The sequence below is a fragment of the Pseudoalteromonas sp. NZS127 genome, from assembly GCF_015864805.1.
Classification (GTDB): Bacteria; Pseudomonadota; Gammaproteobacteria; order Enterobacterales; family Alteromonadaceae; genus Pseudoalteromonas; species Pseudoalteromonas nigrifaciens.
This window is the reverse complement of the sequence record NZ_JADYWN010000014.1, coordinates 1-57,671: the sequence shown is the minus strand read 5'-3', so window position 1 is coordinate 57,671 and position 57,671 is coordinate 1. Positions and strand designations below refer to the sequence as shown.

At 39.3% G+C, this 57,671-nt stretch carries 57 protein-coding genes and 2 rRNA genes (1 of these 59 running past the window's edge); 17 read left to right on the top strand and 42 right to left on the bottom strand.

The genetic code is table 11. The features are described 5' to 3' along the window. A protein-coding gene (locus I6E78_RS13070) for a YajQ family cyclic di-GMP-binding protein (RefSeq protein ID WP_011328934.1) crosses the window boundary here: on the bottom strand, window positions 1-52 show its 5' portion. It extends 431 nt beyond the left edge of the window; only the first 52 of its 483 coding nucleotides appear in the window; the start codon lies at window positions 50-52; its stop codon lies beyond the left edge, outside the window. Window positions 53-215: 163 nt separating this feature from the next. Between I6E78_RS13070 and I6E78_RS13065 the strand changes: the two genes are divergently transcribed. Both I6E78_RS13065 and I6E78_RS13060 read left to right on the top strand, forming a co-directional pair. Continuing rightward, the gene (locus I6E78_RS13065; RefSeq protein ID WP_011328935.1) at window positions 216-566 is read left to right on the top strand and encodes a VanZ family protein; all 351 of its coding nucleotides are present in this window, start codon (window positions 216-218) and stop codon (window positions 564-566) included. Next, entirely contained in the window at window positions 559-1,461 is a 903-nt protein-coding gene (locus tag I6E78_RS13060; RefSeq protein ID WP_089368655.1) for a ketopantoate reductase family protein, read from the top strand. The genes I6E78_RS13065 and I6E78_RS13060 overlap by 8 nt, the downstream gene beginning before the upstream one ends. Window positions 1,462-1,486: 25 nt before the next feature. On the opposite strand, the gene thiI is transcribed toward I6E78_RS13060, so the two are convergent. Both thiI and I6E78_RS13050 read right to left on the bottom strand, forming a co-directional pair. After that, window positions 1,487-2,944 carry a tRNA uracil 4-sulfurtransferase ThiI gene (gene thiI, locus I6E78_RS13055; RefSeq protein ID WP_011328937.1) on the bottom strand — a complete coding sequence of 486 codons (1,458 nt, stop codon included), beginning with the start codon at window positions 2,942-2,944 and terminating at the stop codon, window positions 1,487-1,489. 72 nt (window positions 2,945-3,016) lie between these two features. Continuing rightward, entirely contained in the window at window positions 3,017-3,685 is a 669-nt protein-coding gene (locus I6E78_RS13050) for a TetR/AcrR family transcriptional regulator (protein ID WP_011328938.1), read from the bottom strand. 186 nt (window positions 3,686-3,871) lie between these two features. Between I6E78_RS13050 and coaD the strand changes: the two genes are divergently transcribed. After that, the gene (coaD, locus tag I6E78_RS13045) at window positions 3,872-4,366 is read left to right on the top strand and encodes a pantetheine-phosphate adenylyltransferase (protein ID WP_011328939.1); all 495 of its coding nucleotides are present in this window, start codon (window positions 3,872-3,874) and stop codon (window positions 4,364-4,366) included. Between the two features lie 13 nt (window positions 4,367-4,379). Here coaD and I6E78_RS13040 read toward each other — a convergent pair whose 3' ends face one another. The 7 genes from I6E78_RS13040 to argC form a co-directional block, all read right to left on the bottom strand. Beyond that, complete coding sequence (locus tag I6E78_RS13040; protein ID WP_231613567.1) at window positions 4,380-4,892, bottom strand: hypothetical protein; 513 nt, start codon at window positions 4,890-4,892, stop codon at window positions 4,380-4,382. 1,062 nt (window positions 4,893-5,954) lie between these two features. Next, complete coding sequence (locus I6E78_RS13035) at window positions 5,955-6,158, bottom strand: hypothetical protein (RefSeq protein WP_182684346.1); 204 nt, start codon at window positions 6,156-6,158, stop codon at window positions 5,955-5,957. A 273-nt stretch (window positions 6,159-6,431) separates the two neighbouring features. After that, a complete protein-coding gene (gene argH / locus I6E78_RS13030; protein WP_011328944.1) occupies window positions 6,432-8,297 on the bottom strand; it encodes an argininosuccinate lyase in 1,866 nt (621 codons plus the stop codon). Between the two features lie 49 nt (window positions 8,298-8,346). Next, window positions 8,347-9,549, bottom strand: a complete 1,203-nt coding sequence (locus tag I6E78_RS13025; RefSeq protein ID WP_011328945.1) for an argininosuccinate synthase — start codon at window positions 9,547-9,549, stop codon at window positions 8,347-8,349. Continuing rightward, complete coding sequence (locus tag I6E78_RS13020; RefSeq protein ID WP_011328946.1) at window positions 9,546-10,478, bottom strand: ornithine carbamoyltransferase; 933 nt, start codon at window positions 10,476-10,478, stop codon at window positions 9,546-9,548. The genes I6E78_RS13025 and I6E78_RS13020 overlap by 4 nt, the downstream gene beginning before the upstream one ends. 7 nt (window positions 10,479-10,485) lie before the next feature. Continuing rightward, window positions 10,486-11,253 (bottom strand): acetylglutamate kinase, encoded by a 768-nt coding sequence (gene argB, locus I6E78_RS13015; protein ID WP_011328947.1) that lies wholly within the window; start codon window positions 11,251-11,253, stop codon window positions 10,486-10,488. After that, on the bottom strand, window positions 11,254-12,264 hold the full coding sequence (argC, locus tag I6E78_RS13010; protein ID WP_197182670.1) for an N-acetyl-gamma-glutamyl-phosphate reductase: 1,011 nt from the start codon (window positions 12,262-12,264) through the stop codon (window positions 11,254-11,256). A 224-nt stretch (window positions 12,265-12,488) separates the two neighbouring features. On the opposite strand from argC, the gene argE reads away from it, so the two are divergent. After that, complete coding sequence (argE, locus tag I6E78_RS13005; protein ID WP_086993975.1) at window positions 12,489-13,643, top strand: acetylornithine deacetylase; 1,155 nt, start codon at window positions 12,489-12,491, stop codon at window positions 13,641-13,643. A gap of 63 nt (window positions 13,644-13,706) precedes the next feature. On the opposite strand, the gene panP is transcribed toward argE, so the two are convergent. Next, the gene (panP, locus tag I6E78_RS13000) at window positions 13,707-15,332 is read right to left on the bottom strand and encodes a pyridoxal-dependent aspartate 1-decarboxylase PanP (protein ID WP_197182669.1); all 1,626 of its coding nucleotides are present in this window, start codon (window positions 15,330-15,332) and stop codon (window positions 13,707-13,709) included. Window positions 15,333-15,600: 268 nt separating this feature from the next. On the opposite strand from panP, the gene I6E78_RS12995 reads away from it, so the two are divergent. Beyond that, window positions 15,601-17,466, top strand: coding sequence for a GGDEF domain-containing protein (locus I6E78_RS12995; protein ID WP_182684348.1), 1,866 nt, complete (start codon window positions 15,601-15,603; stop codon window positions 17,464-17,466). A gap of 9 nt (window positions 17,467-17,475) precedes the next feature. Here I6E78_RS12995 and trmB read toward each other — a convergent pair whose 3' ends face one another. The 8 genes from trmB to folB form a co-directional block, all read right to left on the bottom strand. Continuing rightward, window positions 17,476-18,150 carry a tRNA (guanine(46)-N(7))-methyltransferase TrmB gene (gene trmB, locus I6E78_RS12990; protein ID WP_086993984.1) on the bottom strand — a complete coding sequence of 225 codons (675 nt, stop codon included), beginning with the start codon at window positions 18,148-18,150 and terminating at the stop codon, window positions 17,476-17,478. Next, entirely contained in the window at window positions 18,150-18,917 is a 768-nt protein-coding gene (locus tag I6E78_RS12985; RefSeq protein WP_011328953.1) for an ABC transporter permease, read from the bottom strand. The genes trmB and I6E78_RS12985 overlap by 1 nt, the downstream gene beginning before the upstream one ends. Beyond that, window positions 18,918-19,847, bottom strand: a complete 930-nt coding sequence (locus I6E78_RS12980) for an ABC transporter ATP-binding protein (RefSeq protein WP_011328954.1) — start codon at window positions 19,845-19,847, stop codon at window positions 18,918-18,920. Next, the gene (locus I6E78_RS12975) at window positions 19,844-20,467 is read right to left on the bottom strand and encodes a flavin prenyltransferase UbiX (protein ID WP_041454762.1); all 624 of its coding nucleotides are present in this window, start codon (window positions 20,465-20,467) and stop codon (window positions 19,844-19,846) included. The genes I6E78_RS12980 and I6E78_RS12975 overlap by 4 nt, the downstream gene beginning before the upstream one ends. A 1-nt stretch (window position 20,468) precedes the next feature. Further along, the gene (mpl, locus tag I6E78_RS12970; RefSeq protein ID WP_197182668.1) at window positions 20,469-21,824 is read right to left on the bottom strand and encodes a UDP-N-acetylmuramate:L-alanyl-gamma-D-glutamyl-meso-diaminopimelate ligase; all 1,356 of its coding nucleotides are present in this window, start codon (window positions 21,822-21,824) and stop codon (window positions 20,469-20,471) included. A 228-nt stretch (window positions 21,825-22,052) separates the two neighbouring features. Beyond that, a complete protein-coding gene (locus I6E78_RS12965; protein ID WP_011328957.1) occupies window positions 22,053-22,853 on the bottom strand; it encodes an undecaprenyl-diphosphate phosphatase in 801 nt (266 codons plus the stop codon). After that, entirely contained in the window at window positions 22,850-23,338 is a 489-nt protein-coding gene (gene folK / locus I6E78_RS12960) for a 2-amino-4-hydroxy-6-hydroxymethyldihydropteridine diphosphokinase (protein WP_041454526.1), read from the bottom strand. Before folK ends, I6E78_RS12965 begins: the two co-directional genes overlap by 4 nt. Continuing rightward, window positions 23,339-23,698: a dihydroneopterin aldolase gene (gene folB, locus I6E78_RS12955; RefSeq protein WP_011328959.1), complete on the bottom strand. Its 360-nt coding sequence runs from the start codon at window positions 23,696-23,698 to the stop codon at window positions 23,339-23,341. It lies immediately after the preceding gene. 208 nt (window positions 23,699-23,906) lie between these two features. Here folB and plsY point away from each other — a divergent pair, with 208 nt between their 5' ends. Further along, window positions 23,907-24,518 (top strand): glycerol-3-phosphate 1-O-acyltransferase PlsY, encoded by a 612-nt coding sequence (gene plsY / locus I6E78_RS12950; protein ID WP_197182667.1) that lies wholly within the window; start codon window positions 23,907-23,909, stop codon window positions 24,516-24,518. A gap of 6 nt (window positions 24,519-24,524) precedes the next feature. On the opposite strand, the gene tsaD is transcribed toward plsY, so the two are convergent. The 3 genes from tsaD to I6E78_RS12935 are packed head-to-tail and all read right to left on the bottom strand — an operon-like array spanning window position 24,525 to window position 26,528. After that, window positions 24,525-25,538, bottom strand: a complete 1,014-nt coding sequence (tsaD, locus tag I6E78_RS12945; RefSeq protein WP_011328961.1) for a tRNA (adenosine(37)-N6)-threonylcarbamoyltransferase complex transferase subunit TsaD — start codon at window positions 25,536-25,538, stop codon at window positions 24,525-24,527. 53 nt (window positions 25,539-25,591) lie between these two features. Beyond that, window positions 25,592-26,182: a YjaG family protein gene (locus I6E78_RS12940; protein WP_011328962.1), complete on the bottom strand. Its 591-nt coding sequence runs from the start codon at window positions 26,180-26,182 to the stop codon at window positions 25,592-25,594. Beyond that, window positions 26,166-26,528, bottom strand: a complete 363-nt coding sequence (locus tag I6E78_RS12935) for a putative signal transducing protein (RefSeq protein ID WP_011328963.1) — start codon at window positions 26,526-26,528, stop codon at window positions 26,166-26,168. The genes I6E78_RS12940 and I6E78_RS12935 overlap by 17 nt, the downstream gene beginning before the upstream one ends. Window positions 26,529-26,608: 80 nt before the next feature. On the opposite strand from I6E78_RS12935, the gene I6E78_RS12930 reads away from it, so the two are divergent. The 3 genes from I6E78_RS12930 to I6E78_RS12920 all read left to right on the top strand — a co-directional run bounded on the left by I6E78_RS12930 (window position 26,609) and on the right by I6E78_RS12920 (window position 28,933). Next, a complete protein-coding gene (locus I6E78_RS12930; RefSeq protein ID WP_011328964.1) occupies window positions 26,609-27,031 on the top strand; it encodes a DUF2721 domain-containing protein in 423 nt (140 codons plus the stop codon). A 304-nt stretch (window positions 27,032-27,335) separates the two neighbouring features. After that, on the top strand, window positions 27,336-28,220 hold the full coding sequence (locus tag I6E78_RS12925; RefSeq protein ID WP_041454528.1) for a LysR family transcriptional regulator: 885 nt from the start codon (window positions 27,336-27,338) through the stop codon (window positions 28,218-28,220). Between the two features lie 92 nt (window positions 28,221-28,312). After that, complete coding sequence (locus I6E78_RS12920; RefSeq protein ID WP_041454529.1) at window positions 28,313-28,933, top strand: 2OG-Fe(II) oxygenase; 621 nt, start codon at window positions 28,313-28,315, stop codon at window positions 28,931-28,933. A gap of 18 nt (window positions 28,934-28,951) precedes the next feature. On the opposite strand, the gene ubiA is transcribed toward I6E78_RS12920, so the two are convergent. Continuing rightward, a complete protein-coding gene (gene ubiA / locus I6E78_RS12915; protein ID WP_086994012.1) occupies window positions 28,952-29,830 on the bottom strand; it encodes a 4-hydroxybenzoate octaprenyltransferase in 879 nt (292 codons plus the stop codon). Next, window positions 29,827-30,372: a chorismate--pyruvate lyase family protein gene (locus I6E78_RS12910; RefSeq protein WP_011328968.1), complete on the bottom strand. Its 546-nt coding sequence runs from the start codon at window positions 30,370-30,372 to the stop codon at window positions 29,827-29,829. The genes ubiA and I6E78_RS12910 overlap by 4 nt, the downstream gene beginning before the upstream one ends. A gap of 155 nt (window positions 30,373-30,527) precedes the next feature. Between I6E78_RS12910 and I6E78_RS12905 the strand changes: the two genes are divergently transcribed. Next, entirely contained in the window at window positions 30,528-30,926 is a 399-nt protein-coding gene (locus I6E78_RS12905; RefSeq protein WP_011328969.1) for a flagellar basal body-associated protein FliL, read from the top strand. Here I6E78_RS12905 and glpG read toward each other — a convergent pair. The 6 genes from glpG to I6E78_RS12875 all read right to left on the bottom strand — a co-directional run bounded on the left by glpG (window position 30,923) and on the right by I6E78_RS12875 (window position 36,212). Next, window positions 30,923-31,747, bottom strand: a complete 825-nt coding sequence (glpG, locus tag I6E78_RS12900) for a rhomboid family intramembrane serine protease GlpG (RefSeq protein WP_011328970.1) — start codon at window positions 31,745-31,747, stop codon at window positions 30,923-30,925. The genes I6E78_RS12905 and glpG overlap by 4 nt on opposite strands. Further along, window positions 31,744-32,061 (bottom strand): thiosulfate sulfurtransferase GlpE, encoded by a 318-nt coding sequence (gene glpE / locus I6E78_RS12895; protein WP_011328971.1) that lies wholly within the window; start codon window positions 32,059-32,061, stop codon window positions 31,744-31,746. Before glpE ends, glpG begins: the two co-directional genes overlap by 4 nt. Window positions 32,062-32,150: 89 nt before the next feature. Further along, window positions 32,151-33,176, bottom strand: coding sequence for an L-threonine 3-dehydrogenase (gene tdh, locus I6E78_RS12890; protein WP_011328972.1), 1,026 nt, complete (start codon window positions 33,174-33,176; stop codon window positions 32,151-32,153). A 50-nt stretch (window positions 33,177-33,226) separates the two neighbouring features. Further along, entirely contained in the window at window positions 33,227-34,420 is a 1,194-nt protein-coding gene (locus I6E78_RS12885) for a glycine C-acetyltransferase (RefSeq protein ID WP_197182666.1), read from the bottom strand. A 176-nt stretch (window positions 34,421-34,596) separates the two neighbouring features. Beyond that, on the bottom strand, window positions 34,597-35,154 hold the full coding sequence (gene gmhB, locus I6E78_RS12880) for a D-glycero-beta-D-manno-heptose 1,7-bisphosphate 7-phosphatase (RefSeq protein ID WP_011328974.1): 558 nt from the start codon (window positions 35,152-35,154) through the stop codon (window positions 34,597-34,599). Next, on the bottom strand, window positions 35,154-36,212 hold the full coding sequence (locus I6E78_RS12875) for a glycosyltransferase family 9 protein (protein WP_197182665.1): 1,059 nt from the start codon (window positions 36,210-36,212) through the stop codon (window positions 35,154-35,156). The genes gmhB and I6E78_RS12875 overlap by 1 nt, the downstream gene beginning before the upstream one ends. A 123-nt stretch (window positions 36,213-36,335) precedes the next feature. Here I6E78_RS12875 and I6E78_RS12870 point away from each other — a divergent pair, with 123 nt between their 5' ends. Further along, the gene (locus I6E78_RS12870) at window positions 36,336-37,055 is read left to right on the top strand and encodes a 3-deoxy-D-manno-octulosonic acid kinase (RefSeq protein ID WP_197182664.1); all 720 of its coding nucleotides are present in this window, start codon (window positions 36,336-36,338) and stop codon (window positions 37,053-37,055) included. 13 nt (window positions 37,056-37,068) lie between these two features. On the opposite strand, the gene I6E78_RS12865 is transcribed toward I6E78_RS12870, so the two are convergent. Together I6E78_RS12865 and I6E78_RS12860 are read right to left on the bottom strand one after the other, a co-directional pair. Then, window positions 37,069-38,154, bottom strand: a complete 1,086-nt coding sequence (locus tag I6E78_RS12865; protein ID WP_197182663.1) for a glycosyltransferase — start codon at window positions 38,152-38,154, stop codon at window positions 37,069-37,071. Then, window positions 38,154-39,224, bottom strand: coding sequence for a glycosyltransferase family 1 protein (locus I6E78_RS12860; protein WP_197182662.1), 1,071 nt, complete (start codon window positions 39,222-39,224; stop codon window positions 38,154-38,156). The genes I6E78_RS12865 and I6E78_RS12860 overlap by 1 nt, the downstream gene beginning before the upstream one ends. A 210-nt stretch (window positions 39,225-39,434) precedes the next feature. Here I6E78_RS12860 and I6E78_RS12855 point away from each other — a divergent pair, with 210 nt between their 5' ends. After that, window positions 39,435-40,940 (top strand): capsule assembly Wzi family protein, encoded by a 1,506-nt coding sequence (locus tag I6E78_RS12855; protein WP_197182685.1) that lies wholly within the window; start codon window positions 39,435-39,437, stop codon window positions 40,938-40,940. 103 nt (window positions 40,941-41,043) lie between these two features. Here I6E78_RS12855 and hldE read toward each other — a convergent pair whose 3' ends face one another. After that, window positions 41,044-42,483 carry a bifunctional D-glycero-beta-D-manno-heptose-7-phosphate kinase/D-glycero-beta-D-manno-heptose 1-phosphate adenylyltransferase HldE gene (gene hldE / locus I6E78_RS12850; RefSeq protein WP_011328980.1) on the bottom strand — a complete coding sequence of 480 codons (1,440 nt, stop codon included), beginning with the start codon at window positions 42,481-42,483 and terminating at the stop codon, window positions 41,044-41,046. Next, entirely contained in the window at window positions 42,483-43,073 is a 591-nt protein-coding gene (locus tag I6E78_RS12845; protein ID WP_011328981.1) for an SIS domain-containing protein, read from the bottom strand. Before I6E78_RS12845 ends, hldE begins: the two co-directional genes overlap by 1 nt. Before the next feature lie 238 nt (window positions 43,074-43,311). On the opposite strand from I6E78_RS12845, the gene waaA reads away from it, so the two are divergent. Beyond that, the gene (gene waaA / locus I6E78_RS12840; protein ID WP_197182661.1) at window positions 43,312-44,595 is read left to right on the top strand and encodes a lipid IV(A) 3-deoxy-D-manno-octulosonic acid transferase; all 1,284 of its coding nucleotides are present in this window, start codon (window positions 43,312-43,314) and stop codon (window positions 44,593-44,595) included. Next, window positions 44,592-45,140 (top strand): DUF1415 domain-containing protein, encoded by a 549-nt coding sequence (locus I6E78_RS12835; RefSeq protein WP_197182660.1) that lies wholly within the window; start codon window positions 44,592-44,594, stop codon window positions 45,138-45,140. Before waaA ends, I6E78_RS12835 begins: the two co-directional genes overlap by 4 nt. A gap of 50 nt (window positions 45,141-45,190) precedes the next feature. Here the strand turns inward: I6E78_RS12835 and I6E78_RS12830 are convergent, their stop codons facing one another. From I6E78_RS12830 to purL, 4 genes are all read right to left on the bottom strand, one after another. Then, window positions 45,191-45,520 carry a YdbL family protein gene (locus I6E78_RS12830; protein ID WP_011328984.1) on the bottom strand — a complete coding sequence of 110 codons (330 nt, stop codon included), beginning with the start codon at window positions 45,518-45,520 and terminating at the stop codon, window positions 45,191-45,193. Between the two features lie 11 nt (window positions 45,521-45,531). After that, on the bottom strand, window positions 45,532-45,729 hold the full coding sequence (locus I6E78_RS12825; protein WP_011328985.1) for a YnbE family lipoprotein: 198 nt from the start codon (window positions 45,727-45,729) through the stop codon (window positions 45,532-45,534). A 2-nt stretch (window positions 45,730-45,731) separates the two neighbouring features. Then, window positions 45,732-48,200, bottom strand: coding sequence for a YdbH domain-containing protein (locus tag I6E78_RS12820; protein WP_197182659.1), 2,469 nt, complete (start codon window positions 48,198-48,200; stop codon window positions 45,732-45,734). Window positions 48,201-48,362: 162 nt separating this feature from the next. Beyond that, window positions 48,363-52,253 (bottom strand): phosphoribosylformylglycinamidine synthase, encoded by a 3,891-nt coding sequence (purL, locus tag I6E78_RS12815; RefSeq protein WP_089368671.1) that lies wholly within the window; start codon window positions 52,251-52,253, stop codon window positions 48,363-48,365. Window positions 52,254-52,464: 211 nt separating this feature from the next. Here purL and mltF point away from each other — a divergent pair, with 211 nt between their 5' ends. After that, window positions 52,465-53,877 carry a membrane-bound lytic murein transglycosylase MltF gene (mltF, locus tag I6E78_RS12810; protein ID WP_011328988.1) on the top strand — a complete coding sequence of 471 codons (1,413 nt, stop codon included), beginning with the start codon at window positions 52,465-52,467 and terminating at the stop codon, window positions 53,875-53,877. A gap of 195 nt (window positions 53,878-54,072) precedes the next feature. After that, window positions 54,073-54,240, top strand: a complete 168-nt coding sequence (locus I6E78_RS12805) for a hypothetical protein (RefSeq protein WP_167376939.1) — start codon at window positions 54,073-54,075, stop codon at window positions 54,238-54,240. On the opposite strand, the gene tadA is transcribed toward I6E78_RS12805, so the two are convergent. Continuing rightward, window positions 54,237-54,743: a tRNA adenosine(34) deaminase TadA gene (gene tadA / locus I6E78_RS12800; RefSeq protein ID WP_086998976.1), complete on the bottom strand. Its 507-nt coding sequence runs from the start codon at window positions 54,741-54,743 to the stop codon at window positions 54,237-54,239. The two genes, I6E78_RS12805 and tadA, sit on opposite strands and share 4 nt — an antisense overlap. A 178-nt stretch (window positions 54,744-54,921) precedes the next feature. On the opposite strand from tadA, the gene I6E78_RS12795 reads away from it, so the two are divergent. Next, window positions 54,922-56,226, top strand: coding sequence for an inosine/guanosine kinase (locus I6E78_RS12795; RefSeq protein ID WP_011328991.1), 1,305 nt, complete (start codon window positions 54,922-54,924; stop codon window positions 56,224-56,226). Between the two features lie 22 nt (window positions 56,227-56,248). Here the strand turns inward: I6E78_RS12795 and glsB are convergent, their stop codons facing one another. From glsB to rrf (I6E78_RS12780), 3 genes are all read right to left on the bottom strand, one after another. Beyond that, window positions 56,249-57,172, bottom strand: coding sequence for a glutaminase B (gene glsB, locus I6E78_RS12790; RefSeq protein ID WP_011328992.1), 924 nt, complete (start codon window positions 57,170-57,172; stop codon window positions 56,249-56,251). 212 nt (window positions 57,173-57,384) lie between these two features. Next, a 5S ribosomal RNA gene (gene rrf / locus I6E78_RS12785) occupies window positions 57,385-57,499 on the bottom strand. 66 nt (window positions 57,500-57,565) lie between these two features. Then, window positions 57,566-57,671, bottom strand: a 5S ribosomal RNA gene (gene rrf, locus I6E78_RS12780); the annotation flags it as partial.

Genomic DNA, 57,671 nt, shown 5'->3' with positions numbered 1-57,671 from the left:
CGTTTTTAGCTTCGTTCATTTCTACTTCAGATACAATATCAAATGAAGGCATTGATTTCTCCTAACTATTTTATCTTAATTTTATACTTAATTTATTAAAGCGATTATAACGCTAAAACTATAAATCTTTACACTTTTATGCATCTTGTTCAGGTGCGATACTAAATTAGTTTGATATACTACGGTTTCTTTTTTAAGCGATTTTAGGATTTGTTGTGACAAGGCGTGTTTATCAAGCAATTTTTTTAATTAGTATTGTGGTGTTTACCTTTTTATTTGCGAAAGAAATAAAAGGGGTTGGCAACCTATTTCCTCATGTTGATAAAGTAGCCCACTTTGGGATATTTTTCATCCTTGCCATAATAATGGATAAAGCGTTTAAACTCCCTTTATACGCACAAATACTTTTATTAGCCGGTTACGGTGCTGCAATAGAAATAATGCAAGACGCACTTCCATATAGGCAAGCATCAATCGCAGATTTTATTGCAGATTTTGCCGGCGCAGCAAGCTACTTTATAATCAAAGCAATTTTAACCCCACGTAAAAAGAACTCTCATGGCTAAAATTCTTATTATTGGCGACGGTGCAATAGGCTTATTATTAGCCCACTTTTTAAGTGCGCAGCATAGTGTAAGCGTGTTAACCCGAAAAAGTACGAGTAACACTCGCTTTTACAGTAGTGACAACAGTGCTTCACAAAAAATAAATGCCTCTTTTATTTCATTAAATGAGCTTAATAGTTTACCTAAATTTGATGTGTTTTTATTTACGGTAAAAGCCTTTCAAGTGCAAAGCGCATTTGCACAAATAAAACAGTTTTTGCCTCAGCATTGCTCTGTTGTGCTTTCGCATAACGGGATGGGTAATGTAGAGCAGTTAAAATGTGAGCTCAATGAACACCAAGCGCTTTATTTTTTAACAACGAGTATGGCTGGGTTTAAATCAAACCAATATATAGTACAGCACACTGGTAATGGGCAAAGTATAATTGGCGGATGTAACAACTTAGGTGTTAAAAATAGCAAAATTATGGCGGATCAATTAACCGCGATCCCCCTTTTAAATGCGTCTATGAATATTGAGCAGCTACGTTTTAATAAGTTATTAGTTAACATAGCAATAAATCCGCTAAGTGCGCTACATAACATTAAAAATGGTCAGTTGCGCGAGCCTCAATATTGCTCAATTATAATTAACCTACTAACCGAAGCATGTAATATTGCTAAGGCAAAAAACCTTGATGTAACGTTAATCAATGCACTGAGCAGTGCGTATGATGTGATGGCACGTACCGCAGAGAACTTCTCATCTATGCAACAAGATGTTGCTCACAATAGAGCAACCGAAATAATGGCGATTTGTGGGTACATTAGCGAGCAAGGTAAGCTTCATAATATTAAAACCCCTTTTAACGATGAACTTTTAGCTAAAATTGCAGCAAAAAAAAGCGCGGTATAAACCACGCTTTTTAAATAGTTAACTTTTACGGGCGATATACCTTTACCGTAGTAAAGCCTTGTTCGTGTAGAATAAGCGCTTGTAACTGGCTCATTACACCTCTATCGCAATACAAGTAATAGTCTTGATCTTTTGGTAAATCACCAAACTTAGTTGCTAAGCGAAAAAACGGCAAATGCACCACTTCTATAGAATCAATTTCCAGTGGTGCTGCTTCTTCTTCCTCTGGAGAGCGAATATCAATTACCACTGCACCAGCTGGTAAATCGGCAACCGACTCAGCTTCTTTTAGTTCCTGCTTAGCTTCTACATCAATATCGCGCACATCCATTACTCGTGCGTTTTCTATTACGGTATTAAGAATATCAAAGTCGAACTTCTCTTCTTCTGCTTTTATTACTTCTATTTTAGCTTTAACAGTTGGCTTTTTAGAAATAACACCACAGTATTCCGGCATCGTTTCGGCCATTTCGGCCGTACCAATTTGACGTGCAATATTAATAATTTCTTGTTTATCGTGTTGAATTAACGGGCGTAAAATAAGGGTTTCGGTTACGCGGTCAATGACACTTAAATTTGCTAATGTTTGGCTAGAAACCTGACCAATACTTTCACCGGTTACCAAGGCTTGAATATTTAATTTTTCGGCCACTTTACTGCCTGCACGCATCATCATGCGTTTAAGCACCACACCCATTTGGCTGTTTTCAATATTCTCTAATATTTCTGCTACTACTGGTTCAAAATCAACGGTAATAAATTTAACTTTATGAGTTGAGCTGTATTTATTCCATAAGTAGTAGCTCGCTTGTTTAACACCAATTTCGTGCGCCGCACCCCCTAAATTGAAAAACAAAAAGTGCGTACGAGCGCCTTTGCGGATCATTTGATAACTGGCTACACCCGAATCAAAACCGCCAGACATAAGCGATAGTACATCTTCTTGTGTTGGCAGCGGGAAGCCTGCCATGCCAAGGTGAGTATGCGATACTATGTAAGCTTTCTCGTCTTTTATTTCAAGGCGTATCGTTACTTCTGGGTGGCTTAGCTTTACGCTTGCACCGGCAACATGCTGATTTAGTCCACCGCCCACATAACGCTCTAACTCCGTTGAAGTAAAGTCATGCTTACCAATACGTTTAGCGCGTACACAAAACGTTTTACCTTCAATGGTGTGACCAACTAATTCAATGGTTTTTTTATAAATATCGTCAAGCGTTTCAAAGCTCGTTTCGGTTACTTCTATAAACTGCACAATACCCGGAATTCGCGCTAGGCTATCAATAAAAGTGGCACGTGTTTGCTCACCTTCAAGTAGGGTAACTACTGAGATATTGTCCCAGTTGTTTCTAACTTGTACTTTTTCGTCAATACGGCGCAGTACAATCTTAATGTTATTTTCTAACACTTTGGTAAAGCGTTTACGAACCGAGCGGCTTTTGATGGCAATTTCAGGATGTAGTTTGACGATAAATTTAAGCATAGTTCACTCTTAGACTGCGGGAATTCGCGCTCCCAGGCATTGGGCGCGCGATTATAGCAAAAAAATTAACGCCTAGGAACTAAGAGCAGCCGGAATACTTGGGGCTGAGTGAGCAAGTTGCGTGTATTTTTCGCGTAACTGGTTCATTTTATCGCTACTTTTATCTGTGCTGTAGGCTCTAAATAAAGTTAATACTTTTAAAATACCATGATAAATATCTTGCTCGGCAAGTGCGCCACTGAGCCTGCGGGCTTTAATATAAGGGGTCCAAAAACTAACTGTTAATTTAAGCGTATGTGCAAGTTCGAGCGCATCTTGCTCATTAATCGCAATCATTTCACTATCACGTAAACCAAGTATTATTTTACGCACCTGCTCTAACAGCTCTAGTTGAAAATTAATATAAGCCTGCTTAAGCTGCGTATCTCGCGCCAAAATATCGCCTAAATTGTCGTAAAAAAAGTGGTAGCGCCACATCAGTTCAAATAGCGAATCTAGATATACCGTTAACTGACTAAATGCATCATCATTTTTGTTTATAGGTTTAAAGTGAGTGCTCAAGTGCTCACTATACAGCGCAAAAATATGGCGAATAATGTCTTCTTTATTTTTAAAATGGTAGTAAAGATTACCCGGGCTCATGTTTAAATGCGAGGCTATATGATTAGTTGATATCGCTCGCTCACCATGCTCATTAAACAATGAAATACTGGTGTGTATTATTTTATCCTTGGTATTCATATACTAACACTCTATTTTATTCAACAAGTTACAATTCGTACAATAAGTTGTCTAGTATAAACAAAAACAGCATAATTAAACACTCTGTGTAATAGCTTAGTCGTGACAATTAAAGCCACTTACTAGGCTGATTTGTATAAAAAACACTGTTACACTAATGCTAAAAATAATACATAGCGATACTTTATGAAAATCACTGCAATTTATCCAGGTACTTTTGATCCGCTAACTAACGGACACACAGATCTAATTCAACGTGCCTCAAAAATGTTTGATACTGTTATCGTTGCTATTGCTCATAACCCCAGTAAACAGCCTTGCTTTAGCCTTGATGAGCGTGTAGCTCTAGCTAATACTCTTTTAACTCATATAGATAATGTAAAAGTGATAGGATTTTCAGGTTTACTTGCTGATTTGGCACGCGATCACAATGCTAATGTATTAATTAGAGGCATAAGAGCGGTTTCTGATTTTGATTATGAATTTCAGCTAGCGAATATGAATCGACGCCTAAACCCAGATTTAGAAAGTGTATTTTTAACCCCGTCAGAGCGAAATTCGTTTATTTCGTCAACCTTAGTAAAAGAAGTGGCACGCCATAATGGTGATGTAAGCGAATTTGTAGACCCTATTGTAATGGCTGCACTTAATAAAAAGCTAGGTTGCAGCTACAGTAAATAAGCTAACGAGCGCATTACTTAAGTGCGCTAGCTCTATGCATATAGCGCGCTTTAACTTGGTTACATACCCATACTAGGCCTAAAAAATCTTTATTTATAATTAATACTAGCACCATCAATAAGTCAACAACGTTTATCCCTATTGCGTACAAAGTCCACAACCACCAAACTTCGGTTTGTTCTAAAACATAAATATCGTAATACATAGCAAAAAACAAACAAGCATTGATACTTAGTCCTACGATTAAATACATAAATGCAATTGGTTTAGGCTTTTTAATCAATACACCCCACACAATAATTACACCAATTGTCAGCACATCGTATGTTGCCCAATCTATAAGTGTCACTGTTTCATAATCGAGGAATGCACTTAAAAAATATGAAGTCATCATAATAAAAGCGAGCTGGATAGTACCTTTGTCTTTTTTATTAATTTTTGATACTAACGTGTACAAAAACGCCATTAAAAAGCCCCATAAAATAAAAGCGCCTATTGATTGGCCTATTGCTTCACTAATGGTCAATTTGATTCTGCTGTAATACACTACGATTAAAAATAAAGCGTTTGAGCTCAATCAAACCCAAAAAGTCTTTATTTATAAAAAGCACTGCAATCATAAGTAAATCGATAACGTTAACGCCAATTGAATAAACACTCCAAAGCCACCACTCGTCAATGTTTTCAAGTATATATAAGTCATAGTACATCACTAACATTAACAAAGAATTGAACGCTAAACCGATTACAATATAATTAATAGCGGGGCAATTTTTTATTGAAGAGGTTTTAAAGTAAACAACTAATAATACTGTAATTGTTAATAAATCATAAAGGGTAAAATTGAGGTATACATTACTTAACATATAAAGTACTTCACTCATCGAATACGAGAAAAGCATAATGCTTGCAATATATAAAAGTGATTTATTTGTGTTATTTATACTCGAAGCTAAGCAATACAAAAAAGCCATTAAAAAGCCCCATTGAATAAATGCACTTATATAATCGGCTAGAATAAAGTCTACATACATATAGTTAAGGGGTATAGTTTATTTTAGGTTTTTTGAATAAAGACAAAATTTTGTTTTTTATCTTGTGTAAGCCAAGGAAGTCTCGATCAACAATTAGAGATATGATCATGAGGAAATCAATAGTTGTAACACCAAATGTATATATGTCCCAAAAAAACCAAGGGTGATCATTTTTGTTGATAAATACATCAATATGCATTATTAACAGTAAAAACATATTAATGAAAAGGCCACATACTAAATACAAGAAAGAAGGGGTTGTTATTTTAATAAACTTATAAGCTAAGAAAAGAGATATTAAAGTAGCAAAATCGTATAAAGCCCAATCTAAATAGGTAATATTGTAAATTGACAACCAAGTAAGAAAATAATCTGATGAAGAATAAGAAACAACCATAATAAGTGAACTGAGTAATAAGGTAGTATTTCGTTTAACGTCTAAGCTATATACAAAGAGATTAAAAAAAAAGGCCATCAAAAACCCCCACATAACCAGGGCTGAGAGCGAAAAAAAACCAAAAAACTCAGTTATAAACATCAAATACCTTTATGAATCACTTAGGTTTAGGATTTCCACCTGGAAGTATAATCCCACCACGCTGAAGGTCTGCACCAGCGGCCGCCATAGCTTCTTGAGAGAAGCTTACTGTATCAGATTGCAGGGTTTTAGGGCTAGCAGTTTGTTCCATTGCTGGCTTTAATTGTTGCGTTTTATTGTATGCTTGCATTTGTAGTTGGCTGTTAGCTGAAACTTGCATGTGATTATTCCTTGTAAGTGTTTTTGTATTGTTGGCGAAATCTTGTATTACACCTTTTAAAGAGGGTAATTAAATTTACCTTATATTTAGCAGCAACGTTTTTATCTAAGCTGTTACTACATTTTACACTTACAACAAAAGCAACCACTGTGCCAACTTTTAATTAACACCTTGAAATAATCATAAAACTTTATATTTATAACTTAAATTAGTGTTTTTCACCCATAAAAAAACGCACGAGGGTAACCCGTACGTTTTTTACATCTAGGGAGTTTAAGCCACGAATTTACACGGGATCTCCGCTTTATTACTTAGCTTTAAAATATATTCCATTGCGACTTCATCGCAGTTTTCTTTACGTAAACAAAGCTCACAATCTTTCATTACTTTTTCTGGCAAGCTTTCTTTGGTACAAAAGCTAAAACGCTGTTTTTCAAAAAAATCTGGGACTCGGGTTAGCACTATTACTCTATTTAACGCCAATTTTTTGGCTTTCGCTAATAAATGTTCAACTAACTGCCGCCCTTGTCCTGACACTGCGCTTTGTGGGTCTATACCCAAAGAACGTATTTCCGCCAAACCTGTGTCGTAAATGTACAGTGAGGCACACCCCGATACTTTGCCGTTAATTTCGGTTACAGCAAATTCGTTAATCGAGTGCACCATATCACTTTTAGCCCGTGGTAGGTTTTCGCCTACCGTAGCCCAATGTTGAACTAGCTTAGCAATCGATTCAACATCGTCTAAATTAGCATCACGAACCGTTATTTGCTGTTTTTTTTTCGCAGCTTTAATAGCGCTGGTTACTTGCTCAATTGATGTTCCGCCAAGTGCTTGACGCGCTTTAATGCAGGCGTCAATTTCTAGTACCGGATAAACATCATCTGCAAATACGTCACTTACCGATTTATATTGCTCAAGCGATAAGTCTTCAAGCGTTTTACCTTCACTAATGGCCAATTGTACCAGTACACCCACAATATGGTGCCCTTCTCTAAAAGGTACGCCCTTAGCTACCAAGTAATCTGCAAGCTCAGTTGCATTTGCATGGCCACCTTTTGCCGCTGCAAGTGTACGTTCGCCTTTTACTTTAATACCTTTAATACACGCTTGTGCCATATGAATACAGGCAAGCCACGTTGGCATAGCGTCAAATATGCCTTCTTTGTCTTCTTGCATATCTTTATTATAAGCAAGTGGCAGTGCTTTTAGGGTCATCATCATGGCGCTAAATGCACCAAAAACGCGTCCGGTTTTACCACGAATTAGTTCCAGTGCATCTGGATTCTTTTTTTGTGGCATCAACGATGAGCCCGATGTCACATTATCCGCAAGCTCTATAAATCCGGCTTCGCCTGAGTTATAAAAAATAAGATCTTCTGACATACGCGATAAGTGAATCATCGAAATAGACGCACAACTTAATAGCTCTACTACAAAATCACGATCAGATACGCCATCAAGGCTATTTTTAGTCGCTCCTGTAAAGCCTAAACCCTGTGCTAATGCTTGACGATCAATTGGATAAGCCGTACCCGCTAATGCACCACTGCCCAGTGGGCAAAAGTTCATCCGCGCTTTAGCATCTTGCAGGCGGCTTTCATCACGCTCTAGCATTTCTACGTAAGCCATACACCAGTGACTAAACAATACCGGTTGTGCACGTTGTAAATGCGTATAACCTGGTAAAATAGTCCCAAGCTCACGCTCTGCTAATGCAACAAACTCACCCTTTAACTGGGCAATGGCTTTTAAAATATGATCAGCAGTATCGCGACACCACAATCTAAAATCGGTGGCTACTTGGTCATTACGGCTGCGCCCTGTATGTAATTTTTTAGCTAAATCACCTACTTTTTCGATTAACGCAGCTTCAACATGAGAATGAATATCTTCTGCGCCTGAAGTTGCTACCGCTTGTGGATCTGCTTTTACTTCTTCAAGCAATTGGTACAATGCTGCAACTAACTCTTGGTGCTCGTCACTTGATAACACATTAACTTGCTCAAGTGCACCAGCCCATGCAACAGAGCCTATTATATCTTGCTCTGCTAATTGATAATCGAAAGGAAGAGAGTCGTTAAATTGCTTAAACGCCTCGTCTGGACCCGTAGAAAAACGCCCGCCCCATAATGCCATGAAATCTCTCCAAACCCGATATTGCCCCTTTTAACAAGGGGCGTAAAAATTACTTTTTAGCTAATGCTTTTATTCTGCTTGAAAGCGAGAATAAACGAATAAAGCCCTCTGCGTGTGATTGGTCGTACACATCATCTTCACCAAAGGTAGCAAACGCTTCGCTGTATAAACTGTGTGGCGACTGCTTTTGCACTGCTGTAACTTGGCCTTTATATAGCTTAAGCACAACTTCACCTGTTGCATCTTTAGAAAGTGCTTCAGCACCAGCTAAAATAGAGTCTTTAAGTGGTGTAAACCAACGACCGTCATACACTAAATGTGCAAATTCGCCGCCTAGTACTTCTTTCCACTTACGGCTTGCTTTATCAAGCACTAGTTCGTCAATGGCTTGCAGTGCCGCCATCATTACGGTGCCACCTGGGGTTTCGTAACAACCGCGCGATTTCATACCCACTAAACGGTTTTCTACAATATCAACACGACCAACACCATGAGGCGATGCAATATCGTTTAATTTAACTAAACAATCATAAGGTTTAAGCTGCTCACCATTTACTGCAACAACTTCACCTTCAACTACATTTAGTGTTACTAGTTCAGCTTTATCTGGCGCTTGCTCTGGAGAGTTTGTCCAGGTCCACACTTTTTCACTTGGTTGGCACCATGGATCTTCAAGTTCGCCGCCTTCGTGCGAAATATGCCATGCGTTTGCATCACGGCTATAAATTTTTGTAGCCGATGCCGAGCATGGAATATCGCGCTCAGCTAAGTAATCTAGCAATGACTCACGGCTTGATAAATCCCACTCACGCCATGGTGCAATTACTTGTAAATCAGGCGCAAGCGCTGCAAAACACGATTCAAAACGTACTTGGTCGTTACCTTTACCTGTACAACCATGAGAAAGTGCATCTGCACCCACTTTACGCGCAATTTCTACCTGTGCTTTAGCAATAATTGGGCGCGCCATAGACGTACCTAATAAATAAGTACCTTCGTAAATTGAGCCTGTTTTAAGCGTAGGGTAAATGTAATCACTTACCATTTCGTCTTTTAAGTCAACTACATAACACTCAGAAGCACCCGATGCGATAGCTTTAGCTTCTACGCCTTCAAGTTCCTCTGCACCTTGGCCAACATCGGCCACAAAGGCAATAACTTCACAGCCGTAATTCTCTTTTAACCATGGCACAATGGCCGACGTATCAAGTCCACCTGAATAGGCTAAAACGACTTTTTTAAATGAACTCATAGGTGTTCCTTAACAAAATTTGGATTTAATAATGTAACTAGCAGAGCGTTTTGCGCATGCATACGATTCTCGGCTTGTTGTATAATTTTTGACGCTGGACCGTCCATTACCTCAGAGGTAATTTCGAACTCACGGTGTGCCGGTTGGCAATGTAACACTGTTGTTGCACCGGTTTGCTCTAATAATGCTTTATTTAATTGATAAGGCATGTATTTTTCTTTTACTAACTCAAGTGGTGTGGTGTCGCCCATTGATACCCAAGTGTCGGCGTATACTGCGTTTGCACCAACAGCAGCTTCTACTCTGTCGCTCACCATTACTGATGCACCATTCATTGCTGCTATTTGTTCCGCTTTTTTCAGAACTTGTGAATCTGGAGAACATCCTTTAGGCGTAACGGCAACAAAGTCTGTACCTAATGTTGCAGCAAGCAACATTAATGAATGCGTTACGTTGTTGCCCTCACCTAAATAAGCTAACTTTAATTGACTCACATCGCCATGCACTTCTTGTAGTGTTAAAAAATCAGCAAGTGCTTGGCAAGGATGATATAAATCACACAAGCTATTAACTACTGGCACCGATGAATACTGCGCTAATGTGGTTAATGTACTGTGCTGATTTACGCGCGCTACAATACCATCTGCCCAGGTAGAAATATTAAGAGCAAAATCTTTTACTGACTCACGTGCACCCATCGCGCCATTTTGTTGATCTAAATACACGGCATGGCCGCCTAAGCGATTTATACCAATATCAAACGATAAACGTGTACGTAAGCTTTGTTTTTCAAATAAAGTAACCACTGACTTACCAGCCAATACTTGGCTGTATTTTTTAGGGTTTGCTTTAATATCTTGCGCTAGCTTTAATAAGTTAAGTGCGCCTTGTTGGTCTAATTCTAAACCCGTTAAAAAATTCTCAAACATAATAAACCTATGGTGTAATTTTAGTTCCGACATGCTTGCCTTGCAGCAAAGCTGTTAAGTTTTCTGGCTTTTGCCAGCTGGAAATATACACACCGCGTCGTAAGTGTTGGGCAGCGTGAAGACTGGTCTTAACTTTGACCTCCATCCCGCCCACAATCACTCCTTCATTTATTAAAGTATCAATGTGTTTTGTATCTAGTTGATGTAAAGGCTGCTTATTTGCATCAAGCACTGCTTCAACATCGGTCATAAATATTAGTTCTGCGTTTAAGTTGTTGGCAATTGCAGCGGCGGCTTCGTCAGCATTAACGTTGTACCAAAGCCCTTGCAAGTCAAAACCAATTGAGCTGACAATTGGCATACGGCCAATTTTTAGTAAATCGTTAATAATCGAATCATCGTTACTGGTACATTTACCCACTAAACATAATGCTTTTAGTTTTTGCGTGGCAGTAACACCAGCTTCATACAAACTTAAACCAACTGGTTTATGGCCAGCATTAATTGCCGCACTCATTAATTGTTTATTAGCACAACCTGCAAGCGCACCCACTATGTACGGCATTTGCTCTTTAGGGCTAATACGTAAACCTTGATGCTTTGCACTGGCAAAACCAGCGTCTTTAAGCCAAGTGTCTACAAGCGCGCCTCCGCCATGCACAATGACAAACTGCGCGTTGTGCTGCTCATTAAGTACTGAAAATAATGCTTTAGCCGCGTTTTCTGTATTAAGTACAGCGCCGCCAAGTTTAATTACCCAGGTTTTTTTACTCATTTAAAACGATCCTTTTAAGCCTGTGGTATGCGCCAATCCCATTGATAAATTAATACACTGCAAAGCTTGTCCTGCAGCGCCTTTTAATAAATTATCAATGGCAGCTATAACAATTAACTGTGTGCCTTGTTGCTGCCAGCCAATATCTACATATGGCTGTTTAGCTACGCCTTTAATTGAGGGGATTTTATCGCCCAGTAAACGAATTAACGGCTCATCGGCAAGTACTTGGTACGCTTGTGTTACTTGCTCAATGGTGACATTAGGCTTTAATTGCACATAAATAGTTTCTAAAATACCACGCGGGAAATTACCTAAATGGGGGGTAAATAAAACATTGTGACCAAGGTGTTGCTCTATTTCAGGGCCATGACGATGATTAAATAAACCATAAGGGGCAAGCGACACTTCGCAAAAATGGGTACCAATACTAGCTTTACGCCCTGCGCCGGTTACACCCGATACCGCATTAATTATAATTGTTTGCTCAGTTAATAAACCGGCCTGCTGCAAAGGCTTAAGTGCATTAAGCGCAGCCGTAGGATAACAACCCGCTACAGCTACTAATTGCGCCGCGGCAATAGCATCGCTATTCCACTCAGCCAAACCATAAGCAGCTTGATTTAATAACTCTGGATGTTGGTGCTCAAAGCCATAATAAGTAACGTAGTCGTCATTGCTCGCAAGGCGATACCCACCAGATAAATCAAATACCTTTTTCCCCATGGCTAAAAAACGCGGCGCTAAATCTACGCTTACTTTATGATCGGTACATAAACACACGTAATCGGCGCTGTTTTCAATATCGCTAAAAGCAGATTCACTAAGAGGCAGTAAAGGCTGATCGAGTAGCCCTAAGTGTTCGGGGTATAAATCACTCAGCAATTTATTTTTATCTAAGCTACCTTGCGATACATAACAGCCAGTTAAAATTAGTTTAGGGTGCTTAGCAACTAAACTTGCTAGTTCTGCGCCGCTATAACCGCTTGCGCCAATAATCACTACATTCATTGTTTACTCGTTATTTAAAATTAGTTACTACTTATCCATGTTGTTCGCTTAAACTAGCTCTGGGGCTAATTAAGACTTTAATTAATTAATGAATGTTGATTATCGTCGTATTATTTTCATGGCGCTACTTTTAAAATATTTATGCTTAAAAAGTGAATTGATATTCATCATAAATACTTTTATATTGTTATGCAATTAAATTGATTACTTATTTTGGATTTTTTATGTCTTTGCCTTCATTTATTTCTATGTACCAACAATTAATTGCAGCGCCTTCTATTAGTGCCATTGAAGATAGCCTGTGTATGAGTAATAAAAATGTTATTGAATTACTGGCACAATGGTGTGAAAGCTTAGGCTTTAGCTGTGAAATAATTGAATTAGAAGGCGGCAAAGGTCGCTATAATTTATTAGCTAAACGCGGTAAAGGCGATGGTGGATTAATGCTCGCAGGCCATACCGATACAGTGCCATTTGACGATAGCCGCTGGAATCATAATCCATTTAAATTAACCGAGCACAACAATAAACTATATGGCTTAGGCAGTATTGATATGAAAGGCTTTTTTGCTTTTGTACTGCAAGCTATTAGTGAACTTGATGAAAAACAGCAAACTCAGCCTATTTTGATCTTAGCCACCGCCGATGAAGAAACAACAATGGCCGGTGCTCAACAAATTTGTAAACATCCAAATTTAAAACCAGATCGCTGTATAATTGGCGAACCCACTGATATGACTCCAGTATTTACACATAAAGGGCATATGAGTACCGCAATTAGAGTAGTCGGACGCTCAGGCCATAGCTCAGATCCCGAACGTGGTGTTAACGCCATCGAAGTAATGCACAAAGTGATTACAAAACTACTGATCTTAAAAGAACAGTTAAAGCATAAATATTCAATAGAACACTTTGAAATACCCTATCCAACCTTAAATTTTGGTAATATTCATGGCGGCGACAACGCGAACAGAATTTGTGGTTGCTGCGAAATGCATATAGATATGCGCCCATTACCGGGCTTAAGCGTGCAAGAGCTGCAAATGTTAGTACTTGATGCAACTCACGAAATAAACCAGCAATACCCTAATGCCGTAAGCGTAATTGATTTACACGAACCAATTCCTGCATTTACTGGTAGCACCGATAGCGCTTTGGTTAAACTAGCCGAAAAAATAGCGGGGCAAAAAGCGGTGGCAGTAAACTACTGTACTGAAGCGCCATTTATTCAACAGCTTGGTTGTGAAACCATAGTAATGGGCCCCGGCTCTATAAACCAAGCGCACCAACCTGATGAATTTTTAGCAATGGAAAAAATTAAGCCTTCACAGCAAATTATCACTAATATAATTAAAGCGAGTTGTTTTAGCTTTTCTTAATTGCGATTATAAAAATAAAAAAGACGCTAAATAGCGTCTTTTTTATTTAAGCTAATATTTTAATTACATATACTTGCTTAAATACTTTTTAAATACCGGATCTGTTTTAGCCAACTCTTTTTGTTCAGCTAAAATTTCTTTTAAAATAACGCCTGATGTAAGTGGGTTAGCAAGTACTACCCTAAATACCACGGTGGGCTGATTATCGTATTGAGTAGGCGTTAAACGCGTACGTGATACAAATGATCGCCCTGATTCACGTTGCCGTTTTTGCATACTTGCAGTAAAGCGATTAAGTGAGGCAAAAATATCAATCCGTGTTTGTGGATCAGCATCTGCAATTGCCTGCTTTATTTGCTTAGGCACATAACGATACGTTAATAAGCACAGCTCTGGCTCTGAGATCAGCTCAAAATCTTCATCTGCTTTAATTAAATTAGCAAAGTAACGGGCTTTTTTAATACTACGATCGATTAGCATTTCGTAGCCTTTACGGCCAATTACACGTAAGCAAGCATGTACTAACATTGCCATACCCGGGCGACTTCCCTCAAGTGTATGGCTACCTAAATCTTTTGAGCCTTTACGTAAAATATACTCTGCATGATGTTCAATTGCATCGGTAGCGGTTGGATCTTTAAACAACACCAGCCCAGCTCCCATAGGAACATACATTTGTTTGTGTGCATCAATGGTAATTGAGTCTGCGCGCTCAACACCTTTGAGTAAATGGCGATGGGTATTAGATAATAAAGTTGCCCCGCCCCATGCAGCGTCAACATGAAAGTGGCAATTAATGTCTTGTGCTAAATCTGCCATCGCTTCAAGGGGATCGATATTACCAGTTTCTGTGGTACCCGCTACTCCAATAATGGCCATTACTTTAATACCTTGCGCTTCAAGCTCTAAGGCTTTTTCGCGCATGGCATTAACATCAACTTTATTGTTTTCGCATGTTTTAATACCCACTAAGTTTTCACGACCAATTCCTAATAAATCAGCCGCTTTACCTAACGAATAATGGCCTCGCTCAGAAATTAAAATAGCTAAGCCTTTATAGCCGTAATGCAGCATACCAGCAATTAAGCCTTGTGCGCCTATTCCCCTAAAATCGCCATCAGGTTTTAATAAGCGATTTCGCGCAATCCATAACGCCGTAATATTGGCTACAGTACCGCCTGAGCAAAATGCACCTAATGATGTTTTTGCACTGTGCATCCATTTAGCATAAAACTCGTCTTGTTGCCCGTACGCTAAATGGTGCATCATTCCAAGCACTTGGCGCTCAAGTGGGGTAAAAGCTTTAGAGGTTTCTATTTTTACTAGGTTTTGATTTAGCCCTACCATTAGCTTTGACAGTGGTAGTAAAAAATGAGGTAAAGCTGAAGTCATATGGCCAATAAAGCTAGGCGCTGCGGTATGCACAGAGTGTGCAACCAGCTGCTCCATTATATCTTGCGCATAAGCAGATACAAACGTTGGATCCTCTGGGATCATCGCCGACTGAAAGTCTTTTTCAATTTCGTGTAATGGTTTTTCAATTGCCGCAATGTTTTCGTTTAAAAAACCTGCTAAGTTACTCGATATTTCAAGCTCTATTTTGCTTAAAGTTGAGTCTGGCGCTTCAGGTACAGTAAATATACGCTTAAGGCTTTCTTTAGAGGCGACGGCAAAACGCTTTTGATCCATCTTAATACCTAGTGTGTGGCCAAAACGCCTGTTACTCTATTAAACACACTAAATTAAGGTGCTATTTTAGTAACAGGGTTTTTAATAATTGCGCTAACTTTACTGCAATATTAAGAAAATGTCTCGCTTAAAGCCATAAAAACGCTAAATGACATGACAAATAATACTAATTTTGGCTGTTTTTTATCTTTTTAATTCAAAATCAATTAAGTCATTGGGCATTTGTTTTTTTTGCGTATAATTAATTTAACAATAAAAAGGGAATTATATGCTACAAGGAAAACTAAGAATAAATGGATTAATAAGCGCTTTTATGCTGTTTTTAATCAGTTTAATTATCTGTGTTTATTATACTTATAGCACCATTCGCAGTGATGTAATTAACACTCTCGATAATCGTCTTATTAATGCAGCCACCAGCGTTAAATATATTTTGGGCGATGACTATCACAGTAAAATAAATAAAACCCAAACTATTAGCTTTGCAACTTACGAAAGTAAAAGTAAGCAGCTTTCTGAGCTTGCACAAGCACTCGATATTGCTTACGTGTATTCTATGGTGTTAATTAATGGCAAGGTTCATTTTAGCGCCTCTAGCTACACCCAAGAGGATCAAAATAGTGGCAAGGTAACCCAGTTTTTAGATTTATACCCAGAGGCAACTAAAGCTAATATTGGTGCCTTTTTATCTACTGAGCCTGTTTTTGAAATATCGAGTGATCAATGGGGCGACTTTAAAACTATTTTTATCCCGCATATTGATAAAAATGGCATTACATATTTAACTGCTGCCGATATAAGCCTTAAAACTATTAATAATAAGTTAGCGCAAAGCGCCTCAACATCGGCTGTTTTAGGCGGCTTTTTTTTAGTTATTATTATATTGTTGCTGATTATGTATAACTACGCGACTAAACGCGCTGCCATGAGAGACTCTGGTAGTGGTTTTGCTAATCATATTGCGCTTGAAAAATATTTTTTAAATACCCCTGTTCACCATATGCAAATGGCCATAATTTGGGTGAACGAAATTGAAAATATAAACCGCTTTTACGGTACTAAAGTGGGTGACAAAGTAATGAAAAAATTACTAATACACTTTAAAAAGCACAGCAATGTAAATTATCGTATTTATCGTGTAGCAACCAATAAACTGGTGTTACTAACCCCCAAAGAAACCCCATACGAAGAGCTAAGTAATTTAATCCAATCATATAATTTTAATACGCCATTTTTAACCAATCCCTTTATTTACATTACGTTATGTGCAGGTATTGCCCGAGGAAACAAGTCGTTACTGCTAAAAAATGCCCATATTGCGGCTTTACAGGCAAAACAAGGTAACCTTAGTGTTGTTAATTACTCTGAGGCTATAAATGACTCAAAGTCGCTGTATTTATATAATTTAGAAATAGCAAAAGAAGTACGTGAAGCGTTTGAGCAAAAGCGCGTTGTGCCCTATTTTCAGGCTGTTATTGATATAGAGTCTAAACAAACACTACACTACGAGTGCACGCCACGAATAGTGACTTCACAGGGCGAAATTTTAAAACCCGATGCATTTTCAAATACCGTAATACGCTTGCGTATGGATGGCTTATTAACCCGTACATTATTTTCACAGTGTCTTAGCCGCTTTCGTAAAACACAAATTAGCTGGAGTTTAAATATTACTATTGAAGATATATTAGACCCTAGCATAAATGAATACATTGCTTACGAGTTACAGCGCTATCCGTACCCTGCAAATATCACTTTAGTTTTATTTGAACCACAAGTTATCGCCAATTATTCAAGCGTAAGGGCATTTATAACTATGGTTAAAAGTAAGGGGATCAAGGTGATGATTAACAGTTTTGGCAATGACTTTGCAAATACACTCAATATTTTAAAATTGGAAATTGACGCAATAAAGTTAGATGGCATGCTAATAAAGCAAATAGTTAATGATGAGAACACGGCGCTATTTGTTAATTACACGGCCAATTTTGCAAAGCAGCAAAATATTCAACTAATTGCTTCTATGGTAGAAAACAAAGCTATTGCTACGGCACTCAAAAAAGTAAATGTGACGCTAATGCAGGGTAATTTCATTGCCCACCCAGCGCCACATGTTAATCCATTATTTGAGTAGTAAAGTTAATCAACCCTGAGTTAAATTAATAACTAAGCGGTGGCTTTGTTGGCCACTGGCCCAATATTTTCGCTCAAATGGGGTGATTGCTTCATCTGCCCCATAAGCAGAAACCTGACAAGCATTACCGGTTAGTTCAAGTGCTCTGGCAAACTCTTTAACGTAAATATCCCAGTTACTGCGAACCTCTAATTTACCGCCTAACTTTACAATAAACGGAAAAATAGCCGCGCCGTGCCAACGCCTACGAATATGTTTAGATTTAGGCCACGGGTTGGGGTAAAGCAAATAATGGTGACTAGGTTGCCAGTTTGCAGCCACGGCTAAACGCCAAAAGTCGTTTAAATCTGCTTGCACCAAAATATATTGCCCACTGTCGGTTTGTTTATACTCTACATCGTGCTTATCTAACCGGTGCGACGACTTATCAATACCAATTACCAGCGCATCGGGATGGCGCTTAGCTAAATTAGCGGTACTTTCTCCTACACCACAACACGAATCTAAAATAAGTGGGCCTTTAAACGCCTGTACTTTAGCATTCACCTCATCAAACGCTGTTTGTGTATGCGCTGCTATTGGCTTTTTAAACTCTGCGTTTAAATGCTTGCTAACTATGTCATCCAGCTTTTCGTGAATACCCGCTTGATTAGATACAATACTACGCGAATTTGCATCAGTCATTAGTGTCTTAGCCCCACACCTTTTTTAATTAATGTCAGCGCTAAGGTAAATAACGCGATAATAAATACTAAAATAACACCAAGTGCCAAGCTTAAATCAACATCCGACACGCCTAAAAACCCATACCTAAACGCGTTAACCATATAAATAATAGGATTTACTTGTGATACGTTTTGCCAAAACTCTGGCAGTAAGGTAATTGAATAAAACACCCCACCTAAATAAGTTAGCGGCGTTAAAATAAAGGTAGGAATAATACTAATATCGTCAAAGCTATTTGCATATATAGCATTTATTAAGCCACCGAGTGCAAATACTGCAGAGGTTAAAATAACGGTAGCCATAATGATAAAAATATTATGAATTTGAATATCAACAAATAATAACGATACGCAGGTAACAATAAAGCCCACCATTATTCCGCGCGTCATACCACCGCCCATATAGCCAAGCACAATAATATAGTTTGGCACTGGGGCTACAAGTAGCTCTTCAATACTTTTTTGAAATTTAGTCGAGTAAAAACTTGAGGCTACATTAGAATAAGAGTTAGTAATAACCGACATCATTATCAGCCCAGGTACTATAAACTCCATATAACTAAAGCCGCCCATATCACCAATACGTGAGCCTATTAAGTTACCAAAAATAACAAAATATAAACTCATGGTAATTGCTGGAGGTACTAAGGTTTGCACCCAAATACGTAAAAAACGAATACACTCTTTAATCCAAATACTTTTTAAGGCTACGCCATATTTAAACATTTACTTGCCTCGACCTTGTTCTAATAATCCAACAAATAACTCTTCTAATCTATTTGCTTTGTTACGCATACTCAATACGGTATTACCTTGCTCAGTTAGCGCACTAAATACAGCGTTTAAGCCTTGCGATTTAGCCACTTCAACTTCAATAGTATGCTCATCGTCCATAGTAAATTTATAACCCTCAAGCGTAACTGGCTTAGCCGGTGTTTTTAAATCTAAAATAAAGGTTTCTTTATCAAGCTTAGATAACAGTGCTTTAATTGTGGTGTTTTCAACAATCAAGCCATTGTCTATTATGGCTATGTTTTTACACAATAACTCTGCTTCTTCTAAGTAATGAGTGGTTAAAATAATGGTGACGCCCTGCTCATTAATTTGGCGTAAAAAATCCCACATTGAACGACGCAGCTCTATATCAACACCAGCCGTTGGCTCATCTAAAATCAGTAATTTAGGCTCATGCATAAGTGCGCGAGCAATCATTAAACGGCGTTTCATGCCACCTGAAAGCGTACGCGCTTGTTTATCTTTTTTATCTAGTAACCCCAATTGGGTTAAATATTTTTCGGCGCGTTTATGTGCTTCGCCGCGTGGTACACCATAATAACCCGCTTGAGTTACTAATATTTGGGTTAGGGTTTCAAATTGGCTAAAATTAAACTCTTGCGGCACTAAGCCTAAATGCGCTTTAGCAGCCTCTAGGTCGGTGTCTATGTCGCAACCAAACACCTCTACCTTACCTTTAGTTTTATTTACCAGTGATGAAATAACACCAATTGTGGTCGACTTACCCGCTCCATTAGGGCCAAGTAAGGCAAAAAAATCGCCCTCACGCACTTGTAAATCAATACCCTTTACAGCTTCAACCCCATTAGTATAAACCTTAGTAAGGCCTGCTATATTTAAAGCAATTTGTTGCTTACTCATGACTTGCCCTCACCATAACCCCAACGCTTTGTTAGGTTATGTTCAATGTTTAAATGATCTAAAATTCGCGCCACCATAAAATCAACTAAATCGGCAATACTTTGTGGCTGATGATAAAAACCCGGCGACGCGGGCATAATGGTGACCCCTAAGCGTGAAAGCTTAAGCATGTTTTCCAGATGAATTTGATTAAATGGTGTTTCGCGTGGCACTAAAATAAGATGGCCACGCTCTTTAATTACCACATCAGCGGCGCGCTCTAGTAAGTTGTCAGATGCACCTACAGCAATAGCCGAAACCGTGCCCGCGCTACAAGGGCACACTATCATTTTTTTAGGGGCAGCTGATCCTGAGGCTACCGGGCTAAACCAGTTGTCTTTACCATATACTTTTAGCTGTTCTGGCTTGGCGTTATATAGCGCACTTAATTGCTCACTGGCTTTGGTTTCATTACCTGAGAGCTTAATACCAGATTCAATATCAAATACCACTCGCGCTGCACTTGAAATAAGCACATACACCTGAAATTGCTGCTCTATTAATACCTCTAATAATCTCAAGCCATAAGGCGCACCCGACGCGCCACTAAATGCTAAGGTAATTGTGTCTTTAAATTGCAAATTATTCTCCGCTGTATTTATTAGCCAGTGCATCGACTAGTTGCTGATGCAGGCCATTAAAACTACCATTGCTCATTATTAAAATATGTTGATTAGCTGCTATATTATCAAGTACGGTATCAATAATTACCTGGGTACTGGTAAAACACTGCATACCGGCTGTAGCCGCTTGTTCGCTCAGCGACCAGCTTAGGTTTTCTGGCTCAAAAAGCAGTACCTCATCAGCATCACCCAACGAGGCAAGCAATGTATGTTGATGCACGCCCATTTTCATGGTGTTTGATCGCGGCTCTAAAATAGCAATTATTTTATCACTGCCTACTTTAGCGCGCAGCCCTGCTAATGTGGTTTGAATAGCCGTTGGATGATGTGCAAAATCGTCATACACTTTTATATTATTAATATCGGCTTTGAGCTCCATGCGTCGTTTAGGGCTAATAAACTCGCCAAGTGCCGCTATACTATGCTCAACGGCAATGCCCACATGGCGCGCAGCTGCGATTGCCATAATAGCATTTTTAACGTTGTGCTCACCCATTGCCTGCCAATTAACGGTGCCTTGTTTTTCATTATTTAAAAACACTTTAAACTCACTGCCATCGGCTTTTATTAGTTCATAATTCCAATCAATACCCAAGGTTTCACTTTCGCTCCATAGTCCTTGAGTTATTACATCACTAAGTGCTTGATCATCCTTTGGCCAAATAACTTTGCCACTTTGTGGTACTGTACGTATTAAATGATGAAATTGTTTTTTAATCGCGTTTAAATCCTCAAAAATATCGGCATGATCAAACTCAAGATTATTTAAAATAAGTGTTCGCGGTAAATAATGCACAAACTTACTGCGCTTATCAAAAAATGCAGTGTCGTATTCGTCTGCTTCAATAACAAAAAAGGGGGTTTCGCCTACTTTGGCCGACACGCCAAAATTTTGTACTATGCCGCCAATTAAAAAGCCCGGTTTTAAACCCGCATACTCTAAAATCCATGCAAGCATACTCGCTGTGGTGGTTTTACCATGTGTACCAGCAACAGCAAGTACCCATGAATTTTGTAATAAGTTATGTTTTAGCCATTCAGGCCCAGATGTATAAGGCAGACCTTTATCAAGTACATATTCAACACATGGATTGCCTCGGCTCATAGCATTGCCAATAACCACCATGTCTGGCGCTGGCTCTAATTGGGTTACCTCGTAGCCTTGGGTTAGCTCAATTCCGAGATCTTCAAGCTGCGTGCTCATAGGTGGATAAACGTTTTGATCAGACCCAGTTACTTTATGGCCAAGCGATTTAGCAATCGCAGCTATTCCACCCATAAAGGTGCCACAAATACCTAAAATATGAATATGCATCTACTTTCCTTTAATCGTGTGCTTACTTTGCACAACAGCAAAGTTTAATGGCGCTATAATGCCAAAATTCGTGCTTCGTTACCATTGCGCATGCGCATTTCACTGTTGCCAAAAACGCCTAAGTAACTTAATAATTAAGCCACTAACGTTAAAAGTATCACTGACAAAAAAGCCTTCCACACTAGGAAGGCTTTTAAACGCTTAAACTAAACGAGTAAAAAATATTAATTACAGCGTTAAAAATACAATTAACCCGACCCCTAGCAATAATCGGTAGATAACAAATGGCAACATTCCCATGCGTTCTATTACTTTTAAAAACATATAAATACAGACATAAGCCGATAAAAATGACAACACAACACCTAATAATAAGGTGCTCCAGTCAACTAGATGATCCCCTAGTGCAAGCTCAACGGTATAGTAAAGTCCCATCATAGAAATGATAGGTATTGCCAGTAAAAACGAAAAGCGTGCAGCGCTTTGTTTATTCATGCCAAGCATTAAACCCGCGGTCATAGTAATACCTGAACGTGATGTACCTGGGATCATCGCAACGGCTTGTGCTAGGCCTATAATAAGCGCGGTTTTCCAATTTAGCTGATAAATCGTTTTAATTTGCTTACCTTTTGCATCCGCATACCAAAGCAATAAACCAAATATAATGGTGGTAACCGCGATCACCCATGCGCTACGCAAATAAAGCTCAATCATGTCTTTTAAAAGCAAACCTAAAATAGCGGCCGGAATTGTGCCTAAAATTATCCACCAGCCTAATTTACTGTCATCTGTGCTACCTTGCGCACCAAACGACTTAAACCACGCACTAAGTATGCTGCTTACTTCTTTACGAAAATAAATCACTACTGCAATTAAAGTACCTACGTGTACTGCAACATCAAATGCTAACCCTTGATCTTCCCAGCCTAATATTTGCGATGGTAAAATTAAGTGCGCAGAGCTAGAAATAGGCAAAAATTCAGTAAACCCCTGAATAAGAGCTAAAACAATAATTTCAATAATACTCATGGGTTAGAAAACTCCACCTTCCATAGTTTTTGTTGAGGGTTGTTGTACTCGCGCCAAAGATCGGCAATGGTTTGCTGTGCAACAGGGTGATAAAAATGCGGGGCCACTTCAGCTAGGGGCTGTAATACAAAGGCGTTTTTTGTAATTTCGTCACGTGGTAATTGTGCGGGAGAGTCGCAAATTACATCATCATAAAATAGTAAATCTAAATCGAGAGTCCGCGGGCTAAACTTTTTATCGTTTGCAGTACGGCCATTATTGCGCTCAATTTGCTTTAGTAAGCTACATACATCTGCTAATGGCATATCGGTTGTAGCACCAACCACCGAGTTATAAAAGTTATTACCAGCAAATCCAACCGCTTCGCTTTCAAATACTGAGGAATGCACTAAGTCGTTAAAGTGCGGCTTGAGCGCTATAAGCGCACAGCGCATATAATGCGCCTTATTAATATTTGACCCTAAACTGATATAAATTTGCGCCATTTAAATGCTTGCCTTAGTACGCGTAATTTCAACACCCACAGTTTGCGCCTGAGCAACGGCTGCAGGTTTACTTACTCGAATAGTAACTTGTGGGGTATTAAACTCAGTCAAAATTATATGCGCTAATTGCTCAACTAAGGTTTCGAGCAGCTCTACCGGTTTTGCCGTACTGTGCTCAATGATCCGCTCACTTACTTTTGCATAATCGAGTGCTAAGTTAATATCATCGTTTGCAGCTGCAGGTTTAATATCACTTAACATTTCAACGTCAAAGTAAAGGCTTTGTTTACTTTCTTTTTCAAAGTCGTACACTCCAATAATAGTGTCGACGTGTAATTGCGATATAAATACCTTGTCCATTAATGCTCCTAATGACAGTAACAAGCCACTGAGTTAACTGCATAATGTATCAATTAAATTAATACTGTATATACTTTAATCAGTGTTTAAATACATATAAATTACTTCTACAATAACAAGGTAGCTATACTAGTTAGTAATTAAAGCAGTTTATAAATTTTGACGTCAATAATAGCCGAAAAAGTACAATTAAAAAATAAGGAAGCACGTGTTAGCCACTTTAATGTTTATTTTAGCCTATTTACTTGGGTCGATTTCGTCGGCCATACTCGTCTCGCGGTTATTTAAACTCCCCGATCCGCGTAGTAATGGCTCTAATAATCCAGGGGCAACTAATGTTTACCGGCTGGGGGGCGCACTACCCGCTTGTTTAGTACTGATATTTGATGTTTTAAAAGGCACTATTCCCGTTTGGGGGGCCTACTTTTTAGATCTTGAGCCGCTTGCGCTTGGTTTAGTCGCTGTGGCCGCCTGTTTGGGGCACATGTTCCCATTATTTTTTGGTTTTAAAGGGGGCAAAGCGGTAGCAACTGCTTTTGGTTCTTTATTACCTATAGGGTTATCTTTGGCGGGTTTATTAATTTGTACTTGGTTTATTATGGTAGCAATAACACGCTATTCTTCTCTTGCTGCCTTAGTTGCGGTTTCGCTTGCACCTTTATACACTTGGTTAATAAAGCCACTTTATACGCTACCCGTTACCTTTATTACGGTACTAATTATTTTTAGGCATCGCTCTAATATCGCACGATTATTTAGTGGTAACGAGCCAAAAGTGGGCTCTAAAAAAGCACCCACTGATGAAAAAAGCGATATTTAACTGCTATTAAATAGCTTCTAGGCTGTCGATTGGCCAGCGCGGTTTAGTTTTCATATCAAGGGTAGCAAATTGCCCTGCTTTTAACCTTTGCATCCCTGCGTACGCAATCATAGCGCCATTGTCGGTACAAAATTCGGTACGCGGATAATACACTTGCCCTTTCATGCCTTGCATTACACGCTCCAACTGCAAACGTAACTGCGTATTAGCACTTACGCCGCCAGCAATTACTAGTCGTTTAATACCGGTTTGCTTAAGTGCACGTTTGCATTTTATTACCAAGGTATCGATAACCGCGGTTTGAAATGCATGTGCTATATCGGCTTTAGTTTGCTCGTCATCATTGTTTTCACGAATAGTGATAGACGCTGCTGTTTTTAAACCGCTAAAACTAAAATCTAGGCCAGGCTTGTCTGTCATCGGACGTGGAAATATAAATCGCTTAGCCACCCCCTGCTCTGCCATTTTAGCTAAACGTGGGCCACCGGGGTAATCAAGTCCTAGTAATTTTGCTGTTTTATCAAATGCTTCGCCTGCTGCATCATCAACCGACTCACCCAGCACTTCATACTGGCCAATACCGGCTACTTTAACCATCATGGTGTGTCCGCCCGATACTAGCAAAGCAATAAACGGAAACTCAGGAACATTTTCCTCAAGCATGGGCGCCAATAAATGCCCTTCCATATGATGCACTGCTACAGCAGGAATATCCCAACCATAAGCAAGAGAGCGACCAATTGAGGTACCGACTAAAAGTGCGCCAACTAAACCTGGGCCTGCTGTATACGCAACGCCATCTAAATCTTCAGGTCCGCAACCCGCTTGTGCAAATGCAGCGTCGATAAGGGGCAGCGTTTTACGTACATGATCCCGTGATGCCAGCTCTGGCACTACACCGCCATAGTCTGCGTGTACTTTTACTTGGCTATATAATTGATGCGCCAATAAACCTTTTTCGTCATCGTATATAGCAATACCGGTTTCATCGCATGACGATTCAATGCCCAAAATTCGCACTGTTTTTCTCCTGCCACCTATTTAGGTGCTTTTTAAACTAAATTATTTACGTTTTATAATGTTAAACCAATATTGGTTTGCCCATCAGCAAGCACATGTTTTTTAAGTTCTTTAACATTATCAGAGGTCACACGGCCCATGGCTTCTACAAAATCAATTAGCTCACCTAATACATCCATTTCGTATTGCATTAGTGGGTGTTCGCGTATTGCTTTGTTATCGGCAACTTCACCTTCAACAGTCATTTGATACTCAATAAAGCGGGCAACCGTTGCTTGCGATATTTTACTTATATTTATGAGCTCTTGCTCATCTTGCGCCATTAAACCATGCATAAGACTTAATAATGCGGTCGCGGCATCAATTGCCGGATACGTACCAAACATATCAAAGTCAGCTAGCTCAGGCACATTGGGTTCTATTTTCTCGATTTGCTTTTCAAGATCAATCTTACTTTTAGGTAGCAGTATTTTCTCCCAGCAAACATTTAAAGCACTGCGTAAAACGGTTTCGTCACCAAACCCTGTTGCTTCACTAAATAGGCCATAGTTAGGTAGCATACGTTCAATTAAGGCACTGGCTAACACTGCTTTTTGTAAGTAGTTTAGCTCTCTAATACGCTGAAAGTTATTTGCTTTTGTCATTTTTTAACGTCTCGCATGACCAACAAAATTCAAATGTTGATCCATTATGCTCATTACAATTAGGACACACCCAATCTGGAGCTGATTGTTTTACTTGCTGGTAGTTTACCAATATTTGTCGCGCATGGCGCTCTTTTATCGCATAAACCTGCACACTGGCTTGAGCCTGATCAAACGGTATTTCTCCTAAAGCTCCTTGCAGCATTTCACCTTTAATTTGACACTCTATGCCATCATTTAAGATTAAGCCTTTAATTATATTCGCTTCTAAACTATTTTCAGCGCGATATATTGTTATCCATGTGAAAGGGTCAGCGGTTAAGTTATCACTATTAGTATTTTGCAATTTTCACCTCATTTATTTGTGTTTACAATGCCTTTCATTAATGTGTTAATTCATAAACTAGCCAGCTTGCAGGAATAAATATGACACTTACAACTCCAGGATTACTTTTTCCGGCTATTTCATTGTTACTACTTGCCTATACAAACCGATTTTTAGTAATAGCGCAATTAATTAGAGGATTAAACGCCCGTGAAGGTGAATCAATTCGCCCGGTTGTTGTTGCGCAAATAACCAATTTAAGAAAGCGTATAAAACTTATAAGAACCATGCAGGTATATGGAGTTGTATCTTTTTTACTATGCACACTTTCCATGTTTGCGTTATTTATAGAGCTCAATACTACTGGAATTATTTTATTTGGCGTTAGTCTTACTTGCTTAAGTTTATCGTTATTAACCTCGTTATTTGAAATTCATATTTCTTGCGATGCAATTGAAATAGAACTGCAAAGCATTGAAAATAAACCATTGAGCAACCGGGTTAGTCGTAACTTTGTTGAATAAAAGCTTATAGTTTCAAATAATAATTTTTGCACAGTGGTTTATTAACCCTTAAGGCAAAGCTACTTTATATGTTACTTGCATAATAAAAGCTTAAAACACATAACAAACTATTAGTTATTAACCTAAAGGATAATACTATTTAACAATTTCACTCTTTAATTAATACTAAAAGAGGGATATGCTGATTGAAATTTATTATAAATTTACAATCGCATTTAAATATTACTTATTAATTTTAATAGATTAATAAGTAATATTACTATGTTCGCGTATATGCGACTTACTTATAAAAAGGGACTATAAAGTGAGATTTGAACAACTGGAACAATTCATAGCACTTGGCATGTTACGCCACTTCAGACAAGCCGCAGAACAAACTAAAATAAGCACGTCGGCGCTTACACGTAGCATTCAAACTCTTGAAGAAGAAATAGGCTACGAGTTAGTTAAACGCTCTACTCGCTCGGTACACCTTACCGATGCTGGTGAACTTTTTCTTGATTATGCTAAAAATACGCTTAGTGAGTTGGCATTAACTAAGCAGCGTATTTTTCAATCTATTAATGGCACTATTGAAAAAAAGCTAATTATTGGCTACACCAACAAAGCAAGTAGTGTTGTACCTATTTCGTGTGGGCAATTTTTAAATCAATATCCGCATATTAAAATTGAAATGCAACTCCAAGATAAACAAGAACTTTCGCGTAAACTGCAACAGGGCGAAATAGATATTAGTGTATATTCGCAAGCCATTAATAGCATTGGTAGTGATATTCACTTACCTGATCAGCTAATTTTATTTGTTTCTAAAAACCACCCTCTTGCGCATAAAGCCGACATTAGCAAACAAGAGCTAGATCACTACCCTATGTTTGGTTGTTTTTCACAATCTAAGCCCGTACAACTTATGCTTAATGAAGCCATTGATGGATTAAACAAATCATCTAGCATTAAAGTTGGCAGCATAGAGCAAGTAATGGCAGGTCTTGAAAAGTCAGATCATTTTGCAATAGCAGGCATTGAGCACACCAATGCTATTGCTGAAAATAGTAATCTTATTCAGTTAAAAACCAATAAAGACCTAAGCCGTGAGCAACTTATAGTACAAACGAGTCAAAAAATTGAAGTGGGTGAGCATATAGAGCACCTGTTATCACTGATAAAAAAAATGGCTATGACGGTAAATTAATAAATAAAATAAGTGCCTTTAAACATATAAATGATGGCTATTAAGTTGCTTTGCACTAGACTAGCTGCTCTTTATTTTAATAATTAGTATCAATGGGCAACTTTATTACCTCAGAAATATATTTAGATCATATTGAAGCTTATGGTTACGCTATTGTTGAAAACGCCATTGATGAAGGCTTAATGTCTGATTTAATGGCCGATTGTTACCGGATAAACCCGCACTTTAGCTTAGCTGGAATTGGCCGCTTAAATAATCAGCAAATTGATAGCACTATTCGCAAAGACAAAACATACTGGTTTGATGGCAGTTCGCAAGCCCAAAAAAATTATCAAACTGCGATGGAAGGCATTAGAACAACACTTAACCGGTGTTTTTTTATGGGGTTATTTGATTATGAATGCCACTACGCAAAATATACTTTAGGTGATTTTTATAAAAAGCATGTTGATGCTTTTAAAGGTCGTTCTAACCGTGTTTTTACCACCGTTTTATACTTAAACACGCCACAGCAAGGCGGCGAGTTAGTTATTTATAAACCTAAAAGTAAAGACATTGAAATTACTATTAGGCCAACAGCTGGCACCTTAGTATTATTTGAAAGCGAACGCTTTGTTCATGAAGTGCTACCTGCGGTTGATGAACGCTACTCGATTGCTGGTTGGTTCAGAAAAAACACGTCAATCAGTGGCATTATTGATCCACCCCGCTAACAATACTCTACCCTGTTATTAAAATGCGACAGGATAGGAAAACAATAAGCCGATAAAAAAGGCTAATCCTACATAATGATTGTTTAAAAACGCTTTAAAACAATCGGTGCGTGCGCGTTGTTGAATAAGCACTTGTTGGTAAACTAACAATACAATAGCAACACTAAGACCAAGCCAATAACTCAGCCCAATATTATTAAGTGCTCCTATAGCGAGCATTAACGCTATAAAGGCTAAATTAAGTAACCCTATAATGTGACGATCGTATTTACCAAATAAAATAGCGGTAGATTTAACCCCTATTTTTAAGTCATCATCTCTGTCGACCATGGCATACATAGTGTCGTAGGCTACCGTCCAGCAAATATTAGCAATAAATAACAGCCAAGCCTGTATAGGAAGTGCATTAATTGACGCCATAAAAGCCATAGGAATAGCCCAACCAAATGCTGCGCCTAACACCACTTGCGGTAATTGTGTATAACGCTTCATAAACGGGTAACAAAACGCTAAAGCAAGTGCACCAAAAGAGAGTAATATTGTATTTACACTAAGCATTAACACCAGTAAAAATGCGACTGTTATTAATAATATAAACAAACTAATCGCTTCACCACTACTAACCTGTCCTGAAACTAATGGCCGCTGCATTGTACGTTTAACCGAACCATCTATTTTTCTGTCGGCAAAATCATTAATAACGCATCCGGCGCTGCGCATTATCACAACACCCAGCGTAAATACTATAAAGTTAGTTAAACTTGGCATTCCTGCATTTGCTAACCACAGCGCCCAATATGTTGGCCAAAGTAATAGTAAAGTACCTATTGGTTTATCTATACGCATGAGCGCAATATAATAAGGAATATGGCTTGGGGTTAAACGCGCTAATTTCATGAGTACAAATACGCTCCTGGTAAAAACACTTCACACACTAAAAATTTATAGTCTTTAAGCGAAAATAGACTGCGACGGCCAAGTAAACTTTGCGATGGTAACTTTAATTGTGCAACAAGCTGTTGTAATGAATGCTGGGTATTAAAGCGCGCAATTTCTATATCTGTGCGGGTTAATTGTGGATCTTGAAAAATCACATCGCCTAATGGTCGCTCCCCCATATTATGTAATTTATTATTTGCGGCGTTAACACTTGCTGGCAACCAGCTTTGCGCATATACAACCGGTTTATTGTCGCAAAGTAAAAGTACCTCACGGTTAAGCGCAGTAGTTTGCGTACAGCCTAATAATTGTTGTTGCTCTGCACTAAGCTCAAACTCTTGCTCACTAAGTACTTTTACACTAAAACACTGTGAGCGACTTTTTAATTTGGCTGTTAATGAATGCGGTTCAAATAACCACTCTTGCTCTGCACTCGATAAATCACTAAACAGTGAGGCACATTGCCAATCGGCAGATAATGAAACAGGGAAAGTAATCACAATTGCTCTACTTAATAAAAATCAGTTGAATAATAACATTGCCAAAGCATTTGAAAAAGTACGATTTACTGCCACTAATAGTTGCTCTGCGCTGTATATTAGGCACTATAAGGTATAGACTATTTACAACACGTTTATAAAAAACAGCATTTAACATGAAAAAAACAGTATTCGCCGGCCTTTTTGTACTTATCGCAAGTTTAGTAAGCTTAACCGCACGAGCAGATTCGACTGTGGGTTACTTTGGTTTTGAGCCAGACATTATTACCAACTATATTGGCGCATCGAGTAAAAAAATGGGCTATGTGCGCATTACTATCGATTTAATGCTTAATAACGCATCAGATATTGCAACCGTAGAGCACCATACGCCATTGCTGCGCGACGCCTTAGTTGAAATTTTATCTAAAGAACCTGAAGATAAAATAAAATCGCTCAGTGGGCGTGAAGAAATAAGAGTAAAAAGTGCAGCAAAACTTAAAAGCTTATTAAAAGAAGAAACGGGACAAGAGATCATCCGTGAAGTCTTGTTCACCAAGTATTTATATCATTAATTGTGGCTTTTAGTTTTTAATATAGACGTGGTAACGGCGTAAGCCATACCGCTAATTAACCCGCCTAAATGCGCCCAATTAGCCATCCCTATAAACAACACATCCGCAAAACCGAGTACCAACCAAATTAGCATAAAACCAATAATTGCAGTGCTTACTAATGCAGGTTGTTTAGGGTTTAAGGCGCTGTGGATCCAGCAAAAGCCAAGCAGCGCGTATACCACGCCACTTAGGCCACCAAAGTTAGGGCCAACCATTAAATATTGTGCCCAATTGCTGATTAAGGCGCTTACCACAAACAGCCCGATTAAGCTGAGCTTGCCACATTGTTTTTCGATATTATCGCCAAGCGACACCCACCAAACTAAGTTAAATACAATATGCATGGCGCTAAAGTGCACTATAGCAGGGGTAATCCACGTTAATGGCTCGGCAGGATTAAACTGCAACGTGGTATATATTGTTTCAAATCCACCCAATAAAAATGCAATATAAATAACAATACTTAAAATGCTAACCGTTTGATTAAGCCAGCTAAGCGCTTTAAATCGCGCCACTAAATTCAGCGATTGCCCTTGATACTTAAGCGGTGATTGCGTGCTTCCAACTTCCCAAGATGCTTGCTGGTAGCGGGCATGATTAGGATTTTGCGTAAACTCAGCCCAAAGCGGTTGCACTTGATGAAAGTGCTCAGGTAGTACGCTAATAATTACTGTGCTACCATCTGTTGAGCGCAACTCGCCTTGCAAGCCTTGGCTTTTTAAATAGTCTATAAAGCCTTGTGCAGCACGCGGATTATTTAAACTGCCAAGCTCTATCATCGTTCAACTTTCTCGCTGTAGGCCGCTTCCCATGCTGTAAAACCACCATCCATACTGTACACATCTTCAAAACCTTGCTCCACTAAGTAGCTTGCTGCGCCTTGCGAGCTCATACCGTGATAACAAACAATAATTATTGGCTGATCAAACTCTTTTTCCATCATAAAGTGTGCAATGTTAGCGTTCGAAAGCGCTTCAGAACCTGGAATATGCCCCGCTTGATATGAATTTGGATCGCGGATGTCTGCAATTACTACGTCTTCTTTATCTAATAATTCAAGAGTTTGTGCTATTGATATATGTTTAAATGCCATTGAAATCTCTTTTAAAAATAATTAAATCAATAAAAAAGGCGACTCAAGCCGCCCTTTTAATACCATTTATAAAACCGTATTAAACTAAATTAATCCCAGTTTAGTATCACTTTGCCTGATTGTCCTGAAATCATCATATCAAAACCAGCTTGAAAGTCGTCTATTGAATATTGATGAGTGATAATTGGGTTTAAGTCTAAACCTGATTGAATAAGACTTGCCATTTTATACCAGGTTTCGAACATTTCACGGCCATAAATACCTTTGATCACTAAGCCTTTAAAAATCACTTGGTTCCAGTCTACCGCCATATCTGATGGTGGAATACCTAGCATGGCAACTTTACCGCCATGGTTCATATTATTTAGCATAGAATTAAAAGCACTTGGTACACCCGACATTTCAAGGCCAATATCGAAGCCTTCAGTCATACCTAGCTCTTTTATTACATCTTCAAGCTTTTCGTTGGCTACGTTAACAGCGCGTGTTGCACCCATTTTGCGTGCTAGCTCTAAGCGGTATTCGTTTACATCGCTAATAACTACGTGACGTGCGCCTACGTGCTTTGCCACTGCTGCTGCCATAATACCAATGGGGCCTGCACCAGTAATTAATACATCTTCGCCGACTAAATCAAACGACAGCGCGGTATGTACGGCATTACCAAAAGGGTCAAAAATTGATGCTAATTCGTCTGAAATATTATCAGGAATTTTAAACGCATTAAACGCTGGTATAACTAAGTATTCAGCAAATGCACCTTCGCGATTTACGCCTACACCTGTGGTGTTACGACATAAATGTACGCGCCCTGCACGACAGTTACGACAATGGCCACACGTAATATGGCCTTCGCCAGATACTCGGTCGCCAACCTTAAAACCACGTACTTCTTGGCCCATATCGACCACTTCGCCAACATACTCATGGCCAACAACCATAGGTGTAGGAATAGTTTTTTGCGCCCACTCGTCCCACTTATAAATATGAACGTCGGTGCCACAAATTGCAGTTTTACGAATTTTAATTAGCAGGTCGTTATGGCCAACTTCTGGTTTTGGCGCATCTGTCATCCAAATACCCGGTTCTGCTTTTAATTTAGATAATGCTTTCATAATTCACACTCAACTAAAAAACCGCGGCTATAGCGCGGTTTACAATAAAATTAAATAACGCCCATTTCTTTACCAATACGGGTAAAGGCAGCAATGGCGGTATCAAGTTGTTCAATGCTATGTGCAGCTGAGATTTGGGTACGAATACGTGCCTGACCTTTAGGTACAACAGGGAATGAAAAACCGGTTACATAAATACCTTCAACTAATAACTTATCAGCCATTAATGATGCAACTTTAGCATCGCCTAGCATAACTGGAATAATGGCATGATCTTTACCACCACAGGTAAAGCCAGCTGCTTCCATTTGCTCGCGGAAGTATTTAGCGTTTGACCAAAGCTTAGCGCGAAGCTCGCCACCACTTTCTAGCATTTCAAGCACTTTAATCGATGCAGTCACAATTGCCGGAGCTAATGAATTTGAAAATAAGTAAGGACGCGAACGTTGACGCAACCACTCAACAATTTCTTTTTTACCTGATGTATAACCACCTGATGCACCGCCCAATGCTTTACCTAAGGTACCGGTAATAATATCTACGCGATCAAGCACGTTACAATACTCTGGTGTGCCTTTACCATTTTCGCCAACAAAGCCCACAGCATGCGAGTCGTCAACCATTACTAATGCATCGTATTTATCAGCTAAATCACACACAGTGACTAAATCACAAATAACGCCATCCATAGAGAACACGCCATCTGTAGCAATTAGCTTAGTTTTAGCACCTGCTTCGGTCGCGGCAATAAGCTGCTTTTCAAGGTCAGCCATATCGTTATTAGCATAACGAAAACGCTTAGCTTTACATAAACGTACGCCATCGATAATTGAAGCATGATTAAGTGAATCCGAAATAATCGCGTCTTCTGCGCCTAAAATAGTCTCAAACAGACCTGTATTAGCATCAAAGCACGATGAGTATAAAATAGTATCTTCAGTTTCTAAAAACTCACTGATTTTTTTCTCTAACGTTTTGTGAATATCTTGCGTACCACAAATAAAGCGTACTGAGGCCACACCAAAACCATGTGCGTCTAAGCCATCTTGCGCTGCTTTTATTAGCTCAGGGCTATTTGCTAAGCCTAGGTAATTATTAGCACAAAAGTTAATTACTTTGCCTGATGCAACTTCAATTTGAGCTTGCTGCTGCGATAAAATAATACGCTCGCTTTTATACAAACCTTCAGTTTTTACGTCTTCAATTTGCTGTTGTAGCTGGCTAAAAAAAGCAGATGCTCTCATCTTTAGTCTCCATTTGATTTAACAGGTTAAACAGCAAAACAAAGCTACTGTTTATTATGTGGGGTATTGTAAAAGTTTAACGAATAAAATGCACTGTTTGCAGTTCATCGCAAATTATAAATTTGGCAGCAATTCCTGCCAGTTTACAGTGCCTGAATTGGGGGGCGTATTTAAATTTATAAAAGTGCTGGTAAATCATTAATTGAATTGAAAATAAAATCTGCAGTTTGTTTGGCGCTGTCATCAAACTGCTGGCCAGAGTGCACCAATACGCGCGTGGCAATGCCAGCTTGTTCTGCAGCTTGCATATCACTTTTTTTATCGCCTACCATAATACTTTGCTGCGGATCGATATTATGCTCACTAATACCTTGTAGTAGCATACCAGGGGCTGGTTTTCTGCAAGCGCACTGTTTTAAATACTCAGGCAATGCATTTTTAGGATGATGAGGGCAAAAATAAACGTCGCTTATCAATATCTGATGTGCGCTAAACTGTGCTTTCATCCAGCTGGTCAGTGCTATAAAGTCAGCCTCGGTGTAATAACCACGGCCAATACCTGACTGATTAGTTACAATAATAATTTTATAACCGGCATCATAAAATGCCTTGCACGTGCTAAATACTCCTTCGATAAATTCAAACCGCTCACTTTGATACACATAGCCATGATCAACGTTTACTACGCCATCTCTATCTAAAAATAGCGCTTTATTTTTTTGTGATTGATTCATTATAACGACTCTTTTTGCACAACATGATCAAACATAGCTTTTACCGCATCAATGGTAATTTGGCTCATTAAATCGTCACCTTTAATACGTGTGCCCCAAGGCAGCTGCTGCGCTGTTTTACCCGTTTGTTGAAGCAAGTTTTGATGATATACCTCAACCACATAGTTTTGGTATAAATACGGCCCTGTACGCGCTGGGTTTGAATGGGCATATAGCCCAATAACAGGAGTGCCTACCGTTACTGCCATATGGGCAGGGCCAGTATCTGGGGCTAGTACTACACTGGCGCGTTTTAACACGCACAACAATTCTTTAAGCTTAGTTTTACCAATTAGGTTTAAAATGCTGTGTTGGCTGTGTTTAATAATATTATTGGCAAGGTTTATTTCCAGCTCGGTAGGGCCGCCGGTCAAGGCCACTTTAAATCCCTGCTGATGGGCATAATCAGCAAGCGCGGCATAACGTTCGGGAAGCCAATTACGCTGTGCTTTACTTGCTGCTGGAGAGATAACAAACAGCTTATTAGATAAATATTCTGCAGTGAGTAATTCATCGGCTGTGTTTTGATCTTGCTGTGTATAAGGCATTTCCCAACTTGGCTGATAATCATTTACGCCAATGGCTTTAGCAAAGCCTTTAAACCCTTCTAACACGTGCGCATGTGGCTGCGCTGCAATGCGTTTATTTATAAATAGGCTATGCAGCTCTTTTGAGCGCGCCCAATCAAAGCCTATTTTAACTTTTGCAGGAATACAACGTGCAACAAATCCGGCCCTTAATGCCACCTGCATATTAAGCAGTACATCAAAGTTTTGCCCTTTAAAAGTTTGCTTTAAATTTTTCAGTGCTACGCGGCCTTGTTTTTTATCAAACACCACCAGCTCAACACCGGGTAAGTTAGCCAATAACATAGCTTCTACTTTGCCAATAACCCAAGTGATTTTTGCATTAGGATGCGCTTTTTGAATCGCTTGTACTGCACTCACAGCATGGCATACATCGCCAATAGCAGAGAGTCTTAAAATACAAATAGAGGAGTAGTTAGGCACTGAAGTCACGCGTTTCCTTGGGCATTAAATAGTAAAACCCGATCTTAAATTATAATCGCGCTATTGCAAGTACTTATCCTCGGCTTTAAAACGCGCTAACATAGGCGCATATTTAAGTAATACCTGTGAGCTATGTTCAAACAACACGTCCAAGGTAAGCATACTCTGCTGAGCCACCCTAGTTATGAAAATCAGGTTAATTTAAACTGGTTTAATGCCGACTACTGGCAGCAACAAAATAAAATAGTGGGTGCTAAAAAAGGCCGCGCAATGGCGTGGTTTTTTAAAAATAATGAACTAACCGCTGTGCTAAGACATTATTGGCGCGGTGGCTTGGTCGGTAAATTACTCAGTGACCAATACTTGTATTTAGGCTTTGAGCAAACGCGAGTATATAAAGAGTTTGCTTTAATGGCGCAGTTAATTGAGCTTGGCTTAAATGTACCAACTCCCATTGCTGCAAAAGTGACTCGAAGCGGGTTAATTTACCGCGGTGATATTATTACCGAGGCGGTAACAGGTGCCAAAAGTGTACTGGATATACTCGTTGAGCGTGCTTTAACTGAATCTGAATTAACAAGTATCGCCACAACCATTGCGCTCTTTCACCGTAAAGGCGTATACCACGCAGATTTAAACATTAATAATATTTTATTTAATGACACTGGCCAGATATATATTATTGACTTTGATCGCGGCGAAATTAAAACGCCCGCCTTACAATGGCAACAAAGTAATATGGAGCGCCTAAAGCGCTCATTTTTAAAAGAACAAGGCCGTAACCCTGTATTTAACTGGCAAGCCAGCGACTGGCAAGCCTTGTATGCTTGTTACACAAAGCTTAAACGTTAACTTACTTTAGCAGCTAATTAGCTAAAGCTAAGTACTTGGCAGCCACCTGCTCTGCGCTTACTTGTTGTAAAATAGCTGCATTTGTAACGTTTGGCTTATCTGCCAGCACTTGTTCAATTGCACGTGCTAACTGCTCACTTTGCTGTATTGGCACTAAATATTTACTTAGCGCACCTGTTAGTATTTCGCTGGGGCCAAAAGTACAGTTAGTGCTCACCACTGGTGTACCTACTGCAAGTGCTTCCACTAATACATTCCCAAACCCTTCAAAGTCTGAGCTTAATACTAGCGCTTTGGCATGTTTTATCCAATTATATGGATTTTGCTCAAACCCTGGCACAATCAGTTGCTCTGCAATTCCATATTGCTGTGCAAGTTTTAATGCCTTTGTCGGTTTGTTACATAACAGTACTAGTTTGTACTTTTTATCTAACTTAGCAAACGCTGCGAATAAAATATCATGACGTTTTTGCTTGGCTAATCGCCCAACATGAATAAGGTAAGGCACATTAGGAATGTTAGTGTTTAGCTCACTGGCTTGCTGATTTATTTTTTTTAAATCGAACGGGTTATAAATTGTAGTGATCGCACTTGGAGTAATTAAGTTACCTTGGGTAATTTCATTTTCAACCCCTTTGGATACACAAATGAGTGATTTATCATTTAAGTTTTGTTTACTTTTTTTAAGGTATAAATAAGAAAGAGGCCCTAATTTTTTTTGCCTTGCTAGCTCAGCATTTACTGAGTTATGCATAACAAAATGGACATTTTCGACATTACTACGCGCAAGCAGGTTATTACTTCGATCTAAATTTGACAGTACTAAGTCAATGTACCCGACTTCACTTCTCTTTTTTTCAAACCACGACTCTAGTTTAGCTACACTTGCTTTGCGCTGCCAAAAACGGTCAACCTTCGACGCTCTATCCGTAAATAAGCTCTCAACTTGTAAGTTACTTGGGATATCGTATTCAACGCTATTAGCAAGGGATAAAATAGTCACATTGTGTTTAAGTGTCGCTATTTGCTCAGCTAAAGTAAGCATTACTTTTTCAGCACCACCGCCAACCAGTGAATCAATTACTATCACTATATTCATTATTTGCTTCCTAATAATAATACTTTTACACCTTGGTTAATTACATCAAAACTATGAACGTTTGCAAATAACGCGTAGTTACTGAGTATATTTTGATAATTAGGTTCGGTGATTATCTCGTTTACTTTATTGGTTATGTCTAAAATATCGAGTTTAGCTTTTATTACCACGCCAGTAGTAACGCAGCGTGCAATACGGTTACTTTGATCTTTTGATATAGCGCAAGCGACTGTAGGAGTTTGTACCGCAATAGCTTGTAATAATGTATCGCCCGCACTTAATAGCGCTACTTTAGCTTGGCTTAACAATGCCAAAAACTCACTACCCTGCTGACTTGGTATGCAAATTAATTCATCAGTTTGCGGTAACGGCTTGGTGTAATTGGGCCCAAAAACAACAACCCCCTTTAGCGAGGTACGTTGAGTGATGGCCAGTGCAGCTTGAAAATAAATATCAGCACAATTTTGACCGTTTAAAGTGTGTCCGCCTGAGCCTGCATTCACTATAAAATATTCATTTTTTGTTAAATCATAGTCGTTTAATACTTGCTGCTTTTGTTGCTCAGAGGCAAACGCAGTATAGGGACCTACATTATGCGGAGGTGCTAAAGCAAAGGTATTTAATTTAAGCTTTTCTAGCCATGTAAGTGGCTCGATGCAGTAATCTGGCTGTATTACCCAGTGCACGTCAATTAAACCAATACGATTAAGCTTTAATCCTTTGGCTCGTTTTTTCTCATGTTGCGAAATGAAAACAACTTTTGCGCCCACTTTTTTTGCCGCTTTCATATGCTCAGCACGACCAGCACAATCAAACACCACCACATCAGGTTTATATTGTTCAATAAATTGACAAACTGCTTTGGTTTCTTTGGTTGCCGACCTCTCTAAAAGTGTGGTTTCAAAAGGGCAACATTTAGCGTAAGCCGTATGTTTGTTTAAAATAAAGTGGATATTTATATCCCCTGGGCATTCATTTTCTAGCGTTTGTGCTAGCAAAAGTGAACGCATATATTCACCAATGCCCTCTGGTGATGATACAGGAATAAATAAAAGTCGTTTTTTGCTCATTACAATCTCAATTTCCGATTTGGCACTCAGTATATCAATCACATAGTTTTAGCGATAGATAGCGACCCTTTTTATCTTATTTTTAGCCTTACTGCGCCCATTTAGTTACTGCAATAAAGTGCTTTGATTGCTAAACTTAAGGTAATTTAAATCACAAGGATCTGAACTTTGCGAAACAAAATTTTTATATTGTCTTCACTTTTTTGCGTAATGAGCGCGCCGGTTAACGCAGAGCCATGGGTAAAACCAGATGATTATGGGTTAAGAGCTGATATTCAACTTTTAGCCGATGCTGGCGTTATTTTAGCCCCGGTAACCACTTACCCTCTAATGTGGAAGAGCTTTATAAGTGAAGTAGACAACACTCCCCTAGGCCAGTTATCGCCAAACTTGCAAGATGCTTTATTACGGGTAAAACATCGTTACAAGTCTGAAAATACGGGATCTCACAGTGTACAGATGTCTGCTTTTGCAAGTTCAGATACAATTGTTGCCACCAGTTTTGGCGCAACTAATACCCAAGAGTCAGAAGCATCTGCTGCCTACGCCTATTTAGGCGACAGTTTTGCCGCTAAAGTAGCGGTTAATTATCGCAATGATGGCAAAAAGTGTTTTGTTACTGGGAAAACTGCAGACGATATAGTGCTAGATGAGCAAGCACTTACTGACTGTAATGACACCTCCTTTGATGGCAGTTATATAGCCTACCGTTTAGGTAACTGGATTTTTAGAGCCGGTGCCATAGAGCAGTTTTGGGGCCCGGGGGTTGATAATAGTTTAATTATGTCGGGCAACGCTAAACCATTGCCTGCAATGAGCGTGACTCGTGAGCAAAGCACTGCCTTTGAAACCCCTTGGCTAAGCTGGTTAGGCCAATGGGGATTTACCGCACAAATGGCTCAGTTAGAATCTACTCGTGTAATTCCTGATGCTTTATTGTGGAGTACTCGCGTTAATTTCAGACCATTACAGCAATTAGAAATTGCACTGAGCTGGTCAGCGCAATGGGCTGGTGATGGCCAACCTAGTTCAGCGGGTGACTTTATTGATATGGTTACTGGGCAAACAACTTGTGTTGATGGCTCAACTAAATGTGACAGCCAATTAGAGTCTAAACTTGGTAATCAACTTGCGGGTATAGATATTCGCTGGTCTGACACTTTATTTAGCCAACCGTATGCGCTTTATGCAAGTACCATTGGTGAAGATGCCAGCTCAAAGTTTAAACCTGTCGACAGAGCCTATTTATTTGGTGTACAAACTACTCATCGTATTTATGATCAAAACGTATTAGTAAATGTAGAGTACATAGATACGGGCGTAACATGCTCTGCTGAATCAAGCAGTGAAAACTGCTATTACGAGCATTCAGATTACAAATCTGGTTACCGCTACCATGGCCGTACCATAGGTTCAACATTTGATAATGACGCGCAATCACTAGTACTAACTGTGCTAGGCCAGCTTTCAAATGGAGATGATTGGCAAGTTAAATTACGCGATGTTGATTACAACAATGATAACCGCGATCGCTACCCTAATAACCCTGATTTAGGCAATACCATTACTAAAACAGCTTATAACAGTAAACAGCTTGAAATACGTTACAGGCAACTTGCTATGGGTGGGCGCTTAACGCTAGGCGCTTTTGCATCAAATAACGATGCAGCAGAAAACGACACATCTGCATTTGCTAAATATGAATATAACTTTTAAATTCGGGATTTTTGGCTATCCTAAACTAGGATAATAAGTGCAAATAAAAAGGGATGAAAACACTGTTTTCATCCCTTTTTTAATTCATTAATAACCGTCGTAATTACTGCTTAATCTTACTAATCACTTTTGAAGTTGAGCAACCATCTAAAAACTCAAGCACCTCAACTTTTCCGCCGTGAAGCAGTACATGCTCAGCACCGGCTATTTGTTCAACCGTGTAGTCGCCACCTTTAACTAAAATATCTGGGCTAATTTGCTCAATTAATTTAGCCGGTGTGTCATTTTCATCCGCACTACCAAATGGAATAACCCAATCAACAGAGGAAAGTGCACTTAATACCATAGCTCTTTCATCTAGCGGATTAATTGGCCTATCGGCGCCTTTTAATCGTGATATAGACGCATCGTTATTTAGCCCCACCACTAATCTATCGCCACGCGCTTTTGCTTGTGCTAAATAGCGTACGTGCCCAGCATGCAAAATATCAAAGCAGCCATTGGTAAATACAATTGTTTCGCCATTTTGTTTTGCAAACTCTATATGCTGCAGCACATCGTCAAACGGAGTTTGATAATGCTCACCAGTGGCATGTAAATATTGACCCAGCTTACGACTAAGTTCTTCTGGCGACACTGTGGCCGCACCTAATTTACTCACCGCAATGCCCGCTGCTAAGTTAGCAATTTCCACCGCATTTTTAGGTGTCATTCCCGCCCCTAGCATCACGGCTAGAGTTGCTATAACTGTATCGCCTGCGCCGGTTACATCACTGACTTCAAGCTCTTGCGCGGCAAAATCATATTTTTCAGTCGCACTAATTAACGACATTCCTTGCTCTGAACGCGTTAGCAACATTGCTTTTATGCCTGCGTCACTTATGAGCTTACGCGCACTTGTTGCCAAGCCCTCTTCTGAGTCTGTTTGCCCACCCGCTAATTTAAACTCATTTAAATTTGGTGTAATGTAGTCTGCACCTCTATATAAATGTAAATCAGACGACTTAGGATCAACGAGTACCGTTTTCCCTGCTTTTTTAGCTAGGCTTATCATGTTTTCAATCAGGCTCAATGAACCTTTATTGTAATCAGAAAACACTATAAAATCGTACTCATCAAGTACTAGCTCTAAACGGTTTAATAACAGCTGGCTGTGTTGCTCTGTAAACGTCTCTTCTAGATCTAGCCGTACAACTTGTTGATGACGGCTAATCACTCGCATTTTAGAAATTGTCGGTAAGTCGCATACACTTACTAACTGTGAATTTATTTTTTCACCTTCTAAAATGCCTTCTAGTATCTGTCCACCTTCATCTTCGCCTATTAAGCCAAGTAGGCCTACTTTACCATCTAATCGGGCTATATTTTTAGCCACGTTTGCTGCGCCACCGGCTTTGTCTTCTAATTTGCTTACTTTTACTACCGGTACCGGAGCTTCTGGGGAAATACGCCCTGAATCACCATACCAATAACGGTCAAGCATTACATCGCCAACCACCAAAATACGTGCGGCTGATAAGTTTTTTAATAGCGATAAATCCATTACTGCTGCTCCGCAACTACCATATCAATAGCTTCACATAACCAATGGCCAATAAACATGTGTGCTTCTTGAATTCGCGCTGTTTCATCGTTTTTAATAATAATAGGTAATTTGGCAATATTTTTAACTTCACCGCCATCACGCCCCGTTAATGCTACGGTAAAGGCCCCTATTTTATTCGCTGCTGCTAACGCTAGATTAATATTGGCGCTTGTACCTGATGTGGTTAACCCTATAACTAAATCTTCTGGTTTACATAAGGCTTGTACTTGGCGTTCAAACACAGTGTCAAAATGATAGTCGTTACTGTGCGCAGTTAAAATTGACGTATCGGTTGTAAGTGCCATAGATGCAAGTGGACCACGCTCTAATTTATAACGCACTACAAATTCTGCCGCTAAATGCTGTGCATCGGCCGCACTACCACCGTTACCAAGCCAAACAACCTTACCGCCTGCTTGTAATGCACTATGGCACACTTCTAACAATTGCATAGACTCTTGATGATAAGCCTCCATCGTTTCAAATAATGCTAAATGACGATTTAAACTCTCAAGGTAACTCGTTGCTACTGAATCGATAATTGACATGGTAAATTCCTCTAGGAATTGAAATGGCAGGAAAAATTAATTTCATTATTCCATAAATCTATACCCAAATCACCTCAATATACATATTACTGAAACAGGTATTTTGAGCTAACTTGAATAGCGTTATTATTATTTTATCGGGTAGCAGCTGAACACAAACCATATATTATCTTTTCTGTGTTTAGAATTGATCATTTTCACGTTAAACTAAGACGACTTACCCTTATAAAAGCTTAGTATGGCACGCATTTTTTATTCACTCGCATTAATGATTATTAGCCCACTAATCGTATTTTATTTATATGTATTACGCGGTAAAAAAACCCCAGGTTATAGAGCGCACTTTAAACAGCGCTTTGGTTTTGTGGACAAGTCTTTATTTGCCAATAACAATAAGCCGCTGCTAGTGCATTGTGCATCTGTAGGTGAGGTACTCGCCGCTACCCCCCTGATCAAAGCAGTACAAAAAGCGCACCCTAAATTAAATATACTTATAACGTGCAACACCCCTACTGGTCGTGAGCAAATCATTACGCAGTTTAAAAACACGGTAGCCTGCTGCTACTTACCTATGGACTTTCCATTTGCAACCGCCCGATTTTTAAAACGAGTAAAGCCACAAGCCCTGTGTATTTTAGAAACTGAACTGTGGCCCAACCTTATGGCAAGTAGTCGCAATAGAAATATTCCGGTACTTGTTTTAAACGCTCGCTTGTCTGAAAAATCGCAACAGGGTTATCAAAAAGTAGCTAAGCTAACGCATATTATTATGCGCTCTATCACTGTATTGGCCAGTCATAATAAAACTGACGCCAAACGCTTTATAGAGCTTGGCCTTGAGCCACATAAAAGCAAAGTTACAGGTTCAATAAAATTTGATATTACACCTACCCAAGAGCAACTAACTAAGGTAACTGCACTCAAACAGCTTTATAATTTAGAGCAGCGCTTTATATGGGTTGCAGGCTCCACTCACCCTATCGAGCATGAGCAGGTAATTAGCGCTCATAAAAATCTATTAGAAAAACAACCCAATGCGTTACTCATAATAGCGCCGCGCCATCCTGAACAGTTCAATAAGGTTGCAGATTTACTAACGCAAAGTACACTGAGTTTTAGTCGTCGCAGCAATAATAATTATAATAACGAAAACGTCTTGTTAGCAGATACGCTTGGCGAGCTGCAATACTTATATGGCGCTGCTAATGTGAGTTTTATTGGCGGTAGTTTAATTCGTCGCGGTGGCCATAATCCTCTTGAATCAGCTGCATTTTCAGTGGGCGTTATCAGCGGGGCGCATACCTATAACTTTGATCATATTTACCCTGAGCTTATAAAGCTCAAAGGCGCTATTGTGGTTGATAATGCTGATGAGCTAACACAACAACTTATAGCATTAAATCAAAACAGCAAAGCATGCCAAACTTTAGGTAAAAAAGCAGCGCAATGCGTGGCCAATAACCAAGGTGCTATACAAAAAACACTTAACATTATTAATCAATATTTAGAGCCAAAACCGTGACCAACATAGCCATAAGCCAAACCCGCGAATGGGTTTCAAATGTTATTGTAAAATATAACTTTTGTCCCTTTGCCCGCAAAGAAGTAGAAAATAACTGTATTCATTATTTTGTAAGCCCTGCAAGCAGCATAGACGATGCAGTAATGGACATGCTTGAGCAATGTATTGAGCTTGACCGAGAGGCTGCACGCGAAACCACACTTATTATGTTTGATAACGGCTTTAGCGACTTTGAAGACTTTTTAGACTTGGTTGACTTAGCCAACGCGCTGTTAGTAGCCCAAGGTTTTGAAGGTAAGTATCAAATTGCTAATTTTCATCCCGATTATGTATTTGCCGATAGCGATGCAAGCGATGCGGCAAACTATACTAATCGCTCCCCTTTTCCTACTTTGCATTTAATTCGCGAAGCAAGTATCAGTGCAGCACTTGAGAGTTATAACGAACCCGAATCTATACCTGAGCATAATATAAATTTAGCAAGGCGCAAGGGTATCGATTTTTGGCAACAGTTACTCGAAGGGTGTAAAAAACCGAGCGCTTAAAGCGCTCGGTTATATATAACAGTAAATAGCATATAACAGTAAATAACTCGTTATTTTTTAACCCAATTACCATTTACTTCAACAAAATGACCTCTTTGGGTTTTTTCGATTGTTTTTGCCGCCGCTAACGCCTCTACTTGCGACAGTGACAAGTTATTTTTTTGCGCTAATTTTAAATACTGTGCTTTACGCTTAGCATTAATGGTATCAACGACCACTTTAGCCTCTGCATTTTGTACCACTAAGCCCAAATAGCCTGAGCTATCTTCGCCTACTAAACCTTGGCTTTTAGCATCATCTAAACTAATAGCCCATGCCGAAAAAGACATACATACAGCACTAACTAATGTAATTATGCTTAATTTGTTGTTAACTTTCATATCCTAGCTCCTTAAAATAACTCACTGTCGTCACTAAATAAATTATCGAGTTCTTTATCTACTTTTACACGAATTTCGTGATCAACCTTCACATTTAAATTAATTGTAATAGGCTCTTTAGCAGCTACCTCTACTCGGTGCGTACACGCACCAAGGGCACTTATTGCTGCAAATACAATAAGTACTTTTATGCTTAACGACTGTTTCATCATTAGTTTCCTTTTTGTGAGTATTGTTGCTCAACTTTTTGTGTAATTTCATCACTTAAGCGCAATGCACGTAATAAAGTAAATATATTTTCTTCATGATTATAATTAAAGTTAACTTGCTGCTCTGCTTGCTTATTATAACCTTGCAAATTTACGCCAAGCTTTAGCCAACCATCACTTTTAAGTGCCACACTGCTATTAAGCTTTTGTATATCAAGATTTTTAAGTAATCCCAATACAGGCTGTAACTCTTGTTGCTGCTGCATAACTGAATCAAATGCTGCGTTATTAGTAATCATTAACTTACCCGTTCCTTGATTACTTAAACTGCCATTTACTACCTCAATACCCGTGTTATTAAAGTGCACTGGCAAAGTGCCGGCAAAACGCCCTGAAAGCGTAATCCCCGACTGTTCATCAAGTGTAATAAGTTTACTGCCATCAATGTTTTTAAATTTAACATTAGCAACTTGCTGCAGGTCATTAAGCGAGTATTTATCAAGGCTAAACTCACCATCAAATAACGCTCCTGCAATGTCAAATATACGCGCATTATTGTTTTTAACCTGCCAGTTCCCTTTAATGTTTTTAATAACAACACCAGCCCTTAGTTCATTTAAGTTAAAGGTAGTGGGTTTTACATTAAGCTGCCCTGAATTATATTCGCCAACAAATTGGCTACTTAAATCGCTGGCAAGGTAATCGTTATAAAGCGCACTTACGTTGTTTAACTCCATTGCAAACGAGGCATGTTGTAAATTTACATCCCCGCTGATTCGGCCATTAAACGTTCCCTGTGTAAGCTGCGCTAATGGCTCAAACTGATGAATAAAGGTATTTAATAACACTATACTTTGTGTAGGTACTACTATTTCAAATGGATGTTCCACTGCCGATATATGATGGTTTACCGCTAATTCAATATCGTTTACAAATACGTGATGTGATGCTTTTAGAGCGCGACTTTGCAATCCTGTAGAAGCAACTTTTATATTATTGAGTTTTATAACAGGGCTATTAAATTTATTTATTACTGTATTAGCACTAAGGTCTGCAAATAATTCACCATGACTTAAATTTGCTTTAGCAGTTATGGTATTGCTTATATCTGTTAATTTAAATTCGTTATATTTTAACGTTTTAAATAGGGTTTTTAGTGTTATTTGTGCGTTTAAAGCATCATCTAGCTGTGCCGTTAAGCGACCTTCGTATTGCTCTACACTCAGTTGTGCAAAATCAACCTGTGCGGCTGTTAATCTACTTGTAGCATTACCACTTGGTTTTCCATCGACTATATTTATTAAATTAAATTGCCCTGAGGCGTTAACTTTATTAGCGCTAATTTTATTACTACTAGTACTGGCAATAAAATCGGGAAGTGAATTAAGCGCAACAGTATAATTACCTTTAAGTGTGTTATTTTTAAATTCTGCATTAAGCTCAATGTTTTTAATATCTGGCGTACTTATACTAACCGCTAACATGCTTTTAAAATCCGCCCAAAGGTTGGTAAAATTAAGCTCTGACTCCATTAGAGTTATTTCAAATTGATTATCTCCTTCGCTAATTATATTTAGCATTGGCAAAGTAAGGTGGTTATTAGTAATACTAATCACTTTAGGAAGTTTAATCTGCCAATTTAAAGGGGTTTGCTCAGCTATAAAATCAGCATAATCACTCGGCGGAATGAGTGAGCTACACGTAGGCGTTAAATTTAATTTATTGTTTAACAAACTCGAATCTAGCTCAACTAATTTACTATTTAAATTAAAACCAATAATTAACCTACCATCAGCCAATGCTTCAAGCCGGCACTGCTCCATAGCATATTCAAACTGTGCGTTTACATCGCCATTTAACTGCAGTTCAATACCATCAAAGCTAAATACTTGCTGAGTACTAAAGCTAATACCTGCAACGACTGTATTTTCGGTATTTATAAGCTGCTTTAACAGAGAGTCATCAACAGAAAACTGCCCTGTTAGTTTATTATTAGCTAAAATTGCTTTAGCGTTTATATCGCCTGTTATATTAAATTGATTTAAAATCGGCTCTGCTAAATTTATTTTTAGTGGCTTGTTAAAGTCATTACTCTTTATTACCAGCTGTTTTATAGCAATTAATGGACGTTTTTCTGGCAGCGCGAGAGCAAGTTTTTTTGCCGCGGAGCTACTTTGATTACTTTTGGGAAGTGGATTTATACTTAATACTGCATGCTCAACAATCACTTGCTTTGTATTTACAGTAATATCGATTAGCTCTAATTGTTGATTTTGATAAGTTAAGCATACTTTGTCGGCATGAACATTTAATTGAGCTGTAACCGAAAAATCTAAGCAACTGAGTGTAATACCCGCTTTTTCTAATTGCGGTGTTATAGCCCACTGGACTAATGGCAAACGAAATATATAACCAAGCAAAATTATGCTTAGTAATAAACTGCTAATAATTAAACTCACACGCTTAAACATATTATCCTTAATATTAGTGCTAGGTTCTAGGTTCTAGGTTCTAGGTTCTAGGTTCTAGGTTCTAGGTTCTAGGTTCTAGGTAATCATAAACAAAAAAGGCTGCACAAGGCAGCCTTTTTATTATACTCAACTTAAATGAACCTAAATTGAGCAGTTAGGTTATTAACCTACATTTTTACGCGCGTTGCGGAACATACGCATCCACGGGCTATCTTCTCGCCACTCATCTGGGTGCCAAGAGTTAGCAACAGCACGGAATACGCGCTCAGGATGCGGCATCATTACTGTTGCACGTCCATCGGTTGAGGTAATACCTGTAATCCCTTCTGGCGAGCCATTTGGATTTGCTGGGTATTGCGTTGTAGGATTACCGTAGTTATCTACAAACTTAACCGCTACTGTACCCGAGTCTAATGCTGCTTTAACTGCGTTATCGTTTGCAAATTCAGCATGACCTTCACCGTGCGATACTGCAATTGGCATACGCGAACCAGCCATACCATTAAAGAATACCGATGGATTTTCTTGTATTTCTACTAAGCTAAAACGTGCTTCAAAACGCTCTGATTTATTCGTTACAAAACGTGGCCAATGCTCAGTACCTGGGATCAACTCTTTTAAAGTAGATAACATTTGGCAACCATTACACACACCTAAACTAAAGGTATCTTCACGGTGGAAAAAGCTTTGGAACTGTTCACGCGCCATGTCGTTAAACAATATCGACTTAGCCCAACCTTCGCCTGCACCTAATACGTCACCGTAAGAGAAACCACCACATGCCACTAAGCCTTTAAACTGCTCAAGCGATAAACGCCCTTCTAGAATATCGCTCATGTGTACATCAATGGCAGCAAAACCAGCACGATTAAATGCGGCAGCCATTTCTAGATGAGAGTTAACTCCTTGCTCACGTAAAATAGCCATTGGTGGTTTAGCGCCCGTTGCAATATACGGTGCTGCTATATCTTCGTTTAAGTCAAAGTTTAACTTAACGTTTAAGCCAGGATCTTTAACATCAAATTTGGCATCAAACTCTTGCTTAGCGCACTCAGGGTTATCGCGACGCGCCTGCATTTGATACGTTGTTTCTGCCCACATAGTACGCAGCTCTGTACGCGTGTTACTCAGCACGGTATTTTTACCACGGTTAAATACAATCGCATCGTCGCTATTAAGCGTGCCTATAATATGGCTGATTGTCGCTAAGCCATGATCTTTAAGTACCGCATTAACTGCATCTAAATCACTATTAGCCACTTGAATAACAGCGCCAAGCTCTTCGTTGTAAAGCGCTTCAATGTCGTTGCCTGTTAAGCCATTAATATCAACAGTTACACCTGTGTGGCCAGCAAATGCCATTTCGGCAACTGTGGTAAATAAACCACCGTCTGAACGGTCATGATAAGCAAGTAACTTACTATCAGCTACCAATACTTGCATGGCGTTATAAAAGCCTTTTAATAACTCTGGGCTATCAACATCAGGCGTTATATCACCTAATTGCTTATAAACCTGCGCTAAGCTTGATGCGCCCATGCGGTTTTTACCCGCACCTAAGTCAACTAAAATAAGTGATGTTTCGCCTTTGTCGGTACGTAGCTGCGGTGTCACTGTTTTACGTACATCGTCAACACGGCCAAAGGCAGTGATAATTAACGATAGCGGTGATGTTACTGATTTCTCTTGTGAATCACCTTCATCTTTCCATGTCGTTTTCATCGACATAGAATCTTTACCTACTGGAATTGTTAAACCAAGCGCTGGGCAAAGTTCTTCACCTATGGCTTTTACTGCTTCATATAAACCAGCATCTTCACCAGGGTGACCCGCTGCTGCCATCCAGTTAGCCGAAAGCTTAATATTTTCAAGGCTACCAATATTTGCACAGGCAATATTTGTTAACGACTCTGCCACAGCTAAACGCGCCGATGCAGCGTAATTTAATAGCGCTGCAGGAGTGCGCTCGCCCAACGACATAGCTTCACCATGGTAAGTATCGTATGTAGCAGCAGTTACAGCACAGTTAGCCACAGGCACTTGCCAAGGGCCAACCATTTGGTCGCGCGCTACTAAGCCTGTTACCGAGCGATCGCCAATTGTAATAAGGAAGGTTTTTTCTGCAATGGTTGGTAAGCGCAATAAACGCTGCGCCGCATCTGCTACATTAATATTTGTAACATCAAGTGCTTTACCTACAACCTGCTTTGAGGTTACATCGCGATGCATTTTAGGTGCTTTACCTAATAATACGTCTAGTGGTAAATCAACAGGGTTATTATCAAAGTGGCTATCGGCAACCGTTAGGTGTGGCTCAGCAGTCGCTTCGCCTATTACCGCGTACTGTGCACGTTCGCGCTTACAAATAGCTTCAAAACGGTCAAAATCTTCAACACCTACGGCAAGTACATAACGCTCTTGCGATTCGTTACACCAAATTTCGTGTGGTGCCATACCTGGCTCATCATTTGGAATATCGCGTAGTTGAAACTTACCACCACGGCCACCGTCATTTACTAGTTCAGGAAATGCGTTTGATAAACCACCGGCGCCCACATCGTGAATAAACGCAATTGGGTTTTCATCACCTAGCTGCCAACATTTGTCGATAACTTCTTGGCAACGACGTTCCATTTCTGGGTTTTCGCGTTGTACTGAAGCAAAATCTAAATCTTCATTTGATTGCCCAGACGCCATGCTTGATGCTGCACCGCCGCCTAAACCTATGTTCATTGCTGGGCCACCTAAAGCAATGAGCTTAGCACCAACAGGAATTTCACCTTTTTGTACATGGTCTGTGCGAATATTACCTAAACCACCGGCAAGCATAATTGGTTTGTGGTAACCACGTACCTCAAGGCCATTATGGCTTGTCACTTGCTCTTCATAGGTACGAAAGTAACCTAACAAATTAGGACGGCCAAACTCATTATTAAATGCAGCGCCGCCAAGCGGCCCTTCAGTCATAATATCCAAAGCGGTAACAATACGCCCAGGTTTACCAAAATCACTTTCCCACGGTTGCTCGTAACCAGGAATACGTAAGTTAGAAACAGTAAAGCCAACTAAACCAGCTTTAGGCTTAGAACCACGGCCAGTAGCACCTTCATCACGTATTTCACCACCTGAGCCTGTAGCAGCACCTGAAAATGGCGCTATGGCGGTTGGGTGATTATGAGTTTCAACTTTCATTAGTATTTCGATGTCTTCTTGATGATACGCATATTCACCTTGCGCATTGGGGAAGAAGCGCCCCGCTTTTGAGCCTTTCATTACCGCGGCATTGTCTTTATATGCCGACAATACATTTTCAGGGTTTTTCTCAAAAGTATTTTTAATCATCTTGAACAGCGACTTTGGCTGCTCTTCACCATCGATTGTCCAGTCAGCATTAAATATTTTATGACGACAATGCTCTGAGTTTGCTTGGGCAAACATAAACAATTCGATATCGTTAGGATTACGGCCTAACTTTATAAAGTTTTCTACTAGGTAATCTATTTCGTCATCTGCAAGGGCAAAACCTTGTTCAACGTTAGCAATTGCAAGCGCTTCTCGCCCACCACTTAAAATGTCTACAGATGACATTTGACGCGGTGCATCACTGCGAAATAGTTGCGCAGCATCCTCAAACTGGCTATGGGTTGCTTCGGTCATACGGTCATGTAATAACGCCGTTACTTGTAAAAGTTGCTCTGCGTTTAGCTCACCTTCAACATAATAAGCAATACCGCGTTCAACACGATGAACCTGCTTTAAGCCACAGTTATGGGCTATGTCGGTTGCTTTAGAAGCCCAAGGCGAAATAGTGCCAGGGCGAGGTGTTACTAATACAAGTTTACCTGCTGGGGTATGCTCAGCAATAGTTGGACCGTAGGTTAATAGTTTTTCAAGCTTGGTTTGCTCAGCGCTACTCAATGGCGATGTTAAGTCGGCAAAGTGCGCATATTCAGCATATACGTTGGTGACAGGAAGTTGCGATTGTTGGCAACGCGCTAAAATTTTATTAACTCTGAACTCTGAAAGTGCTGGTGCACCACGAAGGATCAACATAGATAATTTCATCCGGGGTTAGGGATTGAACGATATTTTAGGGCAACATTATAGTCTAAGTAGCACTTAGATTTAACTCATAATTTCGCTTTTCATAAAATTAACTTTTTTTCTTTATTTACAGCCACTCGATACGAATAAAACTAAACGCTAAGTGACGTAATGGCTAAGTTTTGTTATAACGGGGATTAGGGCGTTAAAGAGGCAAACAATGTTGAAAGAAAAACTAATCATAATTATTACTTTAGTTATGCTGTTGTGTGCATGCGATATACAAGAGCAGTCGACTCAACTTGCCCAAATAAAAGCGCAAAACAAAATTAGAGTGGGTACATTAGCCAGTGCCAGTAACTATTATCAGGCAGTACAAGGTGAGCAAGGCTTTGAATACGAGCTTTCTCAGGCCTTTGCAGACTATTTAGGTGTAGAGCTTGAAATAGTCCCATTTTTTAATTTATCAGACATGTTTGCACGCCTGCAAAGCGGTGATCTTGATTTAATTGCCTCAGGCCTTACCTATAATAAAACACGTGCACAACAATATCGTTTTGGCCCTACCTACCGAACCATTAGTCAAAAACTAGTGTATAAACAAGGTATAGAGCGACCACGCGACTATGATGATTTAACTGGTAATCTCATGGTTATAGCTAAAAGTAGTCACTCACTTACTTTACAAAAAGTAAAAAAAAGCAATCCAGAACTTAACTGGAGCGAAACCGAAGAATTTGACGAAGAAGAGTTACTACAAGCCGTTATTGATGGCGAAATAGATTACACTTTAGCCGACACCCATACGTTATCGTTATTTCGTCGTTATCACCCTAATTTAAGTATTGGTTTTTCAATTACGCATAACGACCCGATCGCGTGGATGCTGCGTAAATCAAATGACGATTCGCTTTATGCTTTATTAGTCCCTTTTTTTGGTGAAGCAAAACAAAATAATCAACTTTATGTACTTGAAGAAAAATACTTTGGTCACGTTCGTCAATTTAACTACGTAAATACACTTGCCTATATTGAAGCAATAAAAGAAACACTGCCTAAATACCAACCATGGTTTGAACAATATGCCGGAACACTTGATTGGCGTTTACTCGCAGCATTAAGCTATCAAGAGTCTATGTGGAACCCGCGAGCAAAATCCCCAACTGGGGTGCGAGGAATTATGATGCTAACCCGTAATACAGCTAAGCAGGTTGGGGTTACTAATAGGTTAGAGCCAGAGCAAAATATTCGCGGTGGCGCAAAATACTTAAGTAAACTAATTAAACGTATCCCTGATCGTATTCCACAACCAGACAGAACCTGGCTCGCACTTGCTGCGTATAATGTAGGCTGGGGACATGTAAACGACGCACGAATTATTACTAAACAACAAGGCGCAAGCCCTGATAAGTGGGCCGATGTTAAAAAGCGCTTACCATTACTAATTAAAAAACGTTACTACCGAAAAACGCGTTATGGCTATTCTCGTGGTGATGTTGCGGTGAGCTATGTTGATAATATTCGCCGTTATTACGATGCCCTAGTTTGGCTTGATGAAAATAACGCAATAGAAGAAAAACCAGAAGCACCTGTAGTTGCCCCTAAAATTGGGGATGAGGTTGAAGCAAAATAGTAAACTGACAAACGATAATAATAACAACTAATTCATTACTCTAAGTAAATACGCCCTGGGTAATTAAAAAACTGTTTACTTGTCATCAAATGTTCAATAATGTGTGTTAATTATATATTCACATTAATTAATGATAAACATCTGAGTAATTTGGATATAATTTGTGCATTTCTCATTATTGCATTAGGAGAAAACATGCTAAAACGTAAACGCACGCAAAGATTCAAACGAAAAACAATTAACTCAACAGCAACTCGACGCCGCGTTATGCTGCGTAATTTACATAAAAAAATAATTTGGCGCCGCCGCATGTTTGCAATGCAAAAAATGGCAGAGCTAGATGCTTTAATGGCAGCAAGTTAAAGTTCATTGCTATTACGAGCAGCCTTTTTGGCTGCCTTAATTTGCGCTCTTCTGCGCTTAAAAAAGTCAGATATAATAGTAGCGCACTGCCCCTCTAGTACACCACCTAATACCTCCACCTGATGATTTAGCTTAGGCTCTTGCAACAAATTCATAATAGAGCCAGCAGATCCTGTTTTAGCATCGGCAGCACCAAACACTAAACGCTTAATTCTACTGTGCACTAATAACCCCGCGCACATAGAGCATGGCTCTAAGGTCACATAAAGCGTGCAATCAATTAAACGATAATTATTAAGTGCTTTACCGCCTTTACGTACAGCCATCATTTCAGCATGAGCTGATGGGTCATTATCAGTAATAGAACGGTTATACCCTGCAGCAACAAGCTGATTGTCTTTAACAAGAATGGCACCAACAGGGATCTCATCTAGTTGTTCTGCTTGCTTTGCGTACGTTAACGCTTGTTGCATCCAATAGTGGTCATCAAATCGTTCGTTCATTGAAGCTACTTTAATTATTTTTTATGCATGGATTATATCAAGTTAGCTAATTAAAGTGCGTAATTACGGCATTTATTGCAAAAATAAAACAAATTAAAACGGTTTATCGTGGCTCCTAAGGGGGGATTCGCGCTATAATCTCACGCTTTTTTTATTTAGCTCACAATACGGGTAGCAAATGAAATTTCCTGGACGTCGCAGGCATAAACATTATTTTCCAGTGGAAGCCAAAGATCCACTAACTAATCAACTTAACGCCACAGAAAGATTACACAGTAGCTATATTACCGGAATCGATCAGATTGTTGTCGATATCGAAGCCAAGGTCGATCAAGCTTTCCTTGATGAATTTAAGCTGCAACGAGGCATGTCACAAGTTATAGATAGTGACGTCACTAACGCCTTATATGAGCGTTTAAAGCTACATGAAATGGTTGACTACGAGTATGCTGGCGGAACCGTTGGTAATACTATGCACAACTATTCAGTACTTGCCGATGACAGATCTGTGCTATTGGGCGTAATGAGTGAAAACATAAATATAGGCAGTTATGCTTATCGTTTTTTATGTAATACCTCAAGCCGCGTAGATTTAGATTATTTACAACCAGTAGATGGGCCAATTGGTCGCTGCTTTACACTAATTGATGAAACTGGTGAGCGAACCTTTGCTATAAGTGCAGGGTTAATGAACCACTTACGCCCTGAATCTATCGATAAAAGCCTTATTGAAAATTCTTCCGCGTTGGTGATCAGTGCTTATTTAATGCGCACTCAAGGCGCAGAAACCATGACAGAAGCCACCATACAAGCGGTTAAATACGCTAATGATGCTGGTGTGCCTGTGGTACTTACACTTGGAACTAAATTCTTAATTGAACAAGATCCAACCTGGTGGGCTAACTTTGTTGAAAAGCATGTCGATATTCTTGCAATGAACGAAGAGGAAGGCTTGGCAATTACTGGTTTTGAAGATCCCCTTTTAGCAGCTGATAAAGCGCTTGATTGGGTCGACTTAGTAATTTGTACTGCCGGTGAAAAAGGCTTATTCATGGCAGGTTACGTTGACGAGCAATTAAAACGCGAAACCGAGTACACATTATTACCTGGTGCAATTCCAGATTTTAATCGTTATGAGTTCTCACGTGCTATGCGCAAAGCTGACTGTGATGATCCAATTAGAGCCTATAGCCACACAGCCCCATTTATGGGTGGCCCTGATTCAATCAAAAACACCAATGGTGCTGGTGATTGTGCGCTTGCGGCGGTTTTACATGATTTATCTGCCAATGTTTATCATAAAATAAACGTCAGTAACTCAGCAAAACACCAGCAAAAAGCAATTACCTACTCGTCATTATCACAAATAAGTAAATACGCTAACAGAGCAAGCTTTGAAGTATTAGTGCAGCACTCTCCTCGCTTATCTCGTGGTTTACCAGAGCGCGAAGATTGCCTCGAACTAGTCTACTGGGATAAATAAGATTTTAAGGAGCAATAGCTCCTTAAAATATTGAAATGTCGAGTTTTTTTGATAGCAGCTCTAATGCTGCTATTCCCGCCACCGAGTTGCCAAAAGAGTTTAACCCTGGTGACCATACCGCAACAGTAAATTTATTAGGTAATACCGCTAAAACCGTACCAGACACCCCAGATTTCCCCGGCATACCTACCCTATAACCAAAGTCACCTGCTGCATCATATAAACCACTGGTAAAGAGTAAAGAGTTAAGCTGCTTAGTTTGACGGCTCGGTAACACCCGTTTACCTGAAGTGTTATCAATCCCATTATTAGCTAAAAAATTATACGCTTTTGCCAGTTCAATACAATTTAGTTCAATAGCACAAAAGTTAAAGTAAGCCCAAAGCACATCATCCACTTCATTTTCAAAGTTACCAAATGACTTCATTAAATGCCCCATAGCCGCATTTCTATGCCTAAACTCATATTCTGAGTTTGCTACCTTTTTATCTATTGCTATACACCTATTCCCCGATAAAGCCCGAAATGTTTCAAGCATAGTATGCATAGGAGCCGATAAGCGACTGTATAAAGCATCGCAGGTTACAATCGCACCTGCATTAATAAATGGGTTACGAGGTATGCCTTTTTCAAATTCCAACTGAGTAAGCGAATTAAATGCAGTTCCTGATGGCTCTTTCCCCACGCGATGCCACAGTTCATCACCATAACGTTGTAATGCTAACGTTAATGTCATTACTTTTGATACAGATTGAATAGTAAATTGTTGCGTACAATCACCCGCACAAAATGTTTCGCCTGAGGTAGTGTAAATAGCAATAGAAAATTGTTCGGGATCAACCTCTGCCAACGCCGGAATATAATCGGCCACTTTACCTTGTGATAATAAGGGAGCTACCTCTTGGGTTATGTCATTCAATACTTGTTGATAATCAGTAGTAGGCAATAGAAACCTCAATTACACGGTTATATAAAGCAGAATTTTAGCATGCAAACAGTAAGTACGCTTTCACTTTTTAAATAGCTTGTGCTTACTTTATAAATTCTAAAAAGCAAAAAACCCGTTACATTACTGTAACGGGTTTCTTTAATTTAAATCCTGGCAATGTCCTACTTTCACATAGCAAATGCTACACTATCATCGGCGCTGTTTCGTNAGCCTGGCAATGTCCTACTTTCACATAGCAAATGCTACACTATCATCGGCGCTGTTTCGTTTCACTACTGAGTTCGGCATGGGGTCAGGTGGGTCCAAAACGCTATTTTTACCAAGAAAATTCGTTTCAATTTTCTTATTTTTATAATTTATTCAATTTAAAGTCTCTCGACTAAATTTGGAGCCTGGCAATGTCCTACTTTCACATAGCAAATGCTACACTATCATCGGCGCTGTTTCGTTTCACTACTGAGTTCGGCATGGGGTCAGGTGGGTCCAAAACGCTATT

Coding starts and splice junctions, on each gene's coding strand:
- I6E78_RS12995 (WP_182684348.1), top strand. CDS start 15,601: ATGCTACAAGGAAAACTAAGAATAAATGGATTAATAAGCGCTTTTATG.
- folK (WP_041454526.1), bottom strand. CDS start 23,338: ATGGCGCAAATTTATATCAGTTTAGGGTCAAATATTAATAAGGCGCAT.
- purL (WP_089368671.1), bottom strand. CDS start 52,253: ATGTTGATCCTTCGTGGTGCACCAGCACTTTCAGAGTTCAGAGTTAAT.
- folB (WP_011328959.1), bottom strand. CDS start 23,698: ATGGACAAGGTATTTATATCGCAATTACACGTCGACACTATTATTGGA.
- I6E78_RS12860 (WP_197182662.1), bottom strand. CDS start 39,224: ATGAGCAAAAAACGACTTTTATTTATTCCTGTATCATCACCAGAGGGC.
- argE (WP_086993975.1), top strand. CDS start 12,489: ATGTCTTTGCCTTCATTTATTTCTATGTACCAACAATTAATTGCAGCG.
- glpG (WP_011328970.1), bottom strand. CDS start 31,747: ATGATAGAGCTTGGCAGTTTAAATAATCCGCGTGCTGCACAAGGCTTT.
- I6E78_RS12830 (WP_011328984.1), bottom strand. CDS start 45,520: ATGAAAGTTAACAACAAATTAAGCATAATTACATTAGTTAGTGCTGTA.
- hldE (WP_011328980.1), bottom strand. CDS start 42,483: ATGGATTTATCGCTATTAAAAAACTTATCAGCCGCACGTATTTTGGTG.
- I6E78_RS13060 (WP_089368655.1), top strand. CDS start 559: ATGGCTAAAATTCTTATTATTGGCGACGGTGCAATAGGCTTATTATTA.
- gmhB (WP_011328974.1), bottom strand. CDS start 35,154: ATGAATCAATCACAAAAAAATAAAGCGCTATTTTTAGATAGAGATGGC.
- argH (WP_011328944.1), bottom strand. CDS start 8,297: ATGGCATTATGGGGCGGGCGTTTTTCTACGGGTCCAGACGAGGCGTTT.
- argB (WP_011328947.1), bottom strand. CDS start 11,253: ATGAGTAAAAAAACCTGGGTAATTAAACTTGGCGGCGCTGTACTTAAT.
- argC (WP_197182670.1), bottom strand. CDS start 12,264: ATGAATGTAGTGATTATTGGCGCAAGCGGTTATAGCGGCGCAGAACTA.
- I6E78_RS12930 (WP_011328964.1), top strand. CDS start 26,609: ATGACACTTACAACTCCAGGATTACTTTTTCCGGCTATTTCATTGTTA.
- panP (WP_197182669.1), bottom strand. CDS start 15,332: ATGGATCAAAAGCGTTTTGCCGTCGCCTCTAAAGAAAGCCTTAAGCGT.
- mpl (WP_197182668.1), bottom strand. CDS start 21,824: ATGCATATTCATATTTTAGGTATTTGTGGCACCTTTATGGGTGGAATA.
- mltF (WP_011328988.1), top strand. CDS start 52,465: ATGTTGAAAGAAAAACTAATCATAATTATTACTTTAGTTATGCTGTTG.
- I6E78_RS12965 (WP_011328957.1), bottom strand. CDS start 22,853: ATGAGTATTATTGAAATTATTGTTTTAGCTCTTATTCAGGGGTTTACT.
- I6E78_RS12855 (WP_197182685.1), top strand. CDS start 39,435: ATGAGCGCGCCGGTTAACGCAGAGCCATGGGTAAAACCAGATGATTAT.
- I6E78_RS12940 (WP_011328962.1), bottom strand. CDS start 26,182: ATGACAAAAGCAAATAACTTTCAGCGTATTAGAGAGCTAAACTACTTA.
- I6E78_RS12820 (WP_197182659.1), bottom strand. CDS start 48,200: ATGTTTAAGCGTGTGAGTTTAATTATTAGCAGTTTATTACTAAGCATA.
- trmB (WP_086993984.1), bottom strand. CDS start 18,150: ATGACTGATGCAAATTCGCGTAGTATTGTATCTAATCAAGCGGGTATT.
- I6E78_RS12825 (WP_011328985.1), bottom strand. CDS start 45,729: ATGAAACAGTCGTTAAGCATAAAAGTACTTATTGTATTTGCAGCAATA.
- coaD (WP_011328939.1), top strand. CDS start 3,872: ATGAAAATCACTGCAATTTATCCAGGTACTTTTGATCCGCTAACTAAC.
- I6E78_RS12985 (WP_011328953.1), bottom strand. CDS start 18,917: ATGTTTAAATATGGCGTAGCCTTAAAAAGTATTTGGATTAAAGAGTGT.
- waaA (WP_197182661.1), top strand. CDS start 43,312: ATGGCACGCATTTTTTATTCACTCGCATTAATGATTATTAGCCCACTA.
- I6E78_RS13025 (WP_011328945.1), bottom strand. CDS start 9,549: ATGAGTTCATTTAAAAAAGTCGTTTTAGCCTATTCAGGTGGACTTGAT.
- tadA (WP_086998976.1), bottom strand. CDS start 54,743: ATGAACGAACGATTTGATGACCACTATTGGATGCAACAAGCGTTAACG.
- I6E78_RS12865 (WP_197182663.1), bottom strand. CDS start 38,154: ATGAATATAGTGATAGTAATTGATTCACTGGTTGGCGGTGGTGCTGAA.
- I6E78_RS12980 (WP_011328954.1), bottom strand. CDS start 19,847: ATGAGTAAGCAACAAATTGCTTTAAATATAGCAGGCCTTACTAAGGTT.
- glpE (WP_011328971.1), bottom strand. CDS start 32,061: ATGGCATTTAAACATATATCAATAGCACAAACTCTTGAATTATTAGAT.
- I6E78_RS13020 (WP_011328946.1), bottom strand. CDS start 10,478: ATGTTTGAGAATTTTTTAACGGGTTTAGAATTAGACCAACAAGGCGCA.
- I6E78_RS12795 (WP_011328991.1), top strand. CDS start 54,922: ATGAAATTTCCTGGACGTCGCAGGCATAAACATTATTTTCCAGTGGAA.
- tdh (WP_011328972.1), bottom strand. CDS start 33,176: ATGAAAGCATTATCTAAATTAAAAGCAGAACCGGGTATTTGGATGACA.
- I6E78_RS13035 (WP_182684346.1), bottom strand. CDS start 6,158: ATGCAAGTTTCAGCTAACAGCCAACTACAAATGCAAGCATACAATAAA.
- I6E78_RS12870 (WP_197182664.1), top strand. CDS start 36,336: ATGTTCAAACAACACGTCCAAGGTAAGCATACTCTGCTGAGCCACCCT.
- I6E78_RS12885 (WP_197182666.1), bottom strand. CDS start 34,420: ATGAGAGCATCTGCTTTTTTTAGCCAGCTACAACAGCAAATTGAAGAC.
- thiI (WP_011328937.1), bottom strand. CDS start 2,944: ATGCTTAAATTTATCGTCAAACTACATCCTGAAATTGCCATCAAAAGC.
- I6E78_RS13050 (WP_011328938.1), bottom strand. CDS start 3,685: ATGAATACCAAGGATAAAATAATACACACCAGTATTTCATTGTTTAAT.
- I6E78_RS12920 (WP_041454529.1), top strand. CDS start 28,313: ATGGGCAACTTTATTACCTCAGAAATATATTTAGATCATATTGAAGCT.
- ubiA (WP_086994012.1), bottom strand. CDS start 29,830: ATGAAATTAGCGCGTTTAACCCCAAGCCATATTCCTTATTATATTGCG.
- I6E78_RS12845 (WP_011328981.1), bottom strand. CDS start 43,073: ATGTCAATTATCGATTCAGTAGCAACGAGTTACCTTGAGAGTTTAAAT.
- I6E78_RS12805 (WP_167376939.1), top strand. CDS start 54,073: ATGCTAAAACGTAAACGCACGCAAAGATTCAAACGAAAAACAATTAAC.
- I6E78_RS12905 (WP_011328969.1), top strand. CDS start 30,528: ATGAAAAAAACAGTATTCGCCGGCCTTTTTGTACTTATCGCAAGTTTA.